45 protein-coding genes (2 of these 45 only partly in view) are annotated in these 57671 nt (G+C 73.1%); 23 read left to right on the forward strand and 22 right to left on the reverse strand.

Annotation, left to right across the window (positions count from 1 at the left end; all coding sequences use genetic code 11):
- Positions 1-597, reverse strand: the 5' end (the start) of a protein-coding gene (gene tssM / locus WME98_RS13180; protein WP_437951635.1) for a type VI secretion system membrane subunit TssM. Its footprint begins 2316 nt before the window's first position; the window shows 597 of its 2913 coding nt (coding positions 1-597); its start codon is at positions 595-597; its stop codon lies beyond the left edge, outside the window.
- 144 nt (positions 598-741) lie between these two features.
- Positions 742-1425, reverse strand: coding sequence for a hypothetical protein (locus tag WME98_RS13185; RefSeq protein WP_437951636.1), 684 nt, complete (start codon positions 1423-1425; stop codon positions 742-744).
- 385 nt (positions 1426-1810) lie between these two features.
- On the opposite strand from WME98_RS13185, the gene WME98_RS13190 reads away from it, so the two are divergent.
- Complete coding sequence (locus WME98_RS13190) at positions 1811-2548, forward strand: metallophosphoesterase family protein (RefSeq protein ID WP_020740319.1); 738 nt, start codon at positions 1811-1813, stop codon at positions 2546-2548.
- A 175-nt stretch (positions 2549-2723) separates the two neighbouring features.
- Here the strand turns inward: WME98_RS13190 and WME98_RS13195 are convergent, their stop codons facing one another.
- Both WME98_RS13195 and rpoZ read right to left on the reverse strand, forming a co-directional pair.
- Positions 2724-3557, reverse strand: a complete 834-nt coding sequence (locus WME98_RS13195) for a class I SAM-dependent methyltransferase (protein WP_437951637.1) — start codon at positions 3555-3557, stop codon at positions 2724-2726.
- Between the two features lie 141 nt (positions 3558-3698).
- Complete coding sequence (rpoZ, locus tag WME98_RS13200) at positions 3699-3941, reverse strand: DNA-directed RNA polymerase subunit omega (protein ID WP_044966694.1); 243 nt, start codon at positions 3939-3941, stop codon at positions 3699-3701.
- Between the two features lie 169 nt (positions 3942-4110).
- On the opposite strand from rpoZ, the gene pyrH reads away from it, so the two are divergent.
- The 3 genes from pyrH (at position 4111) to WME98_RS13215 (ending at position 7291) form a co-directional block, all read left to right on the forward strand.
- Positions 4111-4872 carry a UMP kinase gene (gene pyrH, locus WME98_RS13205; RefSeq protein ID WP_437315352.1) on the forward strand — a complete coding sequence of 254 codons (762 nt, stop codon included), beginning with the start codon at positions 4111-4113 and terminating at the stop codon, positions 4870-4872.
- 135 nt (positions 4873-5007) lie between these two features.
- On the forward strand, positions 5008-6069 hold the full coding sequence (locus WME98_RS13210; protein WP_437951638.1) for a peptidylprolyl isomerase: 1062 nt from the start codon (positions 5008-5010) through the stop codon (positions 6067-6069).
- Positions 6056-7291, forward strand: coding sequence for a KamA family radical SAM protein (locus tag WME98_RS13215; protein ID WP_437951639.1), 1236 nt, complete (start codon positions 6056-6058; stop codon positions 7289-7291). Before WME98_RS13210 ends, WME98_RS13215 begins: the two co-directional genes overlap by 14 nt.
- 9 nt (positions 7292-7300) lie before the next feature.
- Here WME98_RS13215 and WME98_RS13220 read toward each other — a convergent pair whose 3' ends face one another.
- A complete protein-coding gene (locus tag WME98_RS13220; RefSeq protein WP_437333660.1) occupies positions 7301-9961 on the reverse strand; it encodes a protein kinase domain-containing protein in 2661 nt (886 codons plus the stop codon).
- Positions 9962-10743: 782 nt separating this feature from the next.
- Between WME98_RS13220 and WME98_RS13225 the strand changes: the two genes are divergently transcribed.
- The 8 genes from WME98_RS13225 (at position 10744) to nusB (ending at position 20394) form a co-directional block, all read left to right on the forward strand.
- On the forward strand, positions 10744-12309 hold the full coding sequence (locus WME98_RS13225) for an acyl-CoA carboxylase subunit beta (protein ID WP_437951640.1): 1566 nt from the start codon (positions 10744-10746) through the stop codon (positions 12307-12309).
- A 321-nt stretch (positions 12310-12630) separates the two neighbouring features.
- A complete protein-coding gene (locus tag WME98_RS13230; RefSeq protein ID WP_437333662.1) occupies positions 12631-13176 on the forward strand; it encodes a hypothetical protein in 546 nt (181 codons plus the stop codon).
- Positions 13177-14185: 1009 nt separating this feature from the next.
- On the forward strand, positions 14186-16981 hold the full coding sequence (locus WME98_RS13235) for an Rne/Rng family ribonuclease (protein ID WP_437951641.1): 2796 nt from the start codon (positions 14186-14188) through the stop codon (positions 16979-16981).
- A 6-nt stretch (positions 16982-16987) separates the two neighbouring features.
- On the forward strand, positions 16988-17350 hold the full coding sequence (locus WME98_RS13240) for a PilZ domain-containing protein (protein ID WP_020740330.1): 363 nt from the start codon (positions 16988-16990) through the stop codon (positions 17348-17350).
- A 17-nt stretch (positions 17351-17367) separates the two neighbouring features.
- Complete coding sequence (locus tag WME98_RS13245) at positions 17368-18111, forward strand: riboflavin synthase (protein WP_437951642.1); 744 nt, start codon at positions 17368-17370, stop codon at positions 18109-18111.
- Positions 18112-18148: 37 nt separating this feature from the next.
- Positions 18149-19336 (forward strand): 3,4-dihydroxy-2-butanone-4-phosphate synthase, encoded by a 1188-nt coding sequence (gene ribB / locus WME98_RS13250; RefSeq protein WP_437568784.1) that lies wholly within the window; start codon positions 18149-18151, stop codon positions 19334-19336.
- A 109-nt stretch (positions 19337-19445) separates the two neighbouring features.
- Complete coding sequence (gene ribH / locus WME98_RS13255) at positions 19446-19955, forward strand: 6,7-dimethyl-8-ribityllumazine synthase (protein WP_437951643.1); 510 nt, start codon at positions 19446-19448, stop codon at positions 19953-19955.
- A 16-nt stretch (positions 19956-19971) separates the two neighbouring features.
- On the forward strand, positions 19972-20394 hold the full coding sequence (gene nusB, locus WME98_RS13260) for a transcription antitermination factor NusB (protein ID WP_437951644.1): 423 nt from the start codon (positions 19972-19974) through the stop codon (positions 20392-20394).
- A gap of 41 nt (positions 20395-20435) precedes the next feature.
- On the opposite strand, the gene WME98_RS13265 is transcribed toward nusB, so the two are convergent.
- From WME98_RS13265 to WME98_RS13280, 4 genes are all read right to left on the reverse strand, one after another.
- Positions 20436-22895, reverse strand: a complete 2460-nt coding sequence (locus tag WME98_RS13265; RefSeq protein WP_437951645.1) for an endonuclease MutS2 — start codon at positions 22893-22895, stop codon at positions 20436-20438.
- Positions 22895-24841 (reverse strand): sigma 54-interacting transcriptional regulator, encoded by a 1947-nt coding sequence (locus tag WME98_RS13270; RefSeq protein ID WP_437951646.1) that lies wholly within the window; start codon positions 24839-24841, stop codon positions 22895-22897. The genes WME98_RS13265 and WME98_RS13270 overlap by 1 nt, the downstream gene beginning before the upstream one ends.
- 50 nt (positions 24842-24891) lie before the next feature.
- Positions 24892-25956 (reverse strand): hypothetical protein, encoded by a 1065-nt coding sequence (locus WME98_RS13275; protein ID WP_437951647.1) that lies wholly within the window; start codon positions 25954-25956, stop codon positions 24892-24894.
- Positions 25957-26049: 93 nt separating this feature from the next.
- Positions 26050-27048 (reverse strand): NAD(P)H-dependent glycerol-3-phosphate dehydrogenase, encoded by a 999-nt coding sequence (locus WME98_RS13280; RefSeq protein ID WP_437951648.1) that lies wholly within the window; start codon positions 27046-27048, stop codon positions 26050-26052.
- A gap of 118 nt (positions 27049-27166) precedes the next feature.
- On the opposite strand from WME98_RS13280, the gene WME98_RS13285 reads away from it, so the two are divergent.
- The 4 genes from WME98_RS13285 (at position 27167) to WME98_RS13300 (ending at position 32025) form a co-directional block, all read left to right on the forward strand.
- Positions 27167-28240: a hypothetical protein gene (locus WME98_RS13285; RefSeq protein WP_437951649.1), complete on the forward strand. Its 1074-nt coding sequence runs from the start codon at positions 27167-27169 to the stop codon at positions 28238-28240.
- Between the two features lie 235 nt (positions 28241-28475).
- On the forward strand, positions 28476-29930 hold the full coding sequence (gene lepB, locus WME98_RS13290) for a signal peptidase I (RefSeq protein ID WP_437333672.1): 1455 nt from the start codon (positions 28476-28478) through the stop codon (positions 29928-29930).
- A 114-nt stretch (positions 29931-30044) separates the two neighbouring features.
- Positions 30045-30719: a hypothetical protein gene (locus tag WME98_RS13295; protein ID WP_437951650.1), complete on the forward strand. Its 675-nt coding sequence runs from the start codon at positions 30045-30047 to the stop codon at positions 30717-30719.
- A gap of 136 nt (positions 30720-30855) precedes the next feature.
- Complete coding sequence (locus tag WME98_RS13300; protein ID WP_061624923.1) at positions 30856-32025, forward strand: zinc-binding dehydrogenase; 1170 nt, start codon at positions 30856-30858, stop codon at positions 32023-32025.
- A gap of 5 nt (positions 32026-32030) precedes the next feature.
- Here WME98_RS13300 and kbl read toward each other — a convergent pair whose 3' ends face one another.
- The gene (gene kbl, locus WME98_RS13305) at positions 32031-33221 is read right to left on the reverse strand and encodes a glycine C-acetyltransferase (protein ID WP_437951651.1); all 1191 of its coding nucleotides are present in this window, start codon (positions 33219-33221) and stop codon (positions 32031-32033) included.
- Positions 33222-33510: 289 nt separating this feature from the next.
- On the opposite strand from kbl, the gene WME98_RS13310 reads away from it, so the two are divergent.
- Together WME98_RS13310 and WME98_RS13315 are read left to right on the forward strand one after the other, a co-directional pair.
- Complete coding sequence (locus WME98_RS13310; RefSeq protein WP_437951652.1) at positions 33511-34584, forward strand: hypothetical protein; 1074 nt, start codon at positions 33511-33513, stop codon at positions 34582-34584.
- Positions 34585-34616: 32 nt separating this feature from the next.
- Positions 34617-36029: a DUF4331 domain-containing protein gene (locus WME98_RS13315; RefSeq protein ID WP_437951653.1), complete on the forward strand. Its 1413-nt coding sequence runs from the start codon at positions 34617-34619 to the stop codon at positions 36027-36029.
- A 44-nt stretch (positions 36030-36073) separates the two neighbouring features.
- On the opposite strand, the gene WME98_RS13320 is transcribed toward WME98_RS13315, so the two are convergent.
- Positions 36074-36832, reverse strand: coding sequence for a hypothetical protein (locus tag WME98_RS13320; protein ID WP_437951654.1), 759 nt, complete (start codon positions 36830-36832; stop codon positions 36074-36076).
- A 179-nt stretch (positions 36833-37011) separates the two neighbouring features.
- Here WME98_RS13320 and WME98_RS13325 point away from each other — a divergent pair, with 179 nt between their 5' ends.
- Positions 37012-38409, forward strand: a complete 1398-nt coding sequence (locus tag WME98_RS13325) for a hypothetical protein (protein WP_437951655.1) — start codon at positions 37012-37014, stop codon at positions 38407-38409.
- A 50-nt stretch (positions 38410-38459) separates the two neighbouring features.
- Here the strand turns inward: WME98_RS13325 and WME98_RS13330 are convergent, their stop codons facing one another.
- On the reverse strand, positions 38460-38921 hold the full coding sequence (locus WME98_RS13330) for a hypothetical protein (protein WP_061623865.1): 462 nt from the start codon (positions 38919-38921) through the stop codon (positions 38460-38462).
- Between the two features lie 14 nt (positions 38922-38935).
- On the opposite strand from WME98_RS13330, the gene WME98_RS13335 reads away from it, so the two are divergent.
- A complete protein-coding gene (locus WME98_RS13335; RefSeq protein ID WP_061623866.1) occupies positions 38936-40000 on the forward strand; it encodes an endonuclease/exonuclease/phosphatase family protein in 1065 nt (354 codons plus the stop codon).
- Between the two features lie 42 nt (positions 40001-40042).
- Here WME98_RS13335 and WME98_RS13340 read toward each other — a convergent pair whose 3' ends face one another.
- The 3 genes from WME98_RS13340 to WME98_RS13350 all read right to left on the reverse strand — a co-directional run bounded on the left by WME98_RS13340 (position 40043) and on the right by WME98_RS13350 (position 43622).
- A complete protein-coding gene (locus tag WME98_RS13340) occupies positions 40043-40765 on the reverse strand; it encodes a hypothetical protein (RefSeq protein ID WP_437951656.1) in 723 nt (240 codons plus the stop codon).
- Between the two features lie 209 nt (positions 40766-40974).
- Positions 40975-42000 carry a polysaccharide deacetylase family protein gene (locus WME98_RS13345; protein ID WP_061623868.1) on the reverse strand — a complete coding sequence of 342 codons (1026 nt, stop codon included), beginning with the start codon at positions 41998-42000 and terminating at the stop codon, positions 40975-40977.
- Positions 42001-43025: 1025 nt separating this feature from the next.
- A complete protein-coding gene (locus WME98_RS13350) occupies positions 43026-43622 on the reverse strand; it encodes a ComF family protein (protein WP_437951657.1) in 597 nt (198 codons plus the stop codon).
- Positions 43623-43919: 297 nt separating this feature from the next.
- Here WME98_RS13350 and WME98_RS13355 point away from each other — a divergent pair, with 297 nt between their 5' ends.
- Genes WME98_RS13355 through WME98_RS13365 form a run of 3 tightly spaced genes read left to right on the forward strand, consistent with a single transcriptional unit; the run spans position 43920 to position 49395 of the window.
- Positions 43920-46883, forward strand: a complete 2964-nt coding sequence (locus WME98_RS13355; protein WP_437951658.1) for a GYF domain-containing protein — start codon at positions 43920-43922, stop codon at positions 46881-46883.
- On the forward strand, positions 46880-47722 hold the full coding sequence (locus WME98_RS13360; protein ID WP_437951659.1) for a hypothetical protein: 843 nt from the start codon (positions 46880-46882) through the stop codon (positions 47720-47722). Before WME98_RS13355 ends, WME98_RS13360 begins: the two co-directional genes overlap by 4 nt.
- Positions 47719-49395: an alginate export family protein gene (locus tag WME98_RS13365; RefSeq protein WP_437951660.1), complete on the forward strand. Its 1677-nt coding sequence runs from the start codon at positions 47719-47721 to the stop codon at positions 49393-49395. The genes WME98_RS13360 and WME98_RS13365 overlap by 4 nt, the downstream gene beginning before the upstream one ends.
- 171 nt (positions 49396-49566) lie before the next feature.
- On the opposite strand, the gene ftsH is transcribed toward WME98_RS13365, so the two are convergent.
- From ftsH to mnmA, 7 genes are all read right to left on the reverse strand, one after another.
- Entirely contained in the window at positions 49567-51513 is a 1947-nt protein-coding gene (ftsH, locus tag WME98_RS13370) for an ATP-dependent zinc metalloprotease FtsH (RefSeq protein WP_061624104.1), read from the reverse strand.
- A gap of 162 nt (positions 51514-51675) precedes the next feature.
- A complete protein-coding gene (tilS, locus tag WME98_RS13375; protein ID WP_437951661.1) occupies positions 51676-52680 on the reverse strand; it encodes a tRNA lysidine(34) synthetase TilS in 1005 nt (334 codons plus the stop codon).
- The gene (locus WME98_RS13380) at positions 52677-52916 is read right to left on the reverse strand and encodes a hypothetical protein (RefSeq protein ID WP_437333687.1); all 240 of its coding nucleotides are present in this window, start codon (positions 52914-52916) and stop codon (positions 52677-52679) included. The genes tilS and WME98_RS13380 overlap by 4 nt, the downstream gene beginning before the upstream one ends.
- 131 nt (positions 52917-53047) lie before the next feature.
- A complete protein-coding gene (locus tag WME98_RS13385; protein ID WP_437951662.1) occupies positions 53048-54445 on the reverse strand; it encodes a class I SAM-dependent RNA methyltransferase in 1398 nt (465 codons plus the stop codon).
- A complete protein-coding gene (locus WME98_RS13390; protein WP_437951663.1) occupies positions 54442-56700 on the reverse strand; it encodes a serine/threonine protein kinase in 2259 nt (752 codons plus the stop codon). Before WME98_RS13390 ends, WME98_RS13385 begins: the two co-directional genes overlap by 4 nt.
- Positions 56701-56890: 190 nt before the next feature.
- Positions 56891-57544: a hypothetical protein gene (locus WME98_RS13395; protein WP_437333690.1), complete on the reverse strand. Its 654-nt coding sequence runs from the start codon at positions 57542-57544 to the stop codon at positions 56891-56893.
- Positions 57541-57671: the end of a tRNA 2-thiouridine(34) synthase MnmA gene (gene mnmA, locus WME98_RS13400; RefSeq protein WP_061625435.1), read on the reverse strand. It continues 946 nt past the right edge of the window; 131 of the gene's 1077 nt are visible here — the last part of the coding sequence; its start codon lies off the right edge, out of view — the gene reads right to left on this strand; its stop codon occupies positions 57541-57543. The genes WME98_RS13395 and mnmA overlap by 4 nt, the downstream gene beginning before the upstream one ends.

Consider the following 57671-nt stretch of genomic DNA (forward strand, 5'->3'; position numbering starts at 1 on the left):
GAGCGGGCGACGGGCGCGGTGCTTGAGGAGCATCTGAAGGAACGCGATCCACTCCTCGTGGTCGTCCTGCTCGGTCGTGTAGCGCCCCGCGGTGTCGAGGAGGATCGCCTCGTTGGTGAACCACCAGTCGCAGTTCCGCGTCCCGCCGACGCCGCGTACGCCGCCGCCGTTGCTCGGGTGCGCGTAGGGGAAGACGAGGCCGGAGTGCTTCAGCGCCGTCGTCTTCCCTGCCCCCGGCGGGCCGATGATGACGTACCAGGGCAGCGAGTAGAGCGCGGCGCTGCCGTGCTTCTTGCCCTTGCCGAGCTTCGAGCTCTTCAGCGCGCTGATGCCGCCCTGGACCTGCCGCTGGAGCTCCTGGATCTCGGCGCGCCGCTCGGGCCGCGCGTTGAGCGCCTGCTGCGCCCCCTGCTGGACGATCGCCCGCTCCAGGGCAGACGCGGCGCGGCCCGCCTTGACGCGGCGGTACACGAAGAGCGCGACCGCGGAGAGCGCGACGACGACGCTCGCCGCGATCGGGACCGCGGTGGACAGCCCGAACGTGAAGTACGCCGCCCACGAGATGAGGAGCAGCAGCCCGAAGAGGACCCACAACACGATAGCGACGATACCACCGGTCGCCGCCTCCGGAGCACGTCCCACGCGCAGCGCGGCGCGCGAGCGGCTTTCGCGCGCGCGTCGCGACGCGCGGCGGCGTCGCGACGCGCGCGCGAAAGCCGCTCGCGCGCGGCCGCACCGGGATCAGCCGTCGCCGCGCTCGTAGTCGCCCGGCTCGAGCGCGGCGTCCGTCTCCTCGCCGGCCGCGAGCCGGCGCGAGCGGATCGCGTCCACGGCGATGTCGATCACCTCGAGCCGCGTCGACGGGGCGTAGTACTCGTCCTCGGAGACCTGCGGCAGCTCCGCGAGCCTCTCGGCGACCGCCTCGCGGTCCTCCTCCTCCAGCTCGAGCGCCGCCGGATCGCCGCTCACCGAGTCCTCGGCCAGGTCCCGCGCGGCCTCGGCGCCGCGACCGCGCGTGAGCGCCTCCCGGATGAAGAGCACCGGGCTGAACGCGAGGTAGACCGACTCGAACTCCAGCTGCCAGTAGGTCGGGTCCTCGCCGTCCATGCGCCACCACGACGCGTGCCGGCGCCGGATGACCTCGCCGAAGTACACGCCCGCCATGTGAGCGACCACCGGCAACGCCTCGACCCTCTCCGACGTCGCCCCACGCGCCTGCTCCAGGTAGTGGTCGAGCACGGGCAGGGTCTCCGGCCGATAGTCAAGCCGTACACCGAGAGCGCGCTCGACAAACCGGACGCACCCCTCGGCGAGATCCTCCACGGCGGGCGGCGGCGGCGCGACAGCTGCAGCGGACGGAGCAGGCTCGGCCGACCGCTCCAGAGAAATCGGAGAGGACCCTGCACCGTTCTGTTTGGTATCCATGGGCTCCACGCTATCCTTCTCCGGTGCGGGTGGCCGCTCGTCAACGTGGTCGCGCTGGGAGCGACTCAGCAAGCGCCTCCGCAGGCTCGGTGGTCGCAACGATCCGGACAGCTCCTGAGGCTTCGGGATTGTCGGGGTCGTCGGGCCGGGGTCGTCGGGTCGGATCGTCGGGCGAATCGTCGAGATGGAACGTGGCCGGCCCTCGCTCCTCCTCGAAGCTCCGCCTCGAAGGGAAGTGCCGGCGCAGCGAAAGCATGGGCCGCCGAAGCTGCTCCGGAAAGCCGGTCGCCCTGAGCCCCCGCCCTGATCAGCCCGGCCGTGGATTCGGGTTTGAATTCCTAACGGAAGTCGAGGCCATCGTGCTAAGCTCCGCCCTCGCGTCGAAATGAGACTCGGGATCTTCAGCGATACGCACGCCAACTACGAGGCGCTCAGCGCTGTGCTCGAGTCCTACCGCCACGAGCGCATCGACGTCTATTACTGCCTCGGGGACACGGTCGGCTACGGCGGCTCGCCGAACGAATGCGCCGACCTCGTCCGGAAGGTGGCCAAGAAGACGATCCTCGGCAACCACGACGCGGCCGTCGCAGGTCGGATGGACTACTCGTACTACTACGAGGCTGCCCGGCAGGCGCTCGACACGCACGCTGCGATGCTCTCCTCCGAGAACGCGGCGTGGCTCCGGAGCCTGACGTACCAGGAGAAGTTGACGGACATCAACGTCGACCTCTGCCACGGATCGCCCGTCCGGCTCGAGGAGTTCGAGTACATCTTCGCCCCCGAGCAGGCGCGCGAGTGCCTGCCCATGTGGAACGAGCTCGGCCACATCACGCTGATCGGCCACTCCCACCTCTGCAAGGTGTTCGCGCTCACGCCGAACAGCGTCGAGGAGCTCCCGGCGGTGGACTTCCAGCTCGAGCAGGGGCGCAAGTACATCGTGAGCGTCGGGTCGGTCGGACAGCCGCGGGACTACGACAACCGCGCGAGCTACACGATCTACGACAGCGAGACGAAGCGCTTCGAGTTCAAGCGCGTCGAGTACGACATCGAGACGGCGGCGGAGAAGGTGCTGCGCGCCAAGCTCGAGCGCAACTTCGCCCACCGGCTCTACATCGGCGTCTGAGAGCGCCTCGCGGATCCGCGCACGGCGCGCGAGCTGGCAGCCGCGCGCGGCGGCCGTCCCGTCGCGCGCTCGTGCGATGGCGACCCGGCGCCTCCGCGAGGCGGGATCGCGCGTGGCTTTCGCTGACCTGCGGCCCTGCTCTTCCCGCTGACGACGCGTCGCGGTCGCTCGGCGCCTAAGCGCGGCCGGTGCGAACGGAGCGCCGGGGACGGCAGTGATAGAGCAGCATGCTCGTCTGGTTGTCGGGCGGCGCTGCGGAGAAGTCGCTGTGGAGCGCCGTGATCTCGAAGCCGTTGTAGTGGAGCAAGGCCTCGAGCTCCTGCGGATAGAACTGACGATGGGCGAGCGGCGTCATCCAGCGCTCGCCGCCGTCGACGGGCGAAAATTCCATGGACACGAACAGGATCTGCCGGACCTTGTCGTAGTCGAACCGCTCCGTGTACCGGACGACCGTGCCCGGGCCGTCCTTCTCGGGATACCGGAAGCGCGGCGTGGCGTAGGCGCGATCCGGATCGCGCGCGAGCTCGGCCGGCTCGGGCATGGACACGTCGAAGACGAGCTCGCCCCGCGGCGTCAGGTGCTCGCGCGCCCGCGCGAGGAAGCGCTCGACGTCCGGGCGCGAGTACAGGTGCAGGAACGCGTTGAAGGGGCAGATCACGAGCGGAAAGCGGCGCCCGAGCCGCAGCGCCCGCATGTCCGCTCGCCGGACGCTCACGCGAGAGGAGACGCCGTGCGGCTCCCGCCCGAGCTGCGCGCGCAGATCGCCGAGCATCGGCGCCGATAGATCCACGCCCGTGATCCGGACCCCTGCCCTCGCGACGGGCAGCGTGATCCGCCCGTTGCCGCAGCCGTACTCGAGCACCGGCCCGCCGGACGCCACCGAGAGATCGACGTAGTAGCGGACGTCGTCCTGCCGGCGCGCATACGTCTTCGCGTAGTACGCCGGGTCCTCGTAGTGGGCCGACGTCCCCGCCTTGAGCTCCGGGTCGCGAGGCTGGCCCGAGCGCAAAGACCGCCTCGACCGGGGCGTGGCCGCACCTTTCATGGGAAGCAACGGATCGAGCGCAGCGCTGGCACTCGGGCGGGAGCGCGCCGAGATGCCGGGCCGACGGAGGCGTGCCTCACGAGAGCACGCTCGCCCGATGCGCCCTCAGCGCTGGCCGCCAGCGTTCATCTGCTGGAGCCACTCGGACACGACCTCGTGGGAGCTCCGGTGGAAGTGCACCTTGCCCGCCGCGATCTCCCGAAGGCTGGTCACGGCAGGCTTGTTCTTCGTCTTCACGAGGGCGTCCGAGCCCTTCATGAGCTGCCGCGTCCGATTGGCCGCAAGCACGACGAGAGCGAAACGGTTTTCCTCGCGCTCGAGGCAGTCTTCCACAGTCACACGCGCCATAGGGGGGCCGAGAGTAGCGCCCTGCTCCGGCCAGCGCAAGGTACATGCCGCTCGGCGGCTCTGCGCCGCGGCGCCGCGCTGCCGCGTCGCTCCGCTCGTCAGTCGACGGCGCCGCGCGGCGCACGTTGCTCGTTGCCCTCGACGCAGGTCCCGGCTACGAGGTGCCCCCGTGGCCGCTGAGCAGGATTCCCTCCTCCCCCCTCCCCCCCGTCCGGTCCCAGGGCTGAAATACCGCCGCATCGTCCTCAAGCTGAGCGGCGAGGCGCTCTGCGGCGAAGAAGGCGGGTTCGGCATACGCCCCGAGACGCTCCACCACGTGGCCGGCGAGATCGCCGAGCTCCAGCGGATGGGGGTGCAGATCGGGATCGTCGTGGGCGGAGGCAACATCTTCCGCGGGCTGAAGGGCGCGAGCGCGGGCATGGACCGCTCCCAGAGCGACTACATGGGCATGCTCGCCACCGTCATCAACGCGCTCGCCCTGCAGGACGCGCTCGAGAAGACGGGCGTGCCGACGCGCGTCATGACCGCGATCGAGATCCGGCAGGTCGCCGAGCCGTACATCCGCCGCAGGGCGATGCGTCACCTGGAGAAGGGCAGCATCGTCATCTTCGCCGCGGGCACCGGCAACCCGTTCTTCTCGACCGACACGGCGGCGGCGCTGCGGGCGATGGAGATCCAGGCGCAGGCGCTGTTCAAGGCGACCAAGGTCGAGGGCATCTACGACCGCGATCCCGTGCGCCACGAGGGCGCGCAGATGTTCGCGCACCTGAGCTACGACCGCTTCCTCGCGGACAGGATCGGGGTCATGGACTCGACCGCGGTCACCCTCTGCCGCGAGAACAAGATGCCCATCCGCGTGTTCAAGCTCATGACCCGCGGCAACATCCTCCGCGTGTGCAGGGGCGAGGAGATCGGCACGATCGTCGACTGAGCGCGCGCGATCGTCCCGCAGCGCCCCGCCGCGGGCGACGGGCCGAGGCGCCCCGCCGGCGCGAGCCAGGCCGGCGCGCCCTCGAGCCGCGAGGAAACCGTGCTAGACCCCGAGCCAGCAATGATCCGAGCTCCGGTGCGCCGCCCCCTGCTCGCCATCTCGCTCGCAGCGCTCGTCTCGAGCTGCGATGAGCCCGCCCTCCAGGTCCCGGCGGACGCGGGCGAGCCGGTCCTCGGGCTCAGCGCCGAGCAGTCGGCGCGCGTGCTCGCGAAGGTCGGCGATCGGGTGATCACCCTCGGCGACTTCGGCAGGACGCTGGAGCGAATGGATCAGTTCGATCGGCTCCGCTATCAGACAAAGGAGCGGCGTCGCGAGCTGCTCAGCGAGATCATCGACGCGGAGCTGCTCGCGCTGGAAGCGAAGCGCCGCGGCCTCGACAAGGAGGCCGCGGTCGAGGACGCGATCCGGCAGATCCTCCGCGAGGCGATGATCGCCCAGGCGCGCAAGGGCCTGCCCGCGCCGGCCGACATCCCGGCGTCCGAGGTGCGCGCGTACTACGAGGCGAACGCCGACAAGTTCAGCGAGCCCGAGCGAAGGCGCGTCTCCGCCATCGTGGTCGGCGACAGGGCGCTCGGGGAGAAGGTCCTCAAGGAAGCGCAGAAGGCCGCGAGCAGCAGCGCGTGGGGAGAGCTCTTCCTCAAGCACTCGCTCGGCGCGCCGAAGGACAAGGGCAAGGCGCCGCCGCTCGATCTCGCGGGCGAGCTCGGCATCGTCAGCCCGCCCGGCGATCCGCGCGGCGCCCACCCGCAGGTCCCGGAGCCGGTCCGCGCGGCCGTCTTCCGGATCGCCAGCGTGGGGGCCGTCAGCGACGAGCTCGTCGAGGCCGACGGCCGGTTCTACATCGTCCGCCTGAGCGGGCTCACCGGCGGGCACCGGCGCGCGCTCGCGGAAGCCGAGCGCTCGATCCGCGTCGCGCTCCTCCAGCAGAAGATGCAGGAGCAGGAGCGCGCCCTCGAGGACGAGCTGCGGAAGAAGTTCCCCGTCGAGATCAACGACGCGGCGCTCTCCTCGGTGAAGCTGCCGCCGCAGCTCACGCAGCCCGGGAGCGCGCCGCAGCCCGATCCCGCGAAGCCCAGCGCGCCGCAGCCGGAGCAGGCCGGCGGCGCCGCGCCCTCGTCGAGCGATGCGGGCAAGTAGCGCGCTCGTCGCCCCGGCGCAGCTCACCCGGCGGCCCAGCGACGACGGCGCGGGCGCCCGCGCCGTCGCGCCGCCCGAGCTCCCCGCGGCGCCCGCCGCGGGCGGTGAGCAGGGCGCGCGACCGGCCCGCGCCAAGGCGCGGCAGAGCGACTGGACATGGCAGCTGCGCCACGCGCTCTCGAGCGCCGACGAGCTGCACCGGGCGCTGTCGCTCACGCCGGAGGAGCTCGCGGGCGCGCGGCGCGCCGAGAAGGCCGGGCTGCCCGTCCGCGTCACCCCGTACTACCTGAGCCTCTGCGACAAGGGCGACCCCGCGTGCCCGATCCGCCGTCAGTGCGTGCCGCTCGCCGACGAGGCCGCCGAGGTGCCCGGAGATCTGGTCGATCCTCTCGGCGAGGTCGCGCACGAGGTCGCGCCGCACCTCGTGCAGCGCTACCCGGATCGCGCGCTGCTGCTCGCGACCGATCGCTGCGCGGTGTACTGCCGGTTCTGCACCCGCTCGCGCATGGTCGGCGACGGCGGCGGCGCGGTGGCGCTCGATCGCCTCGCGCCGGCCATGGCCTACCTCGAGGCGCACCCGGAGGTGCGCGACGTCATCGTGAGCGGCGGCGATCCCCTCGCGGTCTCGACGGACCGCGTCGTGCGGCTGATCGCCCGGCTGCGGCAGATCCCGAGCGTCGAGACGATCCGCATCGCCACGCGCGTGCCGGTCACGCTGCCTCAGCGCATCACCGCGGAGCTCGTGCGCGCGCTCAGGCCGCACCATCCGCTCTGGGTGATGACGCACTTCAACCACCCGAAGGAGCTCACGCCCGCCGCCGAGCGCGCCTGCAAGCGGCTCGTGGACAACGGCTTCCCCGTGATGAACCAGACCGTGCTGCTGCGCGGTATCAACGACGACGCGACCACGCTGGCCGCCCTCTTCCGGGGGCTCGTGCGCTGGCGCGTGCGCCCGTACTACCTGCTCCAGATGGACCCCGTGCGCGGCACCGCGCACCTGCGCACGCCGCTCGCGACCGGCATCTCCCTCATGGAACAGCTCCAGGGACGGCTCACCGGCATCGCGCTGCCGAAGCTGATCGTCGATACCCCGGGCGGGATGGGCAAGGTGCCGGTCGGCCCCGACTACGTCGTCGATCGCCGGCCCGGGCGCACGGTGCTCCGCACCCACCGCGGCGTCGAGGTCGAGTACGTCGACCCCCCGCCGCAGCCCGGCGGCTGAGCCGCCCGCTCAGCGGCCCGGGCCGCGCGAGAGCGGCTTCGCGATCCGGAACGACAGGTTCAGGGCCCGCGTGATCCCGAAGAAGCGGGTGCGCGACGCGCTCCTGCACTGCTGCGAGTCCGCGGCCCAGCTCCCGGAGCGGGCGATCCGCCACGGGGGCGCGTCGCTGCCGGCGTCGGCGGTCGACTCGATCTCACGCGACGTCTCCACCCACGATTTCTCGCCGTTCACGTCGGCGACCCACTCGCGCACGCCGCCCGCCATGTCGCGCACGCCGTAGGGCGAGGTGTCGATGGGGAACGTCCCGACCGGCTCCGGCTGCGCGAGGAAAGGCCGCGACGAGCGCATCAGGCAGAACGTGGGATCGAAATGGTCTCCCCACGGGTAGAACCGGCCGTCGGTCCCGCGCGCCGCCTTCTCCCATTCGAGCTCAGTGGGGAGCCGGACCTCGATCCCGTCGCGCTCGCTCCGGAAGCGGCAGTAGGCCACGGCGTCGAACCAGTCGATGAGGATGACGGGCAGGTTCCAGAGGTGCCCCTCCTCGGCCGGGAACCGCTTCTGCGCGTCGCCCTCGACGACGGTGGGCAGCGGCTCCCACCCGCCGCCGCTGGCCGGCCGCGCGACGTAGCCCTCGGAGCCGCGCGTCCCGTGCGGCGCGCGCTTGAGCGCGAGATCGAGATCGCGCGACTCGAGCTCGTTCAAGAACTCGCAGTACTCGCGGAAGGTGACCGGGAACTTCGCGATCGCGACGTCGGGGACGTGGAGCTCGGCCCGGCGGAGCGGATCGTAGGCCTGCGCGTCGCCGCCGGCGATGAACGTCCCCCCGGGGATGTAGACGAACCCCTCGCCGATCTCCGCGTCGGTGTAGAGGTTCACCTCGACGCGGTGGTGGGTGCCCCGCTTGAGCAGCAGCGGGTAGCGCACGTCCCGGTAGCCGGCGCGCTTCAGGACGAAGAGGTAGCTGCCCGGCTTGAGGTGCACCTCGCGGAGCGGGGTGCGGCCGAGGGCGCGCTCGTCGCTCGCCACCAGGATGCGGTCCTTCTCGACGTACCGGTACGCGAGGACGCTGGCGCCCGACGGCGACGAGTCGACCGAGAGGACCGCGTCGGCGGTGAGCAGCGCGGCGTAGCGGCCCACGTCGAACTCCGCGACGAGCGCCTCGTGGTAGATGCGCGCCGCGTGCTGGTGCTCCTGGTCGGCCCGGACCGCGCGCGACCAGTAGAGGTCCGCGAGCCCGGCGCGCGCCTCGACCAGATCCGGGTCGTACGCCAGCGCCTTCGTGTAGAGATCGATCGCCTCGGCCGCGGCGCGCGCCTGCTCGCGCTCGACCCCGGCCGCCCTGTCCTCGAGCTGCCAGCCGGCCCGCTTGCGCTCGATCGGCTCGTACTCCTTCACGTCCTTGAGCAGCCGACGCGCCTCCTCGACGAGCCGCTCGCGCTCGCTGTCGAGCCGCCGGTCGCGCTCGAGCGGGGCCTTGGCGAGCTCGCAGAGCTTGATCGCCTCCTCGCGGCGGCGCATCCGCTCCTTGGCGCCCTCGAGGAACGCCTCGGCCTCCGCCGCGACGCGGTCGGCGGTCGGCGGGCGCTGATCGGGATCCTTCGCGAGCATCGCCAGGCAGAGGTCCTCGAGCAAGAGCGGGCAGCTCGGCGAGATCGAGCGCGGCGGCTTGGGGTCGCGCGTCTGCGTCGCGAGGATCACGGCGAGCACGGTCGGCGCGTCGAACGGGTGCTCGCCGGTGAGGATCTCGTAGAGCACCACGCCGAGCGCGAAGATGTCCGCGCGGTGATCGATCCGCTTCTGGTCCCCCCGGATCTGCTCCGGCGCGATGTACCCGGGCGTGCCCGAGAGCGCGCTCGCGACCGCCTCGTGCCGCTTCCGGCCGAAGTCCTGCCCGCTCGGGTCGATGGTGATCGGCTCGCTCACCTCCGCCCTCGAGAGCAGCTTCGCGTTGCCCCAGTCGCCCAGGTACACCTCGCCGTAGTCGCCGAGCAGCACGTTCTCCGGCTTGATGTCGCGGTGCGCGACGCCTCGCCGGTGCGCGTAGGCGAGCGCCCGCGAGATCTGCACGAACGCGCCGATGAGCCGGACGAGCGGCCATTGCTTGCGGAGCTCGGGGTTCGTCAGCACGTTTTGCAGGCTCTGCCGCTTGACGACCCGCATCGAGTAGTAGGGCTGGCCGTTCGGCAGCGTGCCCAGGTCGTAGACCGGGATGATGTTCGGGTGCTCGAGCTGGGCCGTGATGCGCGCCTCGGTCAGGAAGCGGTTGCCCACCGCGGAGTCCGCCTCGGCCCCGGGCTTCAGCGTCTTCAGCGCCACCACGCGCCCGATCTCCCGGTCGCGCGCCTTCACCACCTTCCCGGCGCCGCCCGCGCCGAGCGCCTCGCCGACCTCGTAGCGGCTGCCGCCGGCGTTCACGGCGCGCGTGGCGGAGGTCGCGAGCGTCGGGAAATCGGCCACGACCTCCTCGCCCGGAAGATCGATCTCCCGCTGCGTGTCGAAGCGCAGCGCGTCCAGATCGTCGACCTGCGGCGCGAGGGCGCGCGCGGCGGGCGGGCTGCGCCCCTCCTGCGCGAGCAGCTCCGGCAGCGCGGCCAGCTGCTCCGGCGTGAGGATCCCCTCGAAGAGCTCCTGGGGCGTCGACGCGCCGCCGAGGGTCCATCGGCAGGCCATGTCCCAAAGGGCGTTGGGCTCGATGAGCCCTCGCGCCACGGCGGCGACGGCCAGGGCACGAGCCTCGCGAGTCTGAGCGAGCTTCACTCGAGCGACCTCTCGTCCGAAACGATCTCACCGCGAGACGCGAGGCGGAAGGCCGCGCTGGGACCGCTGAGCGCAAGGCCGCGCGCGCCGCGAGGGCGCAGCGCTCCCGCGGCGGATGCAGGGCTGCCGGCGCCGCCGCTCGGTGCGCGTCCCACGAGGCGGCACACGTCAGCCGCCGTGGCAGGCGCCCGCTCTGCTGCCGCGCCGGCCCGAGCTGCCCCGTTGGAAGTCGCGACGCGGCAGGGCCGGAGCGGCGACGGCCGCCCGCGCGCCCCGGTCCTCGGAGACTCTATGTGTCGGGAATTCCTGCATTTACCAGGGATAAATGAGCGCTGCCCAGGTTACGTGGTGTCCCCTCGCCTGGGCAAGAGAGTAGGGCGGATGGCGTCCGGGCCCGGTCATTTTTCGTCGCACGTCCCGCGCGCCTCCGCGGCTCGCGCCTCACGCCCGTCCCTCGCGTGCTTGCCGCCGGCTCGCACCTCCCGCACGTCGGGCACGATTCCGACGACCTCGCCCATTGTCGTCGTTGTCGTACCAGCGGGTGGGCCCGTCCCCCGCGGCGCCGTCCGGCCGCCGTCGCGCCCTTCCGCCGCTCCGCCCTTCGTGCCGGCCCGCCGCCGCGCTGGCCCGCCGCCGCGCCGGCCCGCCGCGCGACGGGGTTTCGATCCCCGGGGGGAGCCGTGGTAGGGCGCGGCATGGCTGATCCGACGGCCCTGCCGCGTCCGGCGCTCGCTCGTCTCGACGAGATGAACCGCCGCGCGCTCGACGGGGGCGGGGGGGATCGCGTCGCCAACCAGCACGAGGCCGGCAAGCTCTCCGCGCGGGAACGCATCGACCTGCTCCTCGATCCCGGCTCGTTCGTCGAGATCGACCGGTTCGTGGTCCACCGGTGCGCCGACTTCGGCATGGACGAGCGGAAGGTCCTCGGCGACGGCGTCGTGACCGGCTGGGGCCTCGTCGACGGACGCAAGGTCGTGGTGTTCGCGCAGGACTTCACCGTGTTCGACGGCTCGCTCTCCGGCGCGTACGCCTCGAAGATCTGCAAGGTGATGGACCTCGCGATGAAGGTGGGCGCCCCCGTCGTCGCGCTGAACGACTCGGGCGGCGCGCGGGTTCAGGAGGGCATCGAGTCGCTCGCCGGGTACGCCGAGATCTTCCTCCGCAACACGCTCGCGAGCGGGGTCGTCCCCCAGATCAGCGCGATCCTCGGGCCGTGCGCCGGCGGCGCCGTCTACTCGCCCGCCATCACCGACCTCATCCTGATGACCGAGCGGACGAGCACCATGTTCGTCAACGGCCCCGAGCTCATCAAGGCGGTGACCAACGAAGACGTCACCGAGGAAGACCTCGGCGGCGCCGCCGCCCACGCCGCCAGGAGCGGCGTATGCCACCTCACCGCACCCGACGATCGGGCGGCGCTCGCGCAGGTCCGCGAGCTGCTCTCGTTCCTGCCCTCGAACAACACCGAGGCTCCGCCGCGCCGCGCCGCGGTCGATCCGGTCGACCGGGAGGTGCCGGAGCTCGACACGATGCTCCCGATCGAGCCGTCGGGGCCGTACGACGTCAAGCAGCTCGTGCGCGCCGTGGTCGACGACGGCCGCTTCTTCGAGATCCACGCGCGCTATGCGCAGAACATCGTGGTGGGGCTCGCCCGGATCGGGGGCGCGCCCATCGGGGTGGTCGCGAACCAGCCCCAGGTGCTCGCCGGCTGCCTGGACATCAAGGCCAGCATCAAGGCGGCGCGCTTCGTCCGGCTGTGCGACTGCTTCAATGTCCCGCTCGTCACGCTCGTGGACGTCCCCGGCTTCCTCCCGGGGCTCGACCAGGAATATGGGGGGATCATCTCTCATGGAGCGAAGCTGCTCTATGCGTTCGCCGAGGCCACGGTGCCCAAGATCACGGTGATCACGCGCAAGGCCTACGGCGGCGCCTACGACGTGATGGCGTCCAAGCACATCCGGGCCGATTACAACCTCGCCTTCCCCACGGCCGAGATCGCGCTCATGGGCCCGGAGGGCGCGGTGAACATCGTCTACGGCAGGGAGATCCAGCAGGCGGCGGACCCGGCCGCCGACCGCGCGCGCCTCGTCGAGGACTACAGGACGAGGTTCGCGAGCCCGTACAGGGCGGCCGAGCTCGGCTTCATAGACGAGGTGATCTACCCGCGCATGCTCCGCATTCGGCTGGCGCGTGCCCTCGACCTCCTGCGCGACAAGCGGGACAAGAACCCAGCGAAGAAACACGGAAACATCCCGCTTTAGTAGAATTTTGGGGCGACGGGGAGCCCCACGAGAGCCTCGCTCAGCGAGAGATCGGCCTGCAAAACCGCTTAGAACGCCTTGGAAGGAGGGAGCCGGATCGAGCGACGCCGTTGCGCGGCCGATCCCAAGCGTGTAAAAACAACTTGCGTGGCTGTTTTTCTTTGCTCTCCACGCGCGATGCTTCTCTCTGACCAACGATCTGCACAAGCGCACCCGGGGGCCGGTTGCAGGAGGACGGGTGGTTTGGCGGGCATACCGAGCGTTGGGGGGTCGCCGAGTATACGAATGAGGGGTCGGTTGGGTTCTGTGGAGGTATTGAGCATGAAATCTTGGGTATTCGCTGCGTTTTTGATTTCCGGTTGCGCCCTCGTGGCGTGCGGTGACGACAACACCGACCCGCCGAACAACGGCACCACCAGCAGCAGCAACGGGAGCGGCGGCTCCGGCGCCAGCGGCGGCAACGGCGGCAACGGCGGCGACGGCGGCGACGCCGGCGGCGGCGGTTCGGGCGGCGACGGAGGCGCGAGCACCACGAGCTCTTCCTCGACAGGGATCCCGACGTGTGATGACACGACGGACGCGTGCGGCAGCGACGACGGGACGGGCTGCTACAAGTGCGCCGCCGACGACGCATGCAAAGAGTTCATCGACGCCTGCGTGGATGATAATGCCGACATGGGATGTTTTGACCTGGTGAAATGCGTCGATCGTTGCTCGGACGAGGAAGATCCGGCCACGTGCATCGACGAGTGCCGCACGGCGAACGAGGCCGGGGTGGAGGCGTACGACGCCATCACCAAGTGCATTGTCTGCGAGCAGTGCGCCCAGAACTGCGGTGCCTCCGAAGAGCCGCTGTGCGCGATGTGAGGCGCTGACCAGCAGCACGTCATCTCCGAAGGGGGCGTCCGATGGCCGCCCCCTTCGGCCTTTTGTTGGCTCGCCGGCACGGCGGACGGCGGGCGGGCTCTGCGGGCTACGTGGAATCTGCTGCAGCTGTATCCGCGAGACAGGCGCGCTCGGCGCGGGGCTCGCCTTGGTCGGCCTGGAGCATGCGGCGCGGGACGGCGGTGCGCGCGGCAGCGCGGGGGAGGCGCCGGCAGGGTGCCGGGGGGACAAGAGGACGGGGGCGGGTCGGAGGCTGCGCAAGGGCTGGCCGCTCGCTGCTGGGAATACCGTCCGGGGTTGGGCGCCGGTCCGGGGTTGGGGCGCCGGTCCGGGGTTGGGGCGTCGGTCCGGGGTTGAGGCGTCGGTCCCAGGTTGGGGTGTCGGTCCCAGGTTGGGGCAGCGCCGTCCCGGGTTGGGGTACCACCGTCTCGGATGGGGGTGCCCGTCCCAGGTTGGGGTCCCGCCCCAGGTTGGGGCCCCGGGGCCCCAACCCAGGTCGGAGCCCCGTCCCAGGTTGGGGTCCCGCCCCAGGTTGGGGCCCCGGGGCCCCATCCCAGGTCGGAGCCCCGTCCCAGGTTGGGGTCCCGCCCCAGGTTGGGGGTCCCCGTCCCAGGTTGGGGCGCCCGTCCCAGGTTGGGGCGCCCGTCCCAGGTTGGGGCGCCCGTCCCAGGTTGGGGCGCCCGCCGTCCCCCCGTCCCAGGTTGGGGCACCCGTCCCAGGAGGCCCCCGTTGCCCCCGCCGCCGGAGCCTCGGCCGGCGCCGGTACTCCGTCCGGCGCCAGCCGCCGCCGCTCCCCGGGGCCGACGCCAGCCGCCGCGCCTCGGGGCGTGGCCGCGGATACGCGAGGTAGCTCACGTGCTGGCGGCCGGCCCACCTCGGCGACCTGCGACCCCCGACGCCCCCAATCGCGCAGCGCGCGCCGGGTTGCGCCTTCATGGCTCGGGCAACCCGTGGTAACGCTTGGCGGCGCCGCCGATGTGCGGCATCCGACATGGGAAAGAACCTTCTCGTCATCAATGTGGACATCCGCGAGACACGCGTCGCGCTGATCGAAAATGGGATCATCGCTGAGCTGCATCTCGAGCGGGAGAGCTCCAAGGGGACGCTCGGAAACATCTACCTCGGCAAGGTCAGCCGCGTATTGCCCGGGATGCAGGCCGCGTTCATCGACGTGGGGCTCGAGCGAGCCGCCTTCCTGCACGTCGAGGACCTCATCCGGCCCGACGACTTCGAGGCATACCTGGCTGGGCATCGCCGTCCTGCCGAAGAGGAGCGCGCCTCCTCCCGAGGCCGCGCCGCGCGCGCCAGCGAGGCGCCTGGGCCTGAAGAAAGCGAGGTTCACGAGCTATCCGGCGCAGAGGAGGCCGCGCCCGAGGGCCCCGACGCCGCAGCCGAACACCACGAGCCCCACGAAGGGGCGGATTTCGGGGCCGATGAGGGGTTCGAGGCCGAGAGCCCGCTCGAGGCGGACAGCCCGCTCGACGAATCGAGCGACGTGCCGATCGAGCTGCCCACGGCGCTCGACGTGCTCGGAAGCCCCTCCGGCCAGGCGTTCGCCGGCGTGGGTTCGATGGTGACCCTCGACGAGGCCGACGACGAGCCGGTGCCGGGGCTCGACGGCGGACACGTGCACGAGGGCGCGGACGACGACGACGAGGAGCTGGTCGCGGCAGGCAGCGGCAGCGACGTCGACGAGGCCGGTCCGGAGGAGTCAGGGCCCGACGAAGCTGGGCCGGAGGACGCCGAGGCCGAGGACGACGACGAGCTCGACACGCCCGCCTACGACCTCGAGCCGGCCTCGCCGCCGCCGGAGGACGCCGCCGACGTGTGGAGCGCGGCCGAGGAGCGCCCCGAGGCGCGGAGCGACGCCACGGACCGTGGGGGAACGGAAGCCCCCGCAGAGATCGCGTCCGAGGAGCCCGCTGCGCGTGCCTCCGGCGAGTGGCCGTCCGGGCAGGAGGCGAGCGCGTCGCCAGCCGCCGAGGGCGCCGTCGCGAAAGCCGCGCCCGAAGCGCCGGGCGACGAGGTGCCGCCGGCAGCGCGTGCGCGCAACGGGCGCGCACGCGGGCGGCGCGAGGCGCGCGTGCGCCGGTCGGGACGAACGCGCGACCGGCGCGCCAACATCGAGGGGATCAGCGCCGCGCCCGAGGGGGCTGTCGCCACGGAAGCGCGCGAGGCGCCGCGCGAAGGCCGCGAGGCCCGCGAAGGCCGCGAGACGCGCGAAGGCCGCGAGGCCCGCGAAGGCCGCGAGACGCGCGAAGGCCGCGAGACGCGCGAAGGCCGCGAGACGCGCGAAGGACGCGAGGCGCGCGAAGGTCGTGAGGCGCGCGAAGGCCGTGAAAACCGCGAGGGACGCGAAAGCCGCGAAGGCCGCGAGGGACGCGAAAGCCGCGACCGGGGCGGACGCGGACAGCAGGGCGGACGCGATGGACGCGATCGCGAGCAGCGCGGGCGCGGCGAGCAGCGGACGCGAGAGCGCGGGCGCGAGCAGGCGCGGGACGGCAAGGGCAAGAGCGCCGCGCGCGGCCAGCAGAGCGCGCGCAGCTGGCAGAACGAGCCGCCGCGCATCTCGAAATCGACGCCCATCCGCGAGGTCGTCCGCGAAGGGCAGGAGGTCATCGTCCAGGTCTCGAAGGAGCCCATCGGGACGAAGGGCGCCAGGGTCACGAGCCACATCTCCCTCCCCGGCCGCTACGTCGTGTACCTGCCGACGGTCGATCACATCGGGATCTCCAAGCGGATCGGCTCGGAGAAGGAGCGCTCCCGGCTGCGCGACGCCATCGAGGCGATGAAGCCGCCGCAGGGCGGGCTCATCGTGCGCACGCTCGCCGAGGGCCTCACGAAGAAGCAGCTCAAGGCCGACGTCGGCTACCTCGTGCGCCTCTGGGGCGAGGTGGCGAAGAAGCGCGAGAGCGGCGTGAGGGCGCCGGCGGTGCTCTACACCGAGCTCGACCTCGTGCTGAAGACCGCCCGCGACCTCTTCACCGACGACATCGAGAAGATCGTGATCGACGACCGCGAGGAGTACATCCGGCTGCGGCGCTTCGTCGAGATGTTCATGCCCGAGCGCGCCGACGCGGTGGAGCTCTACGAAGGGACCGAGCCGATCTTCGACGCGTACGGCATCGAGGACGAGATCCAGCGCGCGCTGTCGCGGAAGGTCCCGCTCCCGTCGGGCGGGCACCTGATCATCGATCAGGCCGAGGCGCTCACCGCGATCGACGTGAACACCGGGCGGTTCGTCGGCAAGGGGTCGAAGGATCTCGAGGAGACGATCCTGACCACGAACATGGAGGCGGTCGAGGAGATCGCCTATCAGCTCAGGTTCCGCAACATCGGCGGGCTGATCATCCTCGACCTCATCGACATGGAGCGCGCGCAGAACCGCGAGAAGGTGCGGCGCCGCCTCGAGGAGCTGCTCTCCAAGGACAAGGCGAAGACCACGCTGAACCGGATCTCCGATCTGGGCCTCATCGAGATGACCCGGAAGCGGACGCGCGAGAGCCTCGGGCGCACCATCCTCGAGCCGTGCTTCTACTGCGACGGGACGGGCCAGCTGCAATCCAAGCAGACCGTCGCCTACGAGATCCTGCGGCAGATCCGGCGCGAGCGGATGAACCTGCCCGGCTACTCGGTCGTGGTGAACGCGCATCCGGCCGTGATCGACCTCCTGAAGAACGACGAGCGCATCGCCGTGCAGGAGGCGGAGCGGCTGTTCCAGCGCCGGATCGATCTCGTGCCCCGAAAGGAGTACCACCTCGAGCAGTTCGATCTGCAAGGCAGGTAAGGCGCCATGGCGGACGATCAGGGTTCTCCGGAGAGCATCGACGCGAAGACGGGACGCAGGGAAGAGCGCGTCACCATCAACAAGGAGTTCGAGTCCTATGACGCGTTCATCAACGAGTACGTGACGAACATCTCGCGCACCGGCGTGTTCGTGCGGTCGAAGACGCCGCTCGCCGTCGGCACCAAGGTGAACCTCCGGTTCACCGTGATCATGGACGACATCGAGACGATCGAGGGCGTCGGCGAGGTCGTGCGCGTGCACGACGATCCGCAGGGGATGGGGGTCGTCTTCACCGAGCTGTCGAGCTACTCGCAGGGGCTCATCGACAAGCTCCTGACGAGCCAGGGGCACCGCGCCTCGAAGGAATAGGCAGAGGGGCTTCGGCGATGTTCACCGGGCTTGTCGAGACGATCGGGGTCCTCCGCCGCCGGAGCGGCGGCGCCGTGGCCCGCGCGCTGATCGAGGCGAGCCTCGGGCCGCTGACGCTCGGCGAGTCGGTGAGCGTGAACGGCGCCTGCCTCACCGTCGATCGCATCGCGCCCGGCGGGTTCGAGTGCGACATGTCCTCCGAGACCCTCGGCCGCACCACGCTCGGCGCGCTCTCGGTCGGCGCGCGCGTCCACCTCGAGCGGGCGACGCCGCTCGGCACCCGCATGGGCGGGCACGTGGTGCTGGGCCACGTCGACGGGATCGGCCGCGTCGTCGAGCAGTCGCGCGCCGGCGACGCGCTCCGCATGCGGGTGAGCGCCCCGACCGATCTCGCGCCGTTCCTCGCTCCCAAGGGCTCGATCGCCGTCGACGGCGCGAGCCTCACGCTCAACGCCGTGTCCACGCCGGGCTCCGCGGAGACGTGGTTCGACGTGATGCTGGTGCCGCACACCATCGGCCGGACTCTCCTCGGCGAGCTCCGCCCCGGCGCGGCCGTCAACCTTGAAGTTGACGTGCTCGCGCGCTACGTGGCGCGGACGCTCCAGGTCGTGTCGATCGCCGGCCTGCAGAGCCTCTCGAGCAGGGACGCGCGCGAGGGCGATGCCTCTGCCGAGCGCGGCGAAGAGCGTGGAAATACGGGAGAGAATGCGGATCACGATGAACGACTCCTCGCAAAGCTGCGCGCGGGGGGATTCTGGTGAGGCCCTGTCAGCCTCGAGCGGCAAGCTCGACCACGACATGACCTCCGGGGGTCCGATGCCTCACCGGCTGACCATCGACAAGGCGGTCCTCGACCGCGTGAACACCGCGCTGGACCACATCCGCGCGGGCAAGATGGTGATCCTCGTCGACGACGAGGACCGCGAGAACGAGGGCGACCTCTGCATGGCGGCGGAGGCGGTGACCCCCGAGGCGATCAACTTCATGGCGATGCACGGGCGCGGCCTCATCTGCCTCGCCCTCGACGAGGAGCAGGTCGCGCGCCTCGAGCTGCCGATGATGTCGGCGCCCGGGCGCAACGGGCCGCCGCTCGGCACCGCCTTCACCGTGAGCATCGAGGCGCGCACCGGGGTGACGACCGGGATCAGCGCCGCCGATCGGGCGCACACGATCCGGGTCGCGAGCGCGCGCGACGCGAGGCCCGAGGATCTCGTCACGCCGGGGCACGTGTTCCCGCTGAAGGCGCGCCGCGGGGGCGTGCTCGTGCGGACGGGCCAGACCGAGGGGTCCGTGGACCTCGCGCGGCTCGCCGGGCTGCGGCCGGCGGGCGTGATCTGCGAGATCATGAACGACGACGGCAGCATGGCCCGCATGCCGGACCTCGAGGTGTTCGCCGCGAAGCACGGCCTCCTGATCGTGACGGTCGCGGACCTCATCCAGTACCGGCTCCAGACGGAGCGGCTGGTCCGGCGCGTGAGCGACCGGACGCTGCGGCTCGACCTCACGGGCACCGAGTGGACCGCGTACGTCTACGAGGTGATCAACGAGCAGCGGCAGTTCCTCGCGCTCACGAAGGGCGTGGTCGCGACGCAGGAGCCGATCCTCTGCCGCGTGCACTCCGGCTCGACCGTCGCGGACCTCTTCAGCTCGACGCCCTTCGACGGCGGCTCGAACCTGCGCGAGGCGCTGCTCGCGATCGAGGGCGCCGGCGTCGGCGTGGTCGTCTACATCCCGTCGCGAGGGGATCTGGGCCGCGAGCTGGAGCAGCTGAAGGGCCCCGGCCCCGACGAGAGCGCCCCCATCGTGCGGGCGCAGCAGCCGTCGACGCTGCGGGAGTTCGGCCTCGGCGCGCAGGTCCTGGCGGACCTCGGGGTGCACCAGATCCGGCTCCTCACGAACAGCCAGCCGAAGATCGTCGGGATCACCGGGTTCGGGCTCACCGTGACCGAGCGGGTGCCGCTCGTGTCGATGAAGGGGGAGGCCTGACGCGCGAGGTGCGCTGGCGCGCCGGGTCGCGCGGAGAGCAGGGGCGCTCGGACGAGGATCGCGAGCGCGAAGGCCGCGCGCCGAGCGCGGCGAGAGAGAGGAACGGCGGATGGCAGATCAAGCGATCGGGCAGGCACAGGCGAGGGTGATCGAAGGCAACCTGGTGGTCCCGCCGGGGGCGCGCATCGCGGTCGTGGCGAGCCGCTTCAACCACTTCATCGTCGACCGCCTGGTCGAGGGCGCGCTCGACGCCATCGCGCGGCACGGCGGCGCGCTCGAGCGGACCTCCATCGTGCGCGTCCCGGGCGCGTGGGAGACGCCAACCGTCGTGGGGCGGCTCGCGCACAAGAAGAGCGTCGACGCGATCATCACCCTGGGCGCCGTGATCCGGGGCTCGACGCCGCATTTCGACTACGTGGCGGCCGAGGTCACGAAGGGGATCGCGACGGTGTCGCTCCAGACCGGGGTGCCGGTCGCGTTCGGGGTCCTCACGACCGACTCGATCGAGCAGGCGATCGAGCGCGCCGGCACGAAGCATGGCAATAAGGGCTGGGAGGCCGCGGTCAGCGCGATCGAGATGCTCTCGCTCGGCGCGTCGCTGGACGCCGCCGGCCTGTAGACGAAGGTTCTGAGCGATGGGTGCGCGTTCGACCGGCCGCGAGGCGGCCTTGCAGATGCTGTTCGCGTTGGAGGCCGGCGGGAACCCGGCGTCCCGCGTCGTCGCGACGTTCTGGCGCGAGACGCCGGGGGATCCGGAGGGGCGCGCCTACGCGGACGAGGTGGTGCACGGCGTCGCCAAGGACCTCGCGGCCGTGGACGAGGCGATCCGCAAGGCGAGCACGAACTGGCGCCTCGAGCGGATGGCGCGGGTCGACCGCAACGTGCTCCGCCTCGGCGCGTGGGAGCTCATGAAGCACCAGGAGGTGCCGCGCGCGGTCATCCTCGACGAGGCGGTCGAGCTCGCGAAGCGCTACGGCAGCGAGGAGAGCGGCGCCTTCGTGAACGGCGTGCTCGATCGGGTCGCCGAGAACCTCGGCCGCATCGACCGGGATCGCTGAGCGCCGCGGCCCGCCGAGCGCCGCGGCGACGGCCGCTCACCTCACCACTTCAGCCACGCGACCGTCACGCCGTCGCCGCCCTCGCTGGGGCCGCCCGGGCGGATGCGCGCCACGTAGGGGCTCCCGCGCAGCGCCTCGCGGACGGCGTCGCGCAGGGCGCCCGTGCCGTGCCCGTGGACGAAGAACGTGACCCGGCGGCCCGCGCCGAGCGAGCGATCGAGGAACTGCTCGGCCATCGCGACCGCCTCGTGCGCGCGCAGGCCGCGGAGATCCACGGTGTTGTCCGCCGTCTGGATCGGCACGTCGGGATCCGCCGCCGCGTCCAGGTCGACGCGGCGCTGGGGCGGCGCCGCGGCCGCCGGCTGCGCGCCGGCGCCGCGCAGCTCGGCGATCGAGGTCGTGAGCTTGAGCGCGCCGGCGGCGACCCGCAGCTGGCCGCCCGAGAGGACCTCGACCACCTCGGCCTCGGCCCGCAGGCGAGGCACGTAGACGCGCGCGCCGACGCGGATGGCCGCCGGATCGACCGCCGGCCGCGCCGGCGGCTCGTCCTTCGGGCGGAGCTCGAGCTCGCCGCCGATCGACGTCTTCTGCCCCACCGCATCCATCGCGCGCGCGGCCGCCCGCAGGTCCTCCTCGGTGGGCTTGCCGCGCAGCCGCGACTGCGCCGCCTTGAGGTCCTCGCGCGCGCGCCGCAGGCTGGCGAGCAGCGCCTCCCCCTCCCGCGTGATCACCCCGCGCTCCTTGTCCCGGAGCCGCTCGATCTCGCTCTCCAGCTCGCGCCGCTTCGCCCGGGAGGCGGCCGCCTCGCGCTCGGCGTCCTCGCGCGCGAGCTCGAGCGCGCGGCGCTCGGCGGAGAGCTTCTCGACCATCTGCTCGAAGGTGACCGCCTCCGTCGTGAGGAAGCGCTCGGCCCGCTCGAGCACGGTGCCCGGGATGCCGAACCGACGCGCGACGGCGAGCGCGCTCGAGGCGCCGGGCACGCCGACGACGAGCCGGAAGGTCGGGCTCATGGTGGCGAGATCGAAGCCGACCGAGGCGTTCTCGAAGCGCTGATCGCCGAGCGCGAGCGCCTTGAGGCCCTCGTAGTGCGTGGTGCAGACGACGGTGCCGCCGCGCGCGCAGAGCGAGTCGAGCACGGCCGCGGCGAGCGCCTCGCCCTCGCGCGGATCGGTGCCGCCGGCGAGCTCGTCGAGCAGGACGAGCGCGCCGGGGCGCGTCTCGCCGAGGATGCGCCCGAGGTTCTTCACGTGGGCGCTGAAGGTCGACAGGTTCTTGTGGAGGTTCTGGTCGTCGCCGACGTCGGTCAGCACGACGTCGAAGAGCGCGACCCGCGAGCCCTCCCGCGCCGCGACCGGCAGGCCCGCGCGGACCATCAGCGCCGCGAGGCCGAGCGTCTTCAGGGCCACCGTCTTGCCGCCGGCGTTCGGCCCGGAGACGATCATCGCGCGGCCCGCGCTCATCGAGAGATCGCTCGGCACCACCTTCACGCCGTCGAGCGCGAGCAGCGGATGGCGGCCGCCGACGAGCTCGATGGAGGTCGGCCGCGCCGCGGCCTCGGTGGCGCCGCGATCCACGGCGAACGCGCCCTCGGGGACGTCCGGGAAGGTGAGGTCGAGGTCCTTCGCGAGCCGCGCGGCGGCGGCGCGCACGTCGGCGTGGGCGAGCGCGCGGGCGGCGGCGGCGACGCTCTCGATGTCCTCGGCCACGCGGGCGGTGAGCGCCGCGTAGATCGCCTGCTCCTCGCGCGCGACCTCGGCGTCGACCATCTTCATCCGGTTGCCAGTCTCGACGAGCACCCGGGGCTCGACGAACACGGTGGCGCCGCTCGCGCTGGTCGCGTGGACGATGCCGGGGAAGCGCTCGTGCGCGTCGGACCGCACCGGGAGCACGTAGCGCCCGTCGCGCTCGGTCCAGTAGCGGTCCTGGAGGATGTCCTCGTGTTTGTTGATGAGGTCCTCCAGGCGGCGGACGAGCCGCTCGCGCACCGCGCGCCGCTCCGCGCGCAGCGCCTCCAGGCGAGGCGAGGCGCGATCCGAGAGCGTGCCGTCCGGATCGAAGGCCGCGTCGAGCTCGCGCGCGACGGCGTCGAGCTCCGGGTTCGTCGCGCACGCCGCGTAGAGCGCGGGCGCGATCTGGCGCCGGCTCTGCAGGTACTGCCGCGCGGTCCGGGCGGCCTCGAGCAGGCCGAGCACGGCGCGGAGCTCCTCGTTGGCGAGCGACGCGCCGATGCGCGCCCGGTCGAGCGCGTCCTCGAGCTCCGCGACGTCGCGCGCCGGCACCGGCGCCCCGGTCCGGGCGAGCTCGACCGCCTCACGCACCTCCGCGAGCATGGTCATCGCCTCGGCGCGCGTCGACGCGAACGGCAGGGCCCGCGCGAGCCGCTTGCCGGCGCGCGACGCGCAGCGCTCCGCGAGCGCCTCGAGGATGCGGTCCCACTCCAGATCGGCGCGGGTCTTGGTCGGACAGGGGTCTGCGAAGGGCCCTTCGGGGTTGTATTCCATCACGCTTCGGTCGGATCGCGGGCCACGCCGCCGGCCCCGCTCGGCATCGGGTTCTGCTCCTTCTCGAGGTAGCGGAAGATGGTGCGCGGGTCGACGCCGAGGTCGCGGGCCGTCTGCGTGCGGTTGCCGTTGTTGCGCTCGAGCGCCTCCAGCACGTACCGCCGCTGGAACTCCTCCTTGGCCTTCTCGAGCGGCATGATCGCCGTCTCGGCGCCGGGGCCGAGATCGAGGTCCTCCACGGCGAGGAGCGCCTGATCGCAGAGGACCAGCGCCTTCTTGATGCGGTTCTCGAGCTGCCGGATGTTGCCCGGCCAGGAGTACTTCTTGATCGCGGCGAGCGCGGCCGGGCTGAAGCCGCGCACGGGGCTGCCGAGCTCGTCGGCGTACTTCGAGAGCAGGACCTTGGCGATGATCAGCACGTCGTCGCCCCGCTCGCGCAGCGGCGGGAGCCACAGGTTCACGACGTTGAGCCGGTAGTAGAGATCCTCCCGGAAGTTGCCGGCGCGGATCTCGTCCTCGAGGTTCCGGTTGGTGGCGGCGACGATGCGGATGTCGACCTTCTCGGGCTTCGAGTCGCCGACGCGGAAGACCACCCGCTCCTGGAGGGCGCGGAGGAGCTTCACCTGGAGGTTCAGCGGGAGCTCGCCGATCTCGTCGAGGAACAGCGTGCCCTTGTCGGCGACCTGGAACTTGCCCGGGCGGCTGGCGATGGCGCCGGTGAAGGCGCCCTTCACGTGTCCGAAGAGCTCGCTCTCGATGAGGTTCTCGGGGATCGCGCCGCAGTTGATGGTGACGAAGGGGCCGCCCTCGCGCGGGCTGCGCCGGTGCAGCTCCCTCGCGATGAGCTCCTTCCCGGTCCCGGTCTCGCCCGTGATGAGCACGCTGATGTCGGTCGCGGCGACCTTCTGCAGCTTGCGGAAGACCTCGAGCATCGACGGGCAGGCGCCGATGATCTCGCCGAACTTCTTGTCGTGCAGCTCGGCGACGAGCTTGGCCTTGTCGGCGCGGAGGGCGTTCAGGAGCATCGCGTTCTGGAGGATGAGCGAGGCCTGGGACGCGAAGATGCTGAGCAGGTCGAGCTGGGCGCGATCGAAGAGGTGCTTGATCTTGTCGTTGCCGACGTAGAGGGCGCCGATGATCTGGCCCTGCGACAGGAGCGGCGCGCACATCACGCTGGAGAGCTTCATCGCGATGACGCTGTCGCTCCGGCCGAACTGCGTGTCGGCGAGCGCGTCGGAGACGATCACGGGGCGGCCCGAGGAGATGACCTGCCGCACGATGCTGTCCGAGATCCCCCCGGCGGCGTCGGTGATGGCCTCCTTGCGGATGTTGCGCGACGCGCGCACCGCGAGCTTGCGGTCGCCTGCCGCGGACGCCGCGGACGGGGCGCCGCCGCGGACCGCCGTGTCCGCCGCCGCCTCCGCGCCCTCGAGGAGCAGCAGGAAGCCCTTGTCGGCGTGGGTCAGCTCGATGACGTCGTCGAGCATCGCCTCGAGGAGCTCGTCGACGCTGCGCCGGTTGATGAGCTTCTCGCTGAACGCGAACAGCTTGCGGACGCCCGCGAGCTCCGACGAGCCCTGCGCCGGCGCGGGCCGCTCCGCCTCGCCGTCGCACGCGGGGAGCCGCTCCTTCACCGTCGGCGCCTCGGCGAACATCGAAAACCCGAGCTCGACCGAGCCGAGCTGGAGCCGGTCGCCGTGCACCAGCCGCGCGCGCCGCTTCTTCTTGCCGTTGATGGCGATCTCGCCGTCGCGCTCGCACTCCTCGAGCACGAAATCGCGCCCGTCGAACACGATCTGCGCGTGATGCTCCAGCACCCCGGCCCCCGCGACCGCGACGTCGTTTCCGAGCGCCTTGCCGATCGTCGTGACCGGCTTGTGGACGCTGTACAGGAGTGGCGCGCCCTCCGAGGCGAAATACTTCAGGGTCGGCATCGACAGCAGCATAGCAGGCGCGCCGCGGCCCCATGCAGCCGTGTTGGCGTGCGCACCGCGGCTTACCAGAGCTCTCCGATGACGACGGCGCCCATGCCGCCCTGGTAAGGCACCATGCCGCCGCCGAGCACGCGCGCGAACGGGGGATCGCCGCGCTCCTCCGGCTCGTCCAGGGCGACCTCGCCGCGCGGGTCCGGCTTCCCGAGGAACAAGGCGCCCGCCACGATGCCGAGGGTGCCCGCCGCGCCCTGGGCGATGAGGCCGCGGCGCGGGTCGTGGTCGCTGCCGATGTACGCGAAGTAGATGGGCAGCGACACCACCGTGCCGATGCCGAGGCCGCCCCACATCCACGCGAGCTGGTTCCACGAGGGCGTCCAGGCGATCGACACGCCGACGGCGCCCGCGGTCGCGACGTTGAACCCGATCAGCCCCCCGAGCGAGACGCTGTCGTTCGCCTCGCTCCAGCCGCCGTTGCTGGCGGCGGCCCCGAACGCGCTGCCGATGAGGGAGCCCCACACCGCGCCCGAGGCGATGAGCATGTTGGTCTGCGGCTTGGGCCGGAGCAGGTGGTAGAAGCCCCAGCCCAGCGCGCCGCCGACGGTGGAGCCGATCACCTCGGAGGTGGCGAGCCCGAGGAAGCCCCACTCCTCGCCCTTGCGCGCGCTGACGTACTGGTAGGAGGCGACGCCGAGCCCCTCGCCCGCGCCGATCACCATGCCGGTGGCGATCGCGGACGGCATGCCGCGCGGCATCGGCGGCGAGTCGAGGAAGTAGACCCCGACGGGCGCCGCGACGCCGAGGAGCGCGGGCGCGATGAACTGCACGCCGGGATCGTCGATGCCGACGAGCGCGTCGAACCAGATGCCGGTCCCCACGCCGTAAGCCACGGACGTGGCGTAGAGGTAGCCGACCTCGAGCGGCGTCGACTTGGGCTGGCTCTTCGGCGGCGTGTAGGCGTAGCCGCCGTAGGGCGCGCCGTACTGACCTCCATACGGAGCGCCGTACTGGCCCCCGTACGCGCCGCCCTGCTGGCCGTAGGGCGGCGCGCCGTACTGGGCAGAGGCCGTCCAGCTGACGCTCGACATGAGGATCGCGGAGAGGAGACTCACGAGAGGTCGCGTGTGCATCGCGCCGCCACTTTACACGCTCGCGCGCGGCGAGGCGCGCGCGCGGCGCGAGAAAGCGCCTTCCCCCGAGCCGCCCCCGCGCCTCGCTCTTTCTCACTCTCTCGTCAGGGCGCGCGTCATGAGGTCGACGACGGCCTGCGGCGGCGGCTTTCCCTCGTAGAGCATGCGGTACACCTCGACCGTGATCGGCGCGCTCACGCCCAGCTTGTCCGCGAGGTCGTACGCGCTCTTCGCCGTCTTCACCCCCTCGGCGACGTGCCCGAGGCCCTCGAGGATCTCCTCGAGCTTCCGTCCCCTGCCCATCTCGATCCCGACGGTGCGGTTGCGCGACAGCTCGCCCGTGCACGTGAGCACCAGGTCGCCCATCCCGGAGAGCCCCGCCAGCGTGAGCGGGTTCGCCCCCTTCGCCGCCGCCATGCGGCCGATCTCCGCGAGGCCGCGCGTGATGAGCCCGGCGCGCGCGTTGTGGCCGAGGCCGAGGCCGTCGCAGATGCCGGCCGCGATGGCGACGACGTTCTTGAGGGCGCCGCCCACCTCGACGCCCACGACGTCGTCGGACGAGTAGACCCGGAACCGATCCGTCGCGAGCATGCGCTGCACCGCGTGGGTCTCCTGCGGGCCCCTGCCCGCGACCACCACGGTGGTCGGCTGGCCGGCCGCCACCTCCCGCGCGAAGCTCGGGCCCGACAGGTACGACAGCCGCGGCTCGGCCTCGCGCCCGAGCTCGTCGACGAGCACCTCGCTCATCAGCATCAGCGAGTCGTTCTCGATGCCCTTCGTCGCGCTGCAGACGAGCGCGCCCTCCGGGATGTGGGGCCTGGCCTCGCGGACCACCTCCCGCAGCGCGTGCGACGGCACGACCACGACGACGAGCTCCGCGCCGCGGAGCGCGCCCTCGAGATCGCCCGTCGCGCGCAGGCTCCCGGGCAGCTCCACGCCGGGCAGGTAGCGGTGGTTCTGGCGCTCGCGCTCGATGCGCTCGGCCAGCTCCCCCTGGTGCGCCCAGAGCGCGGTGGGGTTGCCCTTGTCCGCCAGCAACTTCGCCAGCGCCGTCCCCCAGGCGCCGGCCCCGATCACTGCGACGTTCGCCATGGAGCGACCCTACCACCACCGGCGCGCCGGGCCGAAAGCGGCGTGCCCCGCGCGCCCGGCTGGGCGGACGCACGCGGCGCGCCGCTCGATCCGCCGGCGTTTCGACTATGCTGCGCCCATGCTCTTCCGCACCGCCGCGCTGCGCGCGCTCGGCCTCGCGCTCTGCCTCTCCGTGCTCGGGACGGTGGGCGGCGCGTGCGGCCAGGGCGCGCTCGGCGTCATGCCGGGCGTCGTCAACGATCCGGGGAACCTGTCGCTCCGCAGGGCGATCCTGTCCTTCGCGACGAGCCAGCTCTGCAGCGAGATGCGGAAGCGGAGCGTGCCGCTGCGCCTCCGCGACGACGATCCCGTGACCGGCCGGTTCTACCCGGGCACCTGCGTCGCCCAGGAGCTCGCGAACGGCAACCTCTTCCTCCAGTTCGGCGGCAGCGGCGTGGTCTGGACGAACCTGACGAAGCGCATGAGCTTCGATGCGAGCGCCGCCGTCGAGTACGATCACGACTTCCTGATGGATGGCGACACGATGTACGTGTACTTCCGTCAGCGGTCGACCACGGCGGCGAGCTTCACGACCAAGCTCATCGAGCAGCCCGCGGCGATCTCGCTCGGCGGCGTGTCCTTGGCCCAGGGCAGCGCGTACGCCAACGCGCTCGGCGCGCAGCTCGTGAAGACCGAGATCGCCCGGGGGTTCACGGTCATCCGCGACGACGACGGCGCCGTGCAGTTCGGCCTCGGCATCATCGAGAAGGGGCAGCGGCCCCAGGCGCCCTACGCGCGGCGCGACAACGGCCGGCTCCTCCTGGCGAACGAGCGCACCGAGGTGCACCAGGGCCAGCGCGATTACATCGGCCCGCTGGAGATCACGGGCAGCGGCGAGGCCATGACGCTCACGGTCGCCGTCGAGGGCGCGCCGGGCGTGGACGTGATCCTCGTGCCCCGGACCGCCGGCGAGCAGTGGCTCCAGGCGTACCTGACGCAGGCCGCGCCGCCGCCGCTCTCCGCGGCGCCCCTGCTCGACGAGCCGGTGTACTCCGGCGCCCCCTGGCGGCGGACGGTGCCGCTGCCCGAGGGGCAGTACTACCTGGTCATCGACAACACGAACGCCGCTGGGCGCACGCAGCCGACGACGTACGCCCGCGACGACCGGGCCGCCCTGGTGAGCTATGCCGTCGAGACGGGGGACGCGCCGTGACGGCGGCGGCGACGCGGACGGGAGCGCGGATGGCGCGGACGCCCACGCCAGCGGCGCGGACGGCGACGTGGCCGGCGACGACGGACCGCTCGCCGCCTGCCGCGCCTGCGCACTTGCCGCGGCGAGGGTCGGCGTATACATAAGCTCTCTCTTGCCGCCGCGCCCCGATGAACAACCCCAGAGCGTACCGTCGGTCGCGGCCAATCGGCCCGCAAGCTCGGAGTTCCGAACCTCGATGAGGGGCAGCTCGAGCTCGGAGCCCCGCGTCAGCGCGGCCAAGCCGACCGGAGGGGCTGACGCGCGCGGGGCCGGCGGCGCCCCTCCGCCGGGCGGCCGGGACGGCCGGGTGCTGCGCTTCCTGTTCCACCTCGTGTGGATCTGCCTCGTGCCGTTCGCGCTCGCGGTCGTGAACGTCTGGCTGCTCACCCCGTCGTCCGAGAGCGGGAGCACCCAGCCGCTCCGCGTCTTCGTCGCCGAGCAGCAGATCCCGGCCGGCATCGTGCTCTTCACGATCTTCGCGATGATCCTCTGGCGGTTCCGCTACGAGCTGCCGTTCGCGTCGGCGATCGGCGTCGGCGGCCGCCGGGACATCCCGCCGAAGGTGCGCGCCCGCTTCGAGGACGCCGCGGCGCTCCTCGAGGAGGCGCACCGGATCCTGCGCAGCCGGAAGCGGGAGGTCGAGCGCGAGCTGACGAGCGGCGAGCGCGAGCAGGTGATGCAGGCGATCGCCGCCCTCGAGCGCGCGATGAGCGCCGAGACGTTCGACGCCGACGAGTTCGACGCCGCCCTCGGCCGCGCCGATCGCACGGTCGGCGAGCACCTCGGCCGCTGGCGCAAGGGCGAGATGCGCGAGTACGCCGAGTCGATCGGCATCGCCGTCGCCGTGGCGCTCATCCTGCGCGCCTTCGTCGTCGAGGCGTTCAAGATCCCGAGCGGCTCGATGATCCCGACCCTCATGGTCGGCGACCACATCTTCGTCAACAAGTTCACCTACGGCCCGCTCATCCCCTGGACCGACCAGCGCCTCTTCCCTCGCCTGCCGCCGTCGCGGGGCGACGTGATGGTGTTCAAGTTCCCGGAGAACAAGGAGCAGGACTTCATCAAGCGGACGATCGCCATCCCGGGCGACACGCTGGAGGCCATCAACGGCCGCCCCATCCTCAACGGCTGGCTCGTCCCCCACTGCCACGTCGGCCCCTACCGCTACGAGGGCCGGCAGGCGGAGCTGTTCGTCGAGTTCCTCGGGGAGAAGTCGTACTTCACGCTCTACGACACGAACCCCGACGAGACGATGTGCGTCGCGAACGACGACTGCACGCCGGGCTCCACGTGCCGGGGCGGCATCTGCGGCATGCTCCAGGGCCCCTTCAAGGTGGCCGCCGACGAGGCGTGGGTGATGGGCGACAACCGCAACAACAGCCACGACTCGCGCAGCTGGCGCGGCGGGCTCGGCGCGGGCGTGCCCTTCGAGAACATCAAGGGGCGCGCGATGTTCGTGTGGATGAGCTTCGGGCCGGGCGGGGGCATCGCGCAGGATCGCCTCTTCGTGAACGTGATGGGCCGCCCGAAGCTCCCCGGCGCGCACGAGGCGACGCTGCAGGAAGGCCTCGACAAGTGCCTGCGCGAGCGGCCTCCCGTCTCCGAGACGACCCCGCCGCCCGCGCCCGCGCGCGGGCAATCCAAGCGCTGAGGCCGCCAAAACAGGCGGGCGTGGGGAGCTGCGCTCCCTGCGGCGCTCGTGTACGTTGCCCCGGCCCTCGGGCCGACGCAGCGCGTCCCCCGGCCCGAGGCGACGGAGGAGACGATGGCACGTGCGGTCGAGATGTGGAGCCTGGCGCTCGCGGGCAGCTTGCTCGCTGGAGCAGGGTGCAGCAGGGAGGAGGCCTCGACGACGAGCGCAGCGACCTCGGCGGTGGCCTCGGCGCCCCCGGTGGCGCCCGCCGCGACGGACCTCGTCGGGTACGTGGCCACGTACCCGACCATGGAGCCCCAGCCCGGGCGCCGGCGCCTTCAGCAGCAGTTCGCTGCGTTCCAGTCGGCGGACGCCAAATCGAAGGAGCTCGCGCGCCTCGACAGCGGGGCGATCGTCGACCTCAAGGCGAGCTACCAGGACTGGATGCTCGTGGCCTTCCAGAGCGGGGGCCAGCCCACGCTGGGCTGGATCGAGCTCAAGGTGAACGACACCCGCGCGACGACCGTGACCGACGCGGAGGCGCGCGCGGCGACGGCGACCCCTGCGCCCAAGACGGCTGACGCGGGGACGACCGGCGGCGGCGACGCGGAGGCGACCGGCTCCGGCACCAACCCCGACGCGGGGACCACCGGCGGCGGCGACGCGGGGGCGACCGGCTCCGGCACCAACCCCGACGCGGGGACCACCGGCGGCGGCGACGCGGGGGCGACCGGCTCCGGCGCCAACCCCGACGCGGGCGCGGCGGACGGCGGCGCGCGGCGCAAGATCATCCTGAAGAGGCCGTAGAGTGCACCGACGAAGTGAGCAGCCCGAGCGCAATTTTCTGATGGGCGCTCGCTCGTTCGCGCGCCACGCTACACGGGCCTGAGGCGCCCGAGCGCCAGCTGCGTGCGCCTCGAACCTCCAGACAGGAGCCTGGTGCATGAGCGACACGATGTGGGCGCTGACGTACAACCGCGAGAAGCAGCCGTGGGAGTCCACCGTCGGGCTGTCGAAGGACGAGGTCGAGCGCCCGGCGATCAACGAGGCGAAGGACTACCACGATCGCGCGAGCGTCCTCGTGAAGCCGATCATGACGGGCTTCTGCGGCTCGGATCGCGGCATCTGGTTCCGCGGCGCGTTCAAGGACATGATCTTCAAGTCGCTCGATCGCGACCGGAAGGCGACGCGCACGATCGGCCACGAGCTGCTCGGCCGGGTCGTCGACCTCGGGACCGACGCGCGGCGGACCTTCGGGCTGGAGATCGGCGACATCGTGTCGACCGAGAGCCACATCGCCTGCGGCGCCTGCTACCAGTGCCGCGTCGGCGACACCCACGTGTGCGCCGACGACAAGATCATCGGGATCAGCGAGGATGGCTGCTTCGCCGAGCTCGTCAAGCTGCCGGCGAAGAACCTGTGGCGCACGGACATCGCGAGGATCCGGCCGGAGGTCGCCGCGGTGCAGGAGCCGTTCGGCAACGCCGTGCACGCGTGCACCAAGGTGAACCTCCGCGGCAAGCGCGTGGCCATCTTCGGCTGCGGCACCATCGGCCTGTTCGCGGTCGCGATCGCGCGCGCGATGGGGGCCATCTACATCATCGGCGTCGAGCCGCTGGAGCGGAACGCCGAGATGGCCCGCCGCCTGGGCGCCGACGTGGTCCTGCGCCCGCACCGGGCGAGCCCCGAGCGGCCCCACGCGAGCGATCCCGAGCTGACGGAGCGGGTGCGCAAGCTGACGGACGGGGTCGGCGTCGACGTCGTGCTCGAGATGAGCGGCGTGAACAGCAGCGTGAACAACGCGATCCACGCGGCGAGGCGCGGGGGCGACGTGATCCTCTTCGGCCTGAAGAGCGGCGACGCGGTGATCGAGAACTTCGATCGCCTCATCGTCGACGGCATCAGCCTCCACAGCGTGATCGGCCGCCGCATGTTCGAGACGTGGCACATCACGCGCCACCTGCTCGAGTCGCGCGATCCGAACATCCACGACCTCATCTGGGAGGTCATCCTGAACCGGGGTCAGGAGACGGTGTTCGATTTCAACGACTACGACCCGGCGGCCTTCCAGGAGGCGATCTCGAACCACCCCAAGGTGATCCTCCGGTACTGAGCCGGTCAGCTCGCGACGCCGAGCTGCCGGCCGACCTTGCGGAAGGCCTCGATCGCCCGATCGATGTGCGCGGGCTCGTGCGCGGCGGAGAGCTGCACCCGGATGCGGGCCTCGCCCTTCGGCACGACGGGGTAGGAGAAGCCGATGACGTAGATGCCCTCGGCGAGGAGCGCCTTCGCCATGTCGTTCGCGAGCCGCGCCTCGCCCAGCATGATGGGCACGATCGGGTGGATGCCCGGCTTGACGGTGAACCCGGCCTGCGTGACCCCCTGCCGGAAGCGGCGCGCGTTCTCCATCACCTGCTGGCGCAGCGAGGGCTCGGCGTCGATGAGGTCGAACACGGCGATCGAGGCGCCGGCGATCGCGGGCGCGAGCGTGTTGGAGAACAGGTACGGCCGCGAGCGCTGCCGGAGCAGGTCGACGATCTCCTGCCGGCCGGTGGTGAAGCCGCCGCTCGCCCCGCCGAGCGCCTTGCCCAGGGTGGAGGTGATCACGTCGACCCGGTGCATGACCCCGCAGAGCTCCGCGGTCCCCCGCCCCGTCTGCCCGATGAACCCGGTCGCGTGCGAGTCGTCGACCATCACCATCGCGCGGTACTTGTCGGCGAGCTCGCAGATGGTATCGAGCTTGGCCAGGTATCCATCCATCGAGAACACGCCGTCGGTGGCGATGAGCCGGAGCCGCTTGCCCTCCGTCTTGCGGAGAATGTCCTCGAGGGCGGCCATGTCCCCGTTCGGGTAGCGGTGCCGCTCGGCCTTGCAGAGGCGGATGCCGTCGATGATCGAGGCGTGGTTCAGCGCGTCCGAGATGACGGCGTCCTCCTCGCCGAGGAGCGTCTCGAACAGGCCGCCGTTCGCGTCGAAGCAGGACGAGTAGAGGATCGCGTCCTCGGTGCCGAAGAAGCGGGCAATCCTGGACTCAAGCCGCCGGTGCAGGTCCTGCGTGCCGCAGATGAAGCGGACGCTGGAGAGGCCGAAGCCGTGCGAGTCGAGCGCCTGCTTCGCCGCGCCGATGACCGCCGGGTGCGACGACAGGCCAAGATAGTTGTTCGCGCAGAAATTGAGGACCTCGGCGCCCCCCTCGGTCCGGATCGCCGGCCCCTGCGGCGTCGCGAGGATCCGCTCTTCCTTGTAGAGACCCGCCGCACGGATGTCCTCCAACGCCCGTGCGTACAATGACCGAGCGACATCGAACATGGATGTCGTTATAAAACGGGGTCCTCAGCGGGTCGACGGGGGAACGCCGTACGGCCGTCCCGCGCGGGGCTGCTCGCCGGCCTGAGCGCCGGCGGGCGACCCCGGACTCGAGAGGCAGGGTGCGCGCGGCTTTGTCGCGCGCGGCGCGGCCGAGGCCTACTCGATCCCAGAGCGCCGTGGCAGAACGGCCGCGTTCGGCGCCGCGCGATCGCCGCGCGGCACGCGTGTCGGCGCGCGCGGACGTGCGCCGCGCGCGCCGGGCGCACGAGCGCCGCCGGGAGGAGCAGGCATGACGGAAGCCAGGGGGGACTTCCGGCGGAGCGCCGGCATGCTGTGCGCCGTCGCGTCGCTGTCGGCCGCCGCGGGCAACCCGGGTTGCAGCCGCGCAGAGGAAGCGCCGGGACGGACCGTCGCGGGCTCCGCCGCGGGCACGGGGGGCGCGGCCGCGGCGAGCGGTACGGGCGGCGGGGGCGGCGCAGGCGGCGGGGGCGGCGATGCGTCCTACGCGATCTCGACGCTCGCTCCGGCGATCGCGTTCGACGCGACGCCGGACGCGGGCGCGGCGTACGTGTACTTCACCGCGATCGACGCGGGCGGCAGGGCCGGCGTCTTCAGGACCCGCGCGCGCGGTGGAGCAGGCTCCACCGAGATCGCGGCCGGACCGCCCTTCGTCGCGCCGCTCGGGATCGCGGCGAGCGCGGACGGCGGCCGGCTCTTCGTGGCCGATCCGGGCGCGGGCGGCGCGGCGCTCGACGACGCGGGCGCCCTCTTCGCGATCGACCTGCCCGGCGGCGCCGTCGCGCCGGTCCGCGGCGGCGAGGGGATGCGCGCGCGCGGCCTGGAGGTCGCCCGGGGCGCGGACGGCGCGGAGCGGATCGTGTTCTCGGGGCGCGATCGCGAGGGCGGCCAGCCCGGCGTGTTCGCCCTGCCGGCGCGCGGCGGCGAGGCCTCCGCGATCGCCACGGGGAGCCCGCTGGTCGATCCGAGCGGGGTCGCCGTCGCCGGCGGGGGCGACGTCTTCGTGTGCGACACCCTCGCGAGCCCCGACCGGACGGCGACGATCTTCCGGATCGAGGACGGCTTCGTGAGCGCGTTCGCGACCGGGCTCCACGTCGGCTATCCGTGCGGGCTCGCGCTGACGCGCGACGACGCGGCGCTGCTCGTGCTCGCGCGCGACGTGGACCGAGGCGCCGACGAGGTCGTGCGGATCGAGGTGGCGTCCGGGGCGCGCTCGGCGACGGCCACCGGCGCCCCGGGCCACGACGAGCCCGGCGGGCTGCACCGGGCGAAGGGCGCCGACGTCTTCGCGTTCGTCGATCACAGGGCCCAGGAGCAGGGATCGGTGTTCCTGCTCGGGCCGTGAGCCGCGGAGGAGCGATGGGAGGACCCGCACGCATGATCCACCGACCGTCGCGCGTCGCCGCCGCCATCGCGGCGTGCGCGGCGCTCAGCGCACCCGGCCTCGCCGCCGCGTCGAGCCACCGCGAGGCGCCGGCGATCGCCGGGGATCCGGCCGCCGACAACACCGATCTCTACGCGTGGGTCGAGGGCGCGAACCTCGTGATCCTCGCGAGCTACATCCCGTTCGAGGAGCCCGCCGGCGGGCCGAATTTCCACGGCTTCTCGGACGACGTGCTCTACGAGGTGCACATCGCCCGCGGGCCGTCGAGCCTTGAGGACGCGCTGACCTACCAGTTCCGGTTCTCCACCACGCCGTACCGGGCGGCCGATCCGGCGGGGCTCACGCCGGCGCCGAGCGGCGGCGACGAGTTCTTCGCGCAGCTCGCCGGCGCGGAGCAGACGTACACGATCACGAAGATCGAGGGCGGAGCGTCGAAGGTCATCCTGGCCGGCGCCCCGGTCGCGCCGCCGAACATCGGGAAGCGGACGAACCAGCTCGCCTACCAGATCACCGGCGGCGGCTACCCTGCCTTCGCGACGTCCTCGAAGTTCCTCAAGCAGATGGCCGGCGGCGAGGGGCGCGCCTGGGCCGGGCCGCGCGACGACGGCTTCTACGCCGACCTCGGCCGCGCGTTCGACCTCGCGGGGCTGTGCCCGCTCCTCGCGGCGCCGAACCCGTCGTGCGCCGGGCGCGACAACCTCGCCGGCTTCAACGTCCACACGCTCGCGCTCGAGATCCCGCTCGCGGTGGCCAACGGCGGGTCGGCGCCGACGCCGGGGGCGAGCGACCGGCAGACGCTCGGCGTCTGGGCCTCCGCGAGCCGCCGCAAGGTGCGGATCCTGCGCGCGAACGGCAAGGAGGACGGCCTGGGCCCGTGGGTGCAGGTGTCGCGGGTCGGCCTGCCGCTCGTCAACACCTGGATCATCGGCCTGCAGGACAAGGACAAGTACAACCGCGCGCACCCGCGCGACGACCTCGCCAACTTCGGCGCGTACTTCCTGAACCCGATCGTGGTGCGCGACGCGGAGTTCGCCGGCCTTTACCGGGCGGGCCAGCCGCTCGCGGGGTTCGATCCCGAGGCGCTGAAGCAGAACCGGACCGACCTCATCGATCTGTTCAACCTGAAGCCTGCGCGCCTCGGGGGGCACAACCTGGAGACGGTCGGCGACGTGCTCCGGATCGATCTGGGCATGCCGTCGGCCTTTCCGAACGGCCGCGCGCTGGTGCCCGGCGCGGATCATGAGCAGACCGACGTCACCGACGCGCTGCTCACGCTCCTGCTGACCGGCGCGCCCGGGACGACGGCGGGCGACGGAGTCGCGGCGAACGACGCGCGGTTCCTGCCGGCGTTCCCGTACCTCGCGACCGCCTGGGAAGGCGCGACGCAGGGGCATTTCCGGCCCTGAGCCGGTAGGCGCGGCGCCGCGCGCCCGTCACGGCGCCGCGCGCGTCACGGCGCCGCGCACGCGCGCCCGGCGCAGCGGCCGCGGCACTCGGGGTGCGCCTCGGCGTAGCGCGTCTGGCGGGTGACCGCGGCCAGCGCGTCGACGGAGAGGCCGCACGGGCCCGCGGCGCGCGGGGCGCGGCAGATGCCCGCGTCGGTGGGTCCGACGCCGTCGCAACGCAGCCCGTCCACGCACTCGAGCGACGACCGGCACCGCGCGCCCTCGCCGAGCGCGCCCCGGACGAGCCCCTCGCACGCCGATGGAACCGGGGCGGTGAGCGGAGCGCCCCAGTCGCACCCCTCGAGCGATCGCGCCATCGCCTCGACGCAGCGGTCGACCGCGTCGGTCGACACGGTCACCGCCTTCGCGCGGAGCGCGAAGCTCAGCGCGCGCGCGCACTCCGCGCCGGCATGGAAGCCCGGACTGCCGCCGCTGCACGCCGCCTTGCGCCGCGCGGGGAGCGCGTGCAGCGCCTCGCACAGCCGCGCCGCGAGCGGATCCGGCGCGCCCTCGGCCTTCGGGTAGACGGGAGAGATCTCGTCGCCGACCGGGGTGTCGGCGGGCGGCGTCGGCGAGGAGCCGCTCGGCGAGGAGCCCGCGTCCGGCGGAGGCGCTGCGGTCGCGCCCGCGTCCGGCGAGGGCGCTGCGCTTGCGCCATCGTCCGGCGAGCTGCGCTGCGCGCGCGCGCAGGCGGCGCCGAGCTGCAGGATCAGCGCCGCGGCGCAGAGCCGCCGCAGGCGGTCGCGATCCGTCGAGACAGGCAATGCGATCCCCTCCGCGCTGCGCGCTGCTGGCCGATCGAGCGATGCGCTGGAGCGGCGAGCTTGCCGGCGCTTACCGGCGAGGCAAGCTCTTTCGCGATCGGATCGAGGTCGCGACGCCGCGGTAAGAGGCGCGGCTCGCCCCGGGCGGAGCTCCAGCGCGAAAGGAGGTCGACGCTCCGATGCTGCGCCGAACGGCTCGCCTCTTCGCCTGCGTTGCCCTGAGCGGGAGCCTCGGTTGCTCCGGGCGATCGCGCGGCGACGCCGTTCCGGCCGGGTCAGCGTCGCCGGCCGCGCCAGCGTCGCCGGCCGCGCCAGCGTCGATCGAGCGCCCTGACGAGGCGCCGGCGCCCTCGAGCCTCGACGCGGCGCGCAGGCTCGCGCTCGCGGCGCCGGCGGGCGCGAGCGCCGCGGATCTCGAGATCGAGGCGCTGTCGCGGCGGCTCGCGAAGGCGCCGGGCGGCGCGGATCTCTGGAGCGCGCTCGGCTTCGCGTGGATCAAGAAGGCGCGCGCCTCCGGCGATCCGTCGCTCTCCCGCCGCGCTCACGCGTGCGCGGAGCTCGCGCTCGCGCAGGCGGAGGGCGATCGCGCGTCGCTCGACCTGCTCGGCCTCGCGCTGCTCCACGACCGCAGGTTCGTCGAGGCGCGCGAGGCCGCCGAGCGGGTCCTCTCGCGGGACGGGGGCGACACGCTCGCGCTCGGGACGCTCAGCGACGCGGAGCTCGGGCTCGGTCACTTCGAGGCGGCGGTCGCGGCGGCGCAGCGGATGGTCGACCTGCGGCCGGGCTTGCCGTCCTACGCGCGGGCCGCGCACCTCCGCTGGCTCCAGGGCGACGCGGCGACCGCGAAGCGGATCATGCGCCTGGCGATCGACGCGGGCGATCCGCGCGAGCCCGAGGCGCTCGCGTGGGCGCTGACGCAGGCGGCCGCGATGTTCTGGCACGAGGGCGACCACGAGGCCGCGGACCGGGGCTTCGAGCGGGCGCTGGCCGTGCAAGGCGAGTATCCGCCGGCGCTGGCCGGCAGAGCGCGCGTCGCGCTGGCCCGCGGCGCGTGGGGCCGCGCCGTCGAGCTACTCGAGCGGGCCCACCGGCAGAGCGCGGAGGCGGAGATCGCGTGGCTGCTCGGCGACGCCAGGGCGGCCGCCGGCGACCACGCCGGCGCGGCGCGGGCCTACGAGAGCGCGGTCGCCGCTGGGCGCCTCTCCGATCGCCGGACCCTCGCGCTGTACTACGCGACCAAGGGCCTGGAGCGCGACGAGGCCGTGCGGCTCGCCGCCGCGGAGCGCGGCGTCCGCGGGGACATCGACACCGAGGACACCCTCGCCTGGGCGCTGTACCGCGCCGGCAGGCTGTCCGAGGCGCGCGCCGCGAGCGACAGGGCGCTAACCCTCGGCACCAGGGACGCGCGCCTGCTCTATCACGCGGGGGCGATCCGGATCGCGCTGGGAGACCTTGAGCAGGGCGAGCGGCTCGTGCGGGCTGCGCTCGATCTGAACCCGAGGTTCGATTGGACGGGAGCCGCGGAGGCCGAGCAGCTCCTCGCGCGGCGGACTTCCATCGGCGGCCCAGCCCGCTGACAGCGCGCCCAGCGCGCGTCAGGCCGAGTCCGATCTCCTCGCCAGCGATCTCAGGTGTCGTATTTCACCGTCGATGGGATCACCAGCGGCGGAGGAGCGATCGCGGGCTGCGACGGCGCCGGAGCGGGCTCATCGGCGGAGCCAGCGCCTGGCTGGCTCTTGGGTGGTTGGCCGTGGAGCTCGCGGAGCCGGGCGGGAGCGGGCTCGACCGCCGTCGGGGCCTCTTCCGTGCCCTCGCCCTCCGCGGTCGCGACCGGGGGTATGCTCACGGCGGGCGGAGGTGGGACGAACATCCTCGGCACCCGGATGGAGCGGGCGATCGACGCGACCTCCGGGAAGCTCGTGGCCATCCGCTCGACAAACGCCGCACGGGCCGCATCATCGGGGGCGCTCGCCGACGCCTTCGCGACCCGCAGCGCCGACCAGAGCTCATAGTACCAGGCGGAGAGGGAGGCATGCGCTTCCAGCAGGTCACGAATGGTATCCTCGGAAACGATGATGTTCTTGCCCATGGGCGAGAGGATACATGACCGAGCGGCGCCTCCCACCTGGTTCGAACGGCACAATCCCTGAGGACTCCGCGCCTGGCGGCCGCTCCGCGGGCGAGGCGCGCGGCGCGAGCCGCGGCGGCGCGGCGGCGGCCGACGGCGCCACGTCGCTCAGGATCATCACCTATAACGTCCGCTACTTCGGGCACGGCACGCGGGGCATCGCCTCGACCAGCGCCGCCATCACCCGGATCGCGACGACGCTGGCGCGGCTCTCCCCGCTGCCCGATCTCGTGTGCCTCCAGGAGGTGGAGACGCAGTCGCTGCGCTCCTCGACGATGAACCCGCGGTGGCACCCGGAGGAGACGCAGCTCGATCGCTTGATGACCGAGCTGCACGCGGCGCTGGCGCACGCAGAGCGGCCCGAGCGCTACGTCGCCTACTACTTCCCCGCGCACACCTACAGGCTCACCTCGCGGACGAACATCTACACGACGGGGCTCGCGGTGATCGCGCGCGACACGTTCCGCATCGGGCACCACAACGCAGAGCGTCCGCACGACATCACCCACCGGCGGAGGGTCAAGAGACTGAAACAGACGCGCATCTGCGCGCATGTGTCGTTCGAGCACGAGAGCGGCCAGACGTTCGATGTGTTCAACACCCACCTCAGCCTGCCGAGCGTGTTCTCGAGGGAGTTCTGGACCGGCGAGGCGCGGATGGGGTTCGGGCCGAACCAGCTCGAGGAGGCGCGCGTGCTCGCCGACTTCGTCCACCGCGAGCGGCGGAGCGACAACTTCGTCGTGGTCGGCGACTTCAACTCGCTGCCGGGCTCGCCGGTCGATCGCTTCCTGCGCGAGGAGATCGGCTTCGTGGACGCGTTCGCCAAGGTCCGCTGCCTCTCCGAGATCGAGGCGCGCGCCTTCCCGACGGCCGGCTTCATGAACCTGCGCATGCACCTCGATCACGTCTACTCGTCCGAGCGCCTCGAGTGGCTCGACTTCGCGGGCACGCACCCGTTCGGTCACAAGGGCGCGTTCGCCGGCCTCTCCGATCACGTCCCGCTGATCGCGCGCTGCCGCCTGCCGGGCACCTCCGGCTGACCGTCGCGCCGCGCAGCGCTGCCGCCCTGGCGCGTCCGGGCGTCACCCCGGCAGCCAGAGCAGGTCGTCCATGATGGGCTCGAGACACGCGGAGATCTGCGGACCGAGATCGCCGCCGCACGCGAGCTTGCCGAAGCAGGCGCGGACCTCCTGCCGGCCACGGCTGTTCATCGCGCCGATCGCGCGCTCGAGCTGCGGGCCGAGCCCCTCCTCGAGGCTCTGCCGGCAGGTGTCGTAGTCGAGGTCTCCGCACCCGGCGATCCGGCCGCAGAGGGCGGCCATGAACGGCGCGAGATCCGACCGCGGCAGCGTGGTGGCCGTCATCGCGTCGGAGCCGCAGCGGCTCACCTCCTCCGCGTAAGCGGCGGTGAAGGGATCGCCCTCGAACCGCCTCAGCGCTGCCAGCGAGCACTCCGAGGTGGCGCGGAGCATCCTCGGCGAGGCCATCGTGGTCATCCGGGTGCATTGCTCGAACTTGGGCCAGCCCTTCGCTTGCTCGGTGGCCCGCTCGTAGAGCTCCTCGAGGTACACGCACCACGCGCGCTGCGCCTCGCGCTGCTCGCGGTGCTCGGGTTGCTCGACGGCCCCCCTCCGCTCCCCTCGCCCGTCGCGCGCCTCGAGCGCGGGCTGCGCGGGCGACTTGGCGGGAGCCGCGTGCGGCGCTGAGCCGCCGCATCCCGAGCCCAGGGCTGCGGAGATCAGCGAGGCCGCGCCGAGCATGGACGAGGCGGCGCGGGAGCTGCGACCACGGATTGTGCCTTTCACGAGAGCCTCCCTTCGTCGGACAGGCTGCGAAGCAGCTTTCCTGGCCATCGAGGCCATGCGCGTGCAGAACCGGCCCAGCGACGGTGCACGTGCACAGCCCAGGCCACGGCCGCGCGGTCGAGGCGGCCGCGAGCGAGCGGGGGCGCTGGGGCAGCGAGGGCGGCGGGCCGGAGAGCGCGGCGGCGGAGCGGCGCGGGGGCTTTGCCCGATCAGCGGCCGGGCCGCTGGCCGATGAGCAGCTTGAGCTTGAAGAGGGCGCCGATCTGCCCGCGGTCCATGGCGATGCGCGGGAAGTTCAGGGGATCGAAGGACGAGAGCGTGCAAAGGCCGGAGTTGTTGGTGAAGCCGATCTCGAACCCGGCCTCCCTGACGGCGCGATGGAACGCGCCGCACAGGCTGTAGCCGACGGGGTACGCGACCGCGTGAACGGCCTCGTTCAACGCGTCGGAGAGGACGCGGCGGGAGCGCGCGAGATCGCGCGTGGCCTCCTCGGGCGACAGGGTCTGGAGGACCCGGTGGCTGTGCGAGTGCGACTGCACGTCCATGCCCGCCCGCCGCAGCGCCGCGATCTGGTGCCAGTCCATGATCGTCCTGGCCGCGATCGCGCGCTCCTCGCAGAGGTCGATCGATACGCCCGTGGAGCGCTCGATCTCGTCCCACAGGCGGCCGATGTCGACGCCGGAGGTGCGCTTGATGGTCTGGCAGACGAGGGTCGCCGCGGCGACCGGGTCGCGCTGCGGTTCGAGCACGAGCGTCGCTGGGTAGGCGAGCTCGACGCGCGCTCGCCGGCATCGGTGCATGAGGAGCGCGACGCGGTCCCACCAGAAGAGGCGCCCCTTGCCGGGGTACTCGGTGGCGACGAAGAACGTGGCCGTGACGCCGGCGCGCTGGAGGAGGGGCAAGGCGACGTCGTGGTTGTCGCGGTAGCCGTCATCGAACGCGACCATGACGGGGTTCGGCGGGAGCTTCCGGCCCTTGGCGAAGCGCCGCACGTCCCGGAGCGACACCACCGTGCAGTGCGCCTTGATGACCGCGAGCTGTTCCTCGAACTCGCGCGCGCTCACCTCGGCGACGCCGGGATCGAGCTCGTCCACGTCGGAGAGCTCGGCGATGCGGTGGTAGGTGAACACGGAGAGCACGGGCAGCCGGAGCTTCGCGCGCAGCCACAGGAAGCGATCCAGGAGCCCGAGGGTGTCGAGCGCGCCGGCGGCCAGCGCGCGACGGCCGTGTGGCATCCCCCTGCGAACCCACGTCAGTGGATGTGCGATGACGTACACGTATGTATTCCAGCACACAAACAGCGTCCGTGCTCGCGTTCCGGAGCGGCTCGGAGGGAGCGGTCCTGCGCGCCGGACGTTGGGCCGCCGAGCGGGAGAGAAAGGTTCGGCGGTGGACGATCCCGCTAGACTGGCGGCGATGTTCGCGACGGACGCGCCTCAACCTCGGTCGGCCGAGGATGCGCCCCAACCTGGGTCGGCTGGGGGGGATGGGCCCCAACCTGGGTCGACCGAGAGCGCGCCTCAACCTGGGTCGGCTGGAGACGGGCCCCAACCTGGATCGGCTGGGGACGGGCCCCAACCTGGGTCGGCTGGGGACGGGCCCCAACCTCGGTCGGCTGACGGCCATCCGTCGAAGCCGCTCTCGCCCCTCGGCACCATCGGCGTTGCCCTCACGACGGCAGCGATCGTGTTTGCGCTGGGCGTCTACGCCGTCGAGACAGGCCTGCCCGGGCTCGCAGAACGCAGCCGGGAGGCTCTCCCGGCGAACATGGCGGCCAGCGGTCCCGCCAGCGTCATCACCGCAGCCTCGAACACCGCAGCCTCGAAGCAAGCAGCCGCCCCCGTGCAGCTGACCGCCCAGCCCCCGCCGAGCGCGACCGAAGCCGCTGCACAGGCCGCACCTCCGCCACCCCCCGCTGCGCCTCCACCCCAGCCCAGCCCCGAGGCGCCACCCCCGCCTCCACCCCAGCCCAGCCCCGAGGCGCCACCCCCGCCTCCACCCCAGCCCAGCCCCGAGGCAGCGCCGGCACCTCCACAGCCGCCGGCCACCCAGGCCGAAGCGAGCGTTCCGCGGAACCCGCGCCGCGGCTACGGCTTCCTCAAGCTCAACTCCTCCCAGAACGCGACCGTGTACGTCACGGGCGTGGCGGTGGGTCCCAGCAATCAGCCCATCGAGGTGCGCTGCGGGCGCTTCTTCGTGCGGCTCGGCGAGCCGACGCGCAACGGTACGCGATGGCTCGCCGAGGGCAGGACGGTTCGCATCAAGTGCGGTGCGCTGACAGAGGCGGCCTTCTGAGCTCGTCCACGCCGCTCTCGGTCGTCGCGAGGACGAGGTAGGTGACCGAAGCAGCCCCCGCGCCCAGGAGCGCTTCCCGGCACGCCGCGAGCGTGGCGCCGGTCGTGGCCACGTCATCGACCAGCGCGACCCGCCGGCCATGCACGCGCTCCGGAGCGCGGACCCGGAACGCCCCCGCCACGTTCTGCAAGCGGAGACCGCGCGGGAGCTGCGCCTGCTGCGCCGTGGGACGGACGCGGCAAAGCGCCCGCGGGGCCATCGACGCCTGAAGTCCGTCGGCGACGTACGCAGCCAGCAAGGCCGCCTGGTTGTACCCCCGCTCGGCGAGACGGCGCGGATGCAGCGGCACCGGGACCACGAGGTCGACGCTCACCTCGGCGTCGCGCGCCGCGCCGAGCAGCAACCGGCCAAGCGGACGCGCGAGGTCCGGCCGATCCCCGTACTTGAAGCGCCGGATCCCCTCCGCGACCGCCCCGCCGAACGCAGCGAACGCGACGAGCTCGACGCCCGCCGCCGCGCTCGACCCCACCGCCCTCCGCAGCGGGCGCTCCGCGTACGGCACGGTGGTCCGCGCACAGTCGGAGCAAAATACCGCGCCAGCTGCGATGGCGGCGTCACAGGCGGCGCAGGCCGGTGGGCTGAGCGCACGCGCAGCGATGGCGGCCAGAAAGCGGATTGCGGCGACGAGGGCGCGGGAAGGGCTCATGGGCTGCCAGCGCGATCGTCGTCAGGAGCGGGCGCGCGGTTGCGCGATCGGACAAAAGAGGATCTCTTTGCAAACGACGCGCGGTACGATCCCCCGCGTCGTGGATCGCGTCCTGAAATTCCGGCGCTCTCGCAAGGGGAGGAGGGGCCGCCGTTGAGCGCGTGGCGATGGACGGATGAGCGCGGCGTCCAGCGGCTCGTGAGCACCGCCGAGCTGCGCAGCGCGCTGGCTGCCGGGGTCATCCCGGGCTCCACGCTCGTGTGGCGCCAGGGCATGGAAGCGTGGGCCCCGGCTTCCAAGCAGCCGGAGCTCGCCGACGCCGCGCAGCTCCGGCGCAAGCCGGACGCGGGCGCCGCTCCGCCCGACAAACCCGCCGCCGGTGCCCGGGCGTCGGCGCGCGACAGCGGCGCGACGCTGGAGCTCGAGCTCGTCGAGGAGCTGGGCCCGGCGCCCGCCCGCCCGGGTCAGCGCCGGGCGCCCCCGGACAGGTCCGCGAACGAGCGGCGACCTGCGGCGTCGTCCCCGGGCCGGGCCACCGCCCGACCGCAGCCGCCCCCCCCGCCGCCGCGGAAGCGCGAGCCCATGGCGACGCTCGCGGGGGTCGAGGCTCCGGCGAGCGCGCCGGCCAGCGGACAGAGCGCGCCGATCGTCGTGCCTTCGGCGGGCGGAGCGTTCGACGCGAGCGTCGCCCGCGCGATCACGCAGCTGCCCCGCTACGACGGCTCCTCGGCAGGCGACGAGGGAGCGCCCGCGATCCCGCGCGCGCCGAAGCTCCCCTCGGCGTCCGAGGACCCCGAGGACACGTCGGCCGGTCAGCGTCCGGCCGGCGACGCAGGCGCCGCCGGCGGGATGACCGAAGGCGGCGAGCCCGCAGCGCCGAGGCGCGCGGCGGGCTCGGCCGCGCCCAGCAGGCCCGGCGCGACGCCGAAGGCAGCGGGCGGCCCGGCCGCGCGCGCGGCGAGGCCGCCCCGGCCGCCGCCCCTGCCTCCAGGCCGCGACGGGGTGCCGGCCGGCGCTGCGCCGCAGGAAGACGGTCGCAGCGGCGCAGCCGCCGTTGCGGAGCAGGGCGCCGGCAAGCCCCTCCCGGCAACGCCGCCGGCGCTGGCGAGCCCCAGCCGGGGCACGAAGCGGCCCGCGAAGGGGCGGTCCGTGCCGCCGCCGCCGGTCCCGGTCCGGTTCCCCGCCGTCGCCGCGAAGCGGCCCGCGGGCGCGCCGGCGCTCGATGCACCGGATCACACCGCGGCAGGCGCGAAGGCCCTCGTCCGCCTCGGAGCGCTCCCCGCGCCGCCGCCGCGCCCGCCCGCGGACGCTCCCCGCGCCACGCCGGTGGCGGCGCCGCCGTCCCCCTCGCAGCCGGCCGCAGCGCTCCCTTCGCCCCCGGCTGCCCCGATCCCCTCGGCCGAAGCGACGCCCGTCTCGAGCGCCGCCGACGCGGCGGCGATCGCGTCCATCGGACCTCGCCTCGCCAGCCCCGCGGCGCCCGGCGACGGTCCCCCGCCCCGCGGCGCCGAGAGCACGCCGGCCGACGATGGCCGGGTCCCATCGGAGCTCCGCGCCGTCAGCGAGGCCCCCGAGCCCTCCACCACGACGGCGCCGCACCGCGAGGCCAAGGAGCAGGCCGCTGCGCCCGTGCCCAGCGAGACGAAGCGCTCCCCCCTGGCCGTCGACCCGACGATGGGGCGCCGCGAGTACGCCACGATCCCCTCGGCCGGCGTCGGCGCAGGCGCGCCGCAGGGCGTCGGCGCAGGCGCGCCGCAGGGGCACCCGGCCATGCGCGCGTGGCCAGGCTTGCTGCCCGGGCTGCGCCCTGCGTCCGCCGCGGCTCCGCCGGCGCCGCGCTCCGATCGCGGCTCCGCCCCGGGATCGAGCAACGGCCCGCCTGCGCTCGATCCGCGCGCCCTCTCCGCGCGGCGCGCTCAGCCGCCCCTCGCGGGCGCGCCGGCGCGGGGCGACGGCCGGCTCTCCACGGCGGTGCCCGTGCCGATCTCGTCGCTCATCGGCATCTGCGGGGCGGCGGTGCTCATGAGCATCGCCGCCTTCTTCGCGGGCCGCCACTCCGTCGCAGCCGCGCGGCAGCCGCTGATCGCGACGGCGCGCCCCGCGCTCGGCGCCGCGCAAAACGTCGCTCGCTCCGCGATCCCCGCGCCGCTGAAGCCCTGCTGGGTGGCGCGCCAGCCGCAGCCATGGGCGCCGCTCGTCGCGAAGAGCATCCCCTTCGAGGTCACGGCGACGAAGGGCGGCAAGCTCCTGGTGGGCTACGCCAGGAGCGCCATGGAGGCCGTCGGCCTCGAGATCGATCCCGCGACCGGGGAGCGGAGCGAGAAGTTCTCGAACCGAGAGGCCGCCGACATCGTGAGCATCTCGCCGGTCGAAGACACCTTCACCGTCCTCACGTCGGCGCAGCAGGCCATCCGCTCCCCGGTCAGCGTCCCGGGGCCCCGGCCGTTCGTCATCGGCCTGGCCGACGGCGCCGTGGTCGCGGCCGACGACCCCGGCGCCGCGCCCTCGCGGCTCTGGCCGGTGCAAGGCGACGAGCCGCTCGAGTCGCCGCGCGCCCTCGCGGCCGGGTCCCGCGGGTACGCCGTCGCGTTCCGCCGCGAGAAGGCCGTGTGGGCCGGCTGGCTCGACGCCGAGCGCAGGCCCGCCGGCGAGCTCACCCGCGTGAACGGCTCCGGGGGCGCGCTCGGCAAGCCTTCGCTCGGCTGGAACGAGCGCGCCCTCGCCGTCGTCTTCGCCGACCGGCCCGCGGACGGACGATGGGAGATCCGCGCCGGGCAAGCCGCGCCGGGCGACATCCCCACGTCGACCCAGGTGATCCCGCTCCCGTCCGGCGGCCCCGGCGGCGACGCGTTCGCGCCGGACATCGCGGGGCTCAGCGACGGACGCTGGCTCCTCGTGTGGACCGAAGGCCCTCCGGGGAGCCGCGCCATGCGCGCGCAGACCCTGGCCCCCAACTTCTCCCCGATCGGCGATCCGATCGCGCTCTCGCCCCCGGCCGGGAACTTCGGGCAGGGCGTGCTCGGCGTCGCGCCGCGATCGGGCTACGTGGGCGTCGTGTTCCTCTCGAAGCCCGCCGCGAGCTACGAGCTCTGGGGGGTCATCCTCCAATGTGGATGACGAGGGCCCCGGGCGCGCGCCGCCTCCGGGCGGCGGCGCTCGCGCTGCTGCTCGCCGCGGCGCACGCGCCGCTGCTCGCCGCGTGCGCCGCGCAGGCGTCGCAGCTCGAGCAGGGCCGGGCCCTGCGCACGGGCAAGCAGCCCTACGACGAGTTCTTCGAGGCCGCGCTCGCGCTCCGCGAGGAGTCGCTGAAGGCCGAGGCGCTCGCGGACGCGGCGCGGGCCGAGCTCGCGCGCGCGGCCGGGCTCGATCCGAGGTCGGCCGCCGACGCGGCGCTCGACGCTGCGCGCGCGCGCGCAGCGGAGCTCCGCGCGTCGGGCGTCTCGCTCCACGTCGAGCTCGCGCCGGAAGCGCGGCTCGTCAGCGCGCGAGGCGGGCGCTCGCTCGACGCGGACGACAGGGACGCCGTCGAGGCGCTCGAGGCGTCGTTGAAGAGCTCCCTCGCGGCGGCGAAGCAGCTCGGCGAGCTGTCGAAGCGCGCGGCGGAGCTCGAGAAGCAGCGGGCGTCGCTGGCAGCCTCGTGGGCCGAGACCATGGCGGGCGACCCGCAGCGCCGCGAGGCGAAGCGCGAGCTCGAGGCGGCCGAGCGCGTGCTCGCCGAGGCGGGGGCGGTCGCCGAGCGGCACGCCGGCAGGGCGTCGAAGCTCGCGCTCGATCTGGTGCTCGCCGTCGACGCGGGCGTCGCGCCGGCGCGGCGAGGCGCGGCGCGGCGCCCCACGCCGAGGCAGCCCACCGGAAGCGCCAAGGCGCCGCCGCAGCGCGGGAGCGGCGCCGGAGCCGCGCCGAGGCCGCCGAAGCCGCCGCCGCCTCCGAACGGCGAGGACGATTTCGATCCGTGACGCCGCCGGCGCGGCGGCTCGCCCTGTCCGGCGGCAACGCCTCCGGACAGGAGCGGCACTGCGTCCCATTCGGCAGCTTCCCCACTTGTCCGACGAGCGCCGGGACGCCTATCCTCCGCGAGCGATCCAGGAGCGCGGCCCGCGAGAACGCCGCGCGCCAGGCCGCGCATCCGCCGTTCGACGACCCCGCGCTCCGGCCCTCCTCGCTGATGATCCGATCCCTGCCGTTCGCCTCCATCGCTCTGGGATCGGCGCTCCTCGCGCTCGCGCCCCGGACCGCGGCGGCCCAGGCGCCGCCGCAGTCGGAGGGCGTGCACCTCGGCGGGTTCGTCTTCCGCCCGTCGGCGGAGCTCCGGATCCGGGGCGAGCTTCGCCGGTACCCGGTGGACACGGGCGGCGACGTCTACAGCTCGAACGCGGTGCTCGCCGAGGGCTTCGGGGGCGCGCTGCCGCCGCTCCTCGACACGGGCAACGTCGTCGAGACCCAGTGGTTCTTCGCGCAGCGCGCGCGCCTCGGCCTGGCCGTCGATCGCGGGCCCGTCACGGGCGTCCTCACGCTGCAGGACGCGCGGCTCTGGGGGAGCGACGACGCGATCTTCGTCGGGGCGGGCGAGCCGTCCCTCCCGGCGACGGCGCCCTACGAGGCCTACGTCGATGTGCACACGCGCTCGGGGCGCCGCGCCTTCGTCCGGCTGGGCCGTCAGCGGATCGAGTGGGGGGACGGCCGCCTGATCGGGGCGGACGACGAGACGCTCACCGCGCGCTCGCTCGACGGGGTGCGCGCGGGGGTGCAGCTCGGCAACGTCGACCTCGAGGCGATGGCCGTGCTCCTCGCTGCGCCGGGCGGCGCGCCGCCCGAGGTCACGGGGACGCGCAAGCCCATCTCCGCCGGCACAGGGACGCAGCTCTACGGCCTGAACGCGCTCTGGCGCGTCGCCCCCCTGCTCCACCTCGAGGCCACGGCGCTCGCGCGCATCGCCCGCGAGCCGCGGCCGACCTGGCTCACGCCCGGAGACACCGTGGTCCTCGACGCGCGCATCTCCGGCGACCGCCGCGGCTTCCGCTACGCGATCGAGGGCGCCTACGAGCTCGGTCGGGTCGCCACCTTCACGGCCGATCGCCCGCTCGGCGGGTTCGCGGCCGCCGCGCGGGCGGCGCTCGAGACGTCCCTCCCCGCCCGCCTCACCTTCAGCGCCCGCGGCGCCTACGCGACGGGCGACGACGGCGCGCTCGAGGAGGGCGAGACGCAGCGCCGCTTCGATCCGATCCTGCCCGACGCGCAGGACAACCACGGCCCGATGGGGCTCTACGCGTGGTCCAACGTGATCGAGGCGGGCGGAGCCGTCCGCGCCTCGCCCCTCGACGCGATGACCGTCGCCGCCGGGTACACGTTCGTCGGCCTCGCCTCGCCCGGGGGCAGGTGGATCACCGCGCGGCTCCTTCCGGTGGGCGCCGTCCGCGACAACGAGCGCCGGACGCTCGGCCACGAGATCGACGTCTCGCTCGCCTTCCAGCCGTGGGACCCGCTGCGCTTCGCGCTCGGCTACGGCCTGTTCATCTTCGGCGACGGCGCCCAGGCGATCTTCACGAAGGCGAACCGCGCGCACGACGGCGGCCGCCCGGCAGATCTGCAGCAGTGGGCGTTCTTGCAGACGACCCTGAGCGCTCCCTGAAGCGGGCCGCTGTCACGCGCCGCGTGCGTCGCTGTCCGCGTCGCGCGCCGCGTGCTTCGCTGTCGGAGGGGAGGGAGTGAGGCGTCCCGGGGGCCGCGCCGTGCCGTGCGGCGCGCGGCGGTGCGGGGGCGCTCGCCCGGGCTCACCGGGCGCGGCCCCCGCGCTTCGCGATCAGGTGCTCGGGGCGGGCTTCGGCGTGCCGAAGATGCTGGCCGCGCGGCGCTTCTCCTTCGCGGCGCGATCGCGATCGCTGTAGCTCGGGATCACGACGCGCTGGCGCTGCGGCAGCTCGCGGCCCGAGACGATGGCGTCGACCTCCTCCGCGTCCAGCGTCTCGCGCTCGAGGAGCGCGTTGGCGAGCCGCTCGAGGATCTCGCGGTTCTCGGTGAGGAGCCGCCGCGCCTCGGCGTGGGCGTCGAGGATGAACCGCCGCACCTCGTCGTCGATCTGGTTGGCGATCGTCTCCGAGTAGTCGCGGCGCCGGCTCGTGAAGTCGCGCCCGAGGAACACGCTCTCCTCGTCCGCGCCGTACGAGATCGGCCCGATGACGTCGCTCATGCCGAACTCGGTCACCATCCGCCGCGCGAGGTTCGACGCCTGCTTGATGTCGTTGCCCGCGCCGGTCGTGAACTGGCCGAACATGATCTCCTCCGCGACGCGGCCGCCCATCAGCACCGAGAGCCGCGCCTTGGCGAACTCGCGCGACATGCTGAGCCGGTCCTCCTTCGGCAGCTGCTGCGTGAGGCCGAGCGCCGGGCCGCGCGGGATGATCGTCACCTTGTGGACCGGGTCCGAGAACTTCTCCAGCAGCTTCGCGACCAGCGCATGCCCGGCCTCGTGGTAGGCCGTGGTCCGCTTCTCCTCGTCGCTGATGACCATGCTGCGGCGCTCGGCGCCCATCAGCACCTTGTCCTTGGCCATCTCGAAGTCGATCATCGTGACGACGTCCTTGTCCTGACGCGCCGCGAGGAGGGCCGCCTCGTTGACCAGGTTCTCGATGTCGGCGCCGACGAAGCCGGGCGTGCCGCGCGCCAGGATCTCCATGTCGACGTCCGGCCCGAGCGGGACCTTCTTCGTGTGGACCCGGAGGATGCCCTCGCGGCCGCGCACGTCGGGGCGGTTCACCACGATGCGCCGATCGAAGCGGCCAGGCCGCAGGATCGCGGGGTCGAGGACGTCGGGGCGGTTCGTCGCGGCGACGATGATCACGCCCTCGTTCGACTCGAAGCCGTCCATCTCGACGAGGAGCTGGTTCAGCGTCTGCTCGCGCTCGTCGTGCCCGCCGCCGAGGCCCGCGCCGCGGTGGCGGCCGACCGCGTCGATCTCGTCGATGAAGATGATGCACGGCGCGTGCTTCTTGCCCTGCTCGAACAGGTCGCGCACCCGGCTCGCGCCGACGCCGACGAACATCTCGACGAAATCCGAGCCGGAGATCGAGAAGAACGGCACCCCGGCCTCGCCGGCGATCGCGCGCGCGAGGAGCGTCTTGCCCGTCCCGGGGGGGCCCATCATGAGCACGCCCTTCGGGATCCGGCCGCCGAGCTTCTGGAACTTCTTCGGGTCCTTGAGGAACGCGATGATCTCCTCGAGCTCGTCCTTCGCCTCGTCGATGCCCGCGACGTCGGCGAACGTCACCTTGTTCTGCGCCTCGCTGAGCAGCCGCGCGCGCGACTTGCCGAAGCTCATCGCCTTGCCGCCGCCCGCCTGGAGCTGGCGCATGAACAGGTAGAACATCACGAGCAGGAAGACCGTCGGCAGGAGGTACATGATCGCCCCCGGCCAGAACGGCGACGTGTCCTCCTTCTCGAAGTAGACGGCGACCTTGTTGTCGACGATCGTCTTCGTGATCTCGTCGGCGTTCTCAGGCCCGATCGTGACCTTCTTCGTCTTCGCCCCGGTCTTGGGGTCCTTGACCCAGAAGGTGTACTCGCGGTCCTTGATCGTGACCGACTCGACGTGCGGATCCTTGTCCTTGGCCTCGACCTGGACCTGGCCCATGAACTCGCTGAACGCGACTTGCGTGGCGGGCCGGGAATCCGGGCTCAAGAACTGCCAGATCGCCAAGAACATCATGATCAGCAGAACCCAGAGCAGCAGCGTCTTGTGCGATTGCTTCACGAGGACCCTCTAAGCTCGCGCGGCGAGCCGGCGTGTACCGAAATTGTACGCGTGTTCCAGTCAGCATGCCACCCGTCGGCTCGGTCGTCGACCGCGGGTTTTCCCCGCGGCGGCACGGCGAAACAGGGGACTCGACAGGGGTCGCGGGTGGGGTGCATGCGGTCAGGCCCCGCGACGCTCAGACCTGTCCTCGATAAGCACGCTGGACTCCTCTGGAAAGCCCAGGGCGATCTCCCCGCCGCCGCGGACCAGGACGCGCAGCGGCCGCCCGAGCTTGCGAGCCCGCTCGATCGCGAGGCGCTGCGCCCGACCGAGCGGCATCGAGAGCGGCTCGCCGCCGTCGAGGACGGCCGGATCGCCGCCGGCGCGCCGATCTCGGCCGGCGGCGAGCATGTCCGAGAGCGCGCAGAGGTGCTCGACGATCGCCGGCGACAGGTCCTCGAGGAGCGGGAGGAGCTCGCGGCGGACGCGAACGCGGGTGAAGCGGGGGTCCCCGTTGCTGGGATCCTCCGCGAAAGCCAGCCGATGTCGGCTGAGGTGGGCCAGCACGTCGGCGCGGCGGGCCAGGAGCAGCGGGCGGATGAGCTCGACGCCGGCAGCCGCCGAGCCCGGCTCCGCGGCGCCCGGCGCCGCGCCGGCGGCGTCGGTCCAGAGCGGCGCGCGCGGCGGCAGCACGGCCAGCCCCCGCGGCCCAGCGCCCCGCAGCAGGCGCAGCAGCACCGTCTCGGCCCGGTCGTCCGCGGTGTGGCCGGTCGCGATCGCGCGGGCGCCGAGCGCGGCCGAGGCCGCCGACAGCGCGGCGAACCGGGCGACGCGCGCTCTGGCCTGGAGGTTCGCGCCGGGCGCCACGTCCACACGGGTGCTGGAGTAGGGGACGCCGAGCCGCTCGGCCAGGTCGCGCGCGATCGCGAGCTCGGCCGCGGCCGCCGGCCGCAGGCCGTGGTCGACGCCGTGCGCGACGACCTCGTGGCCGATCCGCCGCCGGAGCATGGCGAGGACGTGCAGCAGCGCCGTCGAGTCGGGGCCGCCGGAGCAGGCGCAGAGGACCACGTCGCCGCGCGCGAGCAGCCGCTCGTCCCGGATCAGCCGCTCGGCCAGCCGGATCAGCGACGGGGGGTGCGACCGGCCCCGCCTGGGCGGCGGGGGAGGCCCGGGGGACGGGCTCATCGCAGCTCGAACGCCTTGCAGAAGATGATCTCGTCGCGCTCGTCGTCGAGCGACGGGCTCAGGTGCGGCGCGACCGGATAGCCGAGCGAGCAGCGCGGCGCGCCGCCGGGAGGCGCGCCGCCGGCCTCGTCGCGCTCGGTCTCCGCCGGATCGAACGACGCGCAGTCGGGGCAGGCGAACACGAGGCGGTAGCGCCGCGCTTCCTCGCGGAGCCGCTCGTCGAGGGGGTGGATCATCCCGGCCAGCGTAGCGCAAGCCGCTGGGCGGAGGCGCGCTGCGACCTCGCGCCGCGCGCGATCTCGGCCCGAGCTCGCCGGGGCTGCGCGCGACGCGGCGCGACGCGCCTCCTCGCCGCGCGCCGCGCGGCTCAGCGCGCCGGCCGGCGGGCGCGGGTGAGGCGGACGATCGACTCGATGTGGCTCGTCTGCGGGAAGAGCTCGACCGCCTCGATGTCCGTGATCTCGAAGCCGCCGCGGAGGATGCCGCCGAGATCGCGCGCGAGGGTCGCCGGGTCGCACGACACGTAGACGACCACGCGCGCGCCCGAGGCCGCGATCGCGCGCGCCGCGCCGGGCGCCCCGCTGCGCGGAGGATCCAGCACCACGACGTCGGTGCGCGCCGGGATCGGGACCTGGTCGGCGTCCGCCTCGATCGCCTTGCCGGCGAGGCCGCGGGCGGCGAGGTTCTGGCGCAGGCACGCGACCGCCTCGGGCGAGCGCTCCACCGCCGTGAACGACGCGAGCCCCGGGGCGGCCGACGAGGCGGCCTCGGCAGCCCCGGCGACCGGCGCGGACCGCGGCGCGCCGCGCGCGAGGAGCACGGAGAGCGTCCCGCTCCCCGCGAACAGCTCCAGGACGTGCGGCGGCCGGGAGGAGTCGAGGTGAGCGAGCTCGGCGGCGCGGCCGGCGAGCACGGCGGCGCCCTCCTCGGACGGCTGCCCGAAGCCGCCCGGCGCGAGGAGCAGCGGCAGGCCGTCGGCGCCCACGATCGCCGGCCGCGGATCGCCGAACGACGCGGCCTCGCGCGCGCCGTCCAGCGTGACGCGGGCGCCGGCCCACGCGCCGCGGGCCGTGCGCTCGTCGAGCTGCTGCCACACGGCCGGCGGCAGCTGGCCGCGCCAGAGGATCTCGACCACCGGGCGGCTCGAGGCGCCCAGCGAGACGAGGATGTCGCCCTCCCCCGCGGCCCCGCGCAGAACGCCGGGCAGCTCGCCGGCGAGCGGCGCGATCGGGTCGGCCAGCACCAGGCAGCGGTCGACCGCCGCGACGGCGTGCGTCCTCGGCGCGCGGTAGCCCACGCGCACCTCGCCGCGCTCCGCGCGCGCAAACAGCCGCGCGCGCGAGCGGTAGCCGAGCGGCTGGGGCGCGGGGTGCAGGCGGATCGGCGGCAGGTCGGCCTCGGCGAGCGAGGCCGCGCGCGCGATCGCCTGCCGGACGATCTGCGCGTGCGCGGCCTGCTGCGCCTCGACGCGGACGTGCATCCAGTCGCAGCCGCCGCAGGTCTCCGCGAAGCGGCAGGGCGGGGCGATGCGGTCGGCGCTCGGCTCGACCACGCGGAGCAGCTTGCCCCGCGCCGGGCGCGCGCTCCGATCGAGCTCGACCTCGACGAGGTCGCCCGGCGCCGTCGCGGGGACGAAGACGACCTCGCCGGCGAGCCGACCGATCCCTGCGCCGCCGGCGGCCAGCGCGTCGATGCGCAGCTGCGCTCGCTCGCCGGCGCGGGGCCGCGCCCTGGCGCCGCTCGAGCGGCGATGAACAGCCTTCATCCCTTCATCGTAACGCGCCGCAGGCTCGTCGCGCCGGGGTGGTGGACGAGAGGAGCTCCGCCGGCGAGGGCGAGCGAGCGCGCGCGCCCATCCCCCGCGGGCTCCACGTTGGCGCCGAGGCGCGGCCCGCGCGTGGTGGTCGAGGCGGGCGGCGCAGCGTCGACGCCCTTCAGGGGCGCGGGCTGCGCGGCCATCGTCTTGATGTAGATCAGCGCGCCGATGCCGATGACGCACAGGGCGGTGAGGGCGATGACGGCGAAGAGCACGAGCGTGTTCCTGCCGTTCCCCTTGGACACCGCGTCCTGCGTGGCCGCCCAGATGGCCGCCGGATCGGGGCGCGGCAGCGAGAGCGCGGTCTCGATCTGCGACTGGGGAGGCTGCGCCGGCGCGGCGGGCGCGAACGGCTGGGCCTGCGCACGCGATGGATCGAGCGTCATCGACGGCGGCGGCGGGAACACCGGCGCGGGCGAGCCGGCAGGAGGCGAAGGAGCGTAGCCCTGGCCGTTGAACGGCAGCGCGAACGAGGGCGCCTGCGGCGATGCGCCGAACGCAGCGGCCCTGCTGGCGTGCGCGCGGCGTGCGGCGTCGCTCGGGCCCTGCGGGACCGGCGCGGGGGGCTGGGGCGGAGCCTGCTGCGGGAGCGCGAGCGTGGACGCGAGCGGGTTGCCCAGATCGCTGTCCAGGAGGCCCCCCTTGGGGAACGGTGCCCGATCGGCCGCGCCGAGATCGAGCGGCGGATACAGGTTCGCCGGGATCGCCGGCGGGGCGAGGTTGGGGCCGCCGAGCGCGCGCGGCGAGCTCGCGTGCGCGGGCGAGGCACCGGGCCGCACCGTGGGAAGGGCGGACGGGGCGCCGGGCTGAGGAGGAGGCGCCGGCGCGAGCTCCGGCGCCATGCCGGCCGCCGGGCGCGGCATCGCGCGCTCGCCGTAGGGGAGCGGCCGCACCGGCTCGGCGTGCTCGCGCGTCGCGACCGTCGTCGGGACATCCTCGTCGTCGTCCATCAGCGACGAGGCCACCATCTGCTTGCCGGCCGCGTCCCTCGACGGCGTGCGCCCGACCGGCGCGATCCCGCTCGCCGGCGCGGCGTTGTGCCGGAAGGCCTGCGGCGGCGTGAGCCGCTGCTGCGGCTCGGGCTCCCGGCCGCGGCTGCGGAGCCCGACGCTGTCCGTGGCCGTGGTCGAGGCCCGCCCGCGCACCTGCTCGACGTTGATCGTCGACGTCACCTCCGCCGCCCACGCGAGGTGCGCCTCGCGCTTCTGGATGCGGTCGGCGAACACCTGCTGCACGAACTGCGCGACCTCCTCGGAGCCGACGAAGATCCCGCTCCGCATCAGGAAGTTCTGCAGCGCTCGCGAAAATTCGCGCGCCGTCTGGAAGCGGTCCTGCCTGTGCTTGGCGAGCGCCTTCATGACGACGCTCTCCAGCTCGATCGGATAGTCGGGCACGATCGTGGACGGCGGCGGGACCACGCAGGCCTGCACCTTCTCGAGGGTGTCGAGATCGGTATCCATCCGGAAGAGACGCTGGTTCGTCGTGAGCTCCCAGAGGACGACCCCGAGCGCGAACACGTCGGTCGTGCGATCGACCTCATTGCCGCGCACCTGCTCGGGAGACATGTAGGCCAACTTGCCTTTCAGCGTTCCCGCGCGGGTGGACGACAGCCGATCGGCCACCTTGGCGATCCCGAAATCCACCACCTTTGTGTAGCCGTCGTACGTGAGGAACAGGTTGTGCGGCGTCACGTCGCGGTGCACCAGGCCGAGCAGCTGGCCGTTCTTTCCACGCAGCTCGTGGGCGGCGTGGAGCCCCTCTGCCGCATCGGAGCAGATGCGCGCAGCGAGCTCGGGCGAGATGCGCAGCCGGCGCTCCTCGGCGCGCCGCATCACCTCCCGGAGCGGCTCGCCGTGGAGATACTCCATGGCGATCCAGTAAGTGTTGTCGTCCTTCCCGAGATCGAACACCTGCGCGACATTGGCGTGGTTGATGCCAGCCGCGATGCGCGCCTCGTCCAGGAACATATCGACGAACTGATCGTCCTCGACCAGATGCGGGTGGATCCGCTTGATGGCTACCCACTTTTGGAAGCCGCCCGGCCCATCCATGCGCGCCAGGTGGACGCTCGCCATTCCGCCCACCCCGATCTCGTCGACCACGCGGTAACGGCCCAGGAAGTAGGTCCCCTGCTGCTTCTCGGACTCCTTCGCGCGCGCGTCAGACGATGAATTGGTCGACCCGGGGCTTGGAGGTCCGCCCATTCGCGATGCGGGTCGAGGCGGGGGTTGGGGCATGAGCGGTCACTACTTTACCGCGAGTGCGCGGCGCTTTGCCATGTCGTCTCGGCCGAGCGACCTGGCAGATGGTCAGCTTCAATCCACTCCGTCGCTGAAGGCCCGTGTCCTGACAGGTAGGACACCACCAGAGACCCAGGACGGAGTCGTGGCGAGCTCAGGGGAACGGTTGGCCAGGTTGACCTCGCTCGAAATAGAAACGGAAGCTCCCCGTGACCCTCGAGAGGAGCTCCCGGGGGATGGCGTCGGCTGGATGACCGATCCCGGCGTCGCGCGGATCACCGACCCAGATGTCGAACGTCGCGTCCGTGTACTTGTCGACCGCGTCCGTCTCGTTGGGATCGCCGCTGAACAGCGCCTGGAACTTGATGGTCCCATCCACGGCGTAGAGCACGGTGTTCTGGTTGTGGCACGACCGCTGGAGGTAGAGCGCCATGTGCACGAGCGGGGCGAGCCCCTCCGGCTTCGGCGTCGGCGGGGGCGAGCCCGGCAGCTCGACGCCAGGCGGGAGCCCGACGCTCAGGTCGACGTCGAGCTTGTTCACCTGCCCGTCCCCGCGGATAAGGCCGACATCGTCGATCGTGACCGCGAGGCCGTCCGAGACCTCCTGGAGGTCGCTGCCCCGCTGCACCCGGATCTGCAGCGTGGAGCGGTACGGGACCGCGGCGAAGAAGTCGGGGCGCATGTCGTAGGCGCCCTCCCAGCAGTCCGCCGCGAGCAGCCTCGAGCTGTAGACCTCGCCCTCCCCCTGCCCGAGCGAGCACCCGAGCGAGAGGCAGCACACGAGGGGCACGAGCAGGCGCGCCGTCACGACGCCGCCCCCGCGCGGAGGGCGGCCCGGATGCGGCCGCCGCCGAGGACGCGGTCGCCTCGGTACACCACGGCCATCTGACCGGGGGAGACGGCCCGCACCGGGCTCTCGAACCGCGCCACGAAGC

It is taken from the genome of Sorangium sp. So ce296, from assembly GCF_051529605.1.
Classification (GTDB): Bacteria; Myxococcota_A; Polyangia; order Polyangiales; family Polyangiaceae; genus Sorangium; species Sorangium cellulosum_D.

Excerpts from the sequence above, each read along its gene's own strand:
- WME98_RS13185 (WP_437951636.1), bottom strand. The coding sequence starts at position 1,425 with ATGGATACCAAACAGAACGGTGCAGGGTCCTCTCCGATTTCTCTGGAG.
- WME98_RS13190 (WP_020740319.1), top strand. The coding sequence starts at position 1,811 with ATGAGACTCGGGATCTTCAGCGATACGCACGCCAACTACGAGGCGCTC.
- rpoZ (WP_044966694.1), bottom strand. The coding sequence starts at position 3,941 with ATGGCGCGTGTGACTGTGGAAGACTGCCTCGAGCGCGAGGAAAACCGT.
- WME98_RS13215 (WP_437951639.1), top strand. The coding sequence starts at position 6,056 with ATGCGGGCAAGTAGCGCGCTCGTCGCCCCGGCGCAGCTCACCCGGCGG.
- WME98_RS13220 (WP_437333660.1), bottom strand. The coding sequence starts at position 9,961 with ATGGCCTGCCGATGGACCCTCGGCGGCGCGTCGACGCCCCAGGAGCTC.
- WME98_RS13225 (WP_437951640.1), top strand. The coding sequence starts at position 10,744 with ATGGCTGATCCGACGGCCCTGCCGCGTCCGGCGCTCGCTCGTCTCGAC.
- WME98_RS13230 (WP_437333662.1), top strand. The coding sequence starts at position 12,631 with ATGAAATCTTGGGTATTCGCTGCGTTTTTGATTTCCGGTTGCGCCCTC.
- WME98_RS13235 (WP_437951641.1), top strand. The coding sequence starts at position 14,186 with ATGGGAAAGAACCTTCTCGTCATCAATGTGGACATCCGCGAGACACGC.
- WME98_RS13240 (WP_020740330.1), top strand. The coding sequence starts at position 16,988 with ATGGCGGACGATCAGGGTTCTCCGGAGAGCATCGACGCGAAGACGGGA.
- WME98_RS13245 (WP_437951642.1), top strand. The coding sequence starts at position 17,368 with ATGTTCACCGGGCTTGTCGAGACGATCGGGGTCCTCCGCCGCCGGAGC.
- ribB (WP_437568784.1), top strand. The coding sequence starts at position 18,149 with ATGACCTCCGGGGGTCCGATGCCTCACCGGCTGACCATCGACAAGGCG.
- ribH (WP_437951643.1), top strand. The coding sequence starts at position 19,446 with ATGGCAGATCAAGCGATCGGGCAGGCACAGGCGAGGGTGATCGAAGGC.
- nusB (WP_437951644.1), top strand. The coding sequence starts at position 19,972 with ATGGGTGCGCGTTCGACCGGCCGCGAGGCGGCCTTGCAGATGCTGTTC.
- WME98_RS13265 (WP_437951645.1), bottom strand. The coding sequence starts at position 22,895 with ATGGAATACAACCCCGAAGGGCCCTTCGCAGACCCCTGTCCGACCAAG.
- WME98_RS13270 (WP_437951646.1), bottom strand. The coding sequence starts at position 24,841 with ATGCTGCTGTCGATGCCGACCCTGAAGTATTTCGCCTCGGAGGGCGCG.
- WME98_RS13275 (WP_437951647.1), bottom strand. The coding sequence starts at position 25,956 with ATGCACACGCGACCTCTCGTGAGTCTCCTCTCCGCGATCCTCATGTCG.
- WME98_RS13280 (WP_437951648.1), bottom strand. The coding sequence starts at position 27,048 with ATGGCGAACGTCGCAGTGATCGGGGCCGGCGCCTGGGGGACGGCGCTG.
- WME98_RS13285 (WP_437951649.1), top strand. The coding sequence starts at position 27,167 with ATGCTCTTCCGCACCGCCGCGCTGCGCGCGCTCGGCCTCGCGCTCTGC.
- lepB (WP_437333672.1), top strand. The coding sequence starts at position 28,476 with ATGAGGGGCAGCTCGAGCTCGGAGCCCCGCGTCAGCGCGGCCAAGCCG.
- WME98_RS13295 (WP_437951650.1), top strand. The coding sequence starts at position 30,045 with ATGGCACGTGCGGTCGAGATGTGGAGCCTGGCGCTCGCGGGCAGCTTG.
- WME98_RS13300 (WP_061624923.1), top strand. The coding sequence starts at position 30,856 with ATGAGCGACACGATGTGGGCGCTGACGTACAACCGCGAGAAGCAGCCG.
- kbl (WP_437951651.1), bottom strand. The coding sequence starts at position 33,221 with ATGTTCGATGTCGCTCGGTCATTGTACGCACGGGCGTTGGAGGACATC.
- WME98_RS13310 (WP_437951652.1), top strand. The coding sequence starts at position 33,511 with ATGACGGAAGCCAGGGGGGACTTCCGGCGGAGCGCCGGCATGCTGTGC.
- WME98_RS13315 (WP_437951653.1), top strand. The coding sequence starts at position 34,617 with ATGATCCACCGACCGTCGCGCGTCGCCGCCGCCATCGCGGCGTGCGCG.
- WME98_RS13325 (WP_437951655.1), top strand. The coding sequence starts at position 37,012 with ATGCTGCGCCGAACGGCTCGCCTCTTCGCCTGCGTTGCCCTGAGCGGG.
- WME98_RS13330 (WP_061623865.1), bottom strand. The coding sequence starts at position 38,921 with ATGGGCAAGAACATCATCGTTTCCGAGGATACCATTCGTGACCTGCTG.
- WME98_RS13335 (WP_061623866.1), top strand. The coding sequence starts at position 38,936 with ATGACCGAGCGGCGCCTCCCACCTGGTTCGAACGGCACAATCCCTGAG.
- WME98_RS13345 (WP_061623868.1), bottom strand. The coding sequence starts at position 42,000 with ATGCCACACGGCCGTCGCGCGCTGGCCGCCGGCGCGCTCGACACCCTC.
- WME98_RS13360 (WP_437951659.1), top strand. The coding sequence starts at position 46,880 with ATGACGAGGGCCCCGGGCGCGCGCCGCCTCCGGGCGGCGGCGCTCGCG.
- tilS (WP_437951661.1), bottom strand. The coding sequence starts at position 52,680 with ATGAGCCCGTCCCCCGGGCCTCCCCCGCCGCCCAGGCGGGGCCGGTCG.
- WME98_RS13380 (WP_437333687.1), bottom strand. The coding sequence starts at position 52,916 with ATGATCCACCCCCTCGACGAGCGGCTCCGCGAGGAAGCGCGGCGCTAC.
- WME98_RS13385 (WP_437951662.1), bottom strand. The coding sequence starts at position 54,445 with ATGAAGGCTGTTCATCGCCGCTCGAGCGGCGCCAGGGCGCGGCCCCGC.
- WME98_RS13390 (WP_437951663.1), bottom strand. The coding sequence starts at position 56,700 with ATGGGCGGACCTCCAAGCCCCGGGTCGACCAATTCATCGTCTGACGCG.